The 57,400-nt window shown below is 36.2% G+C and carries 68 protein-coding genes and 1 pseudogene (2 of these 69 only partly in view); 17 read left to right on the top strand and 52 right to left on the bottom strand.

The window, feature by feature from the left end; genetic code table 11:
* On the top strand, positions 1-192 hold the 3' portion of the coding sequence (locus tag WAZ07_RS03410) for a recombinase family protein (protein WP_336471305.1). It extends 384 nt beyond the left edge of the window; only the last 192 of its 576 coding nucleotides appear in the window; the start codon falls outside the window, past its left edge; its stop codon occupies positions 190-192.
* 260 nt (positions 193-452) lie between these two features.
* On the opposite strand, the gene WAZ07_RS03405 is transcribed toward WAZ07_RS03410, so the two are convergent.
* From WAZ07_RS03405 to accB, 20 genes are all read right to left on the bottom strand, one after another.
* Positions 453-698: a hypothetical protein gene (locus tag WAZ07_RS03405; RefSeq protein ID WP_336471304.1), complete on the bottom strand. Its 246-nt coding sequence runs from the start codon at positions 696-698 to the stop codon at positions 453-455.
* A 13-nt stretch (positions 699-711) separates the two neighbouring features.
* On the bottom strand, positions 712-1,338 hold the full coding sequence (locus tag WAZ07_RS03400; protein ID WP_336471303.1) for a hypothetical protein: 627 nt from the start codon (positions 1,336-1,338) through the stop codon (positions 712-714).
* A gap of 26 nt (positions 1,339-1,364) precedes the next feature.
* Positions 1,365-1,763 carry a phBC6A51 family helix-turn-helix protein gene (locus tag WAZ07_RS03395; protein WP_336471302.1) on the bottom strand — a complete coding sequence of 133 codons (399 nt, stop codon included), beginning with the start codon at positions 1,761-1,763 and terminating at the stop codon, positions 1,365-1,367.
* Positions 1,741-2,028 carry a helix-turn-helix transcriptional regulator gene (locus WAZ07_RS03390; RefSeq protein WP_336471301.1) on the bottom strand — a complete coding sequence of 96 codons (288 nt, stop codon included), beginning with the start codon at positions 2,026-2,028 and terminating at the stop codon, positions 1,741-1,743. The genes WAZ07_RS03395 and WAZ07_RS03390 overlap by 23 nt, the downstream gene beginning before the upstream one ends.
* 1,789 nt (positions 2,029-3,817) lie before the next feature.
* Entirely contained in the window at positions 3,818-5,293 is a 1,476-nt protein-coding gene (locus tag WAZ07_RS03385; RefSeq protein WP_336471300.1) for a transposase, read from the bottom strand.
* A 741-nt stretch (positions 5,294-6,034) separates the two neighbouring features.
* Positions 6,035-7,009 carry a tyrosine-type recombinase/integrase gene (locus WAZ07_RS03380; protein ID WP_336471299.1) on the bottom strand — a complete coding sequence of 325 codons (975 nt, stop codon included), beginning with the start codon at positions 7,007-7,009 and terminating at the stop codon, positions 6,035-6,037.
* 155 nt (positions 7,010-7,164) lie between these two features.
* Complete coding sequence (gene spo0A / locus WAZ07_RS03375; RefSeq protein WP_336471298.1) at positions 7,165-7,959, bottom strand: sporulation transcription factor Spo0A; 795 nt, start codon at positions 7,957-7,959, stop codon at positions 7,165-7,167.
* A 342-nt stretch (positions 7,960-8,301) separates the two neighbouring features.
* Positions 8,302-9,603, bottom strand: coding sequence for a SpoIVB peptidase (gene spoIVB / locus WAZ07_RS03370; protein ID WP_336471297.1), 1,302 nt, complete (start codon positions 9,601-9,603; stop codon positions 8,302-8,304).
* Positions 9,604-9,722: 119 nt separating this feature from the next.
* Positions 9,723-11,462, bottom strand: a complete 1,740-nt coding sequence (gene recN, locus WAZ07_RS03365; protein WP_336471296.1) for a DNA repair protein RecN — start codon at positions 11,460-11,462, stop codon at positions 9,723-9,725.
* A 277-nt stretch (positions 11,463-11,739) separates the two neighbouring features.
* Positions 11,740-12,189: an arginine repressor ArgR gene (argR, locus tag WAZ07_RS03360; protein WP_028411221.1), complete on the bottom strand. Its 450-nt coding sequence runs from the start codon at positions 12,187-12,189 to the stop codon at positions 11,740-11,742.
* 155 nt (positions 12,190-12,344) lie between these two features.
* The gene (locus tag WAZ07_RS03355) at positions 12,345-13,184 is read right to left on the bottom strand and encodes a TlyA family RNA methyltransferase (protein ID WP_336471295.1); all 840 of its coding nucleotides are present in this window, start codon (positions 13,182-13,184) and stop codon (positions 12,345-12,347) included.
* Positions 13,185-13,187: 3 nt separating this feature from the next.
* Positions 13,188-15,080, bottom strand: coding sequence for a 1-deoxy-D-xylulose-5-phosphate synthase (gene dxs / locus WAZ07_RS03350; RefSeq protein ID WP_336471294.1), 1,893 nt, complete (start codon positions 15,078-15,080; stop codon positions 13,188-13,190).
* 256 nt (positions 15,081-15,336) lie between these two features.
* Complete coding sequence (locus tag WAZ07_RS03345; RefSeq protein ID WP_336471293.1) at positions 15,337-16,230, bottom strand: polyprenyl synthetase family protein; 894 nt, start codon at positions 16,228-16,230, stop codon at positions 15,337-15,339.
* Positions 16,230-16,460 (bottom strand): exodeoxyribonuclease VII small subunit, encoded by a 231-nt coding sequence (locus WAZ07_RS03340; RefSeq protein WP_090913912.1) that lies wholly within the window; start codon positions 16,458-16,460, stop codon positions 16,230-16,232. The genes WAZ07_RS03345 and WAZ07_RS03340 overlap by 1 nt, the downstream gene beginning before the upstream one ends.
* Complete coding sequence (gene xseA, locus WAZ07_RS03335) at positions 16,450-17,808, bottom strand: exodeoxyribonuclease VII large subunit (RefSeq protein WP_336471292.1); 1,359 nt, start codon at positions 17,806-17,808, stop codon at positions 16,450-16,452. The genes WAZ07_RS03340 and xseA overlap by 11 nt, the downstream gene beginning before the upstream one ends.
* Before the next feature lie 27 nt (positions 17,809-17,835).
* Complete coding sequence (gene folD / locus WAZ07_RS03330; RefSeq protein ID WP_336471291.1) at positions 17,836-18,696, bottom strand: bifunctional methylenetetrahydrofolate dehydrogenase/methenyltetrahydrofolate cyclohydrolase FolD; 861 nt, start codon at positions 18,694-18,696, stop codon at positions 17,836-17,838.
* A 180-nt stretch (positions 18,697-18,876) separates the two neighbouring features.
* Positions 18,877-19,260, bottom strand: coding sequence for a transcription antitermination factor NusB (gene nusB, locus WAZ07_RS03325; RefSeq protein ID WP_090913906.1), 384 nt, complete (start codon positions 19,258-19,260; stop codon positions 18,877-18,879).
* Between the two features lie 344 nt (positions 19,261-19,604).
* Positions 19,605-19,997 (bottom strand): Asp23/Gls24 family envelope stress response protein, encoded by a 393-nt coding sequence (locus WAZ07_RS03320; RefSeq protein ID WP_090913905.1) that lies wholly within the window; start codon positions 19,995-19,997, stop codon positions 19,605-19,607.
* Between the two features lie 23 nt (positions 19,998-20,020).
* Positions 20,021-21,373: an acetyl-CoA carboxylase biotin carboxylase subunit gene (gene accC, locus WAZ07_RS03315; protein WP_336471424.1), complete on the bottom strand. Its 1,353-nt coding sequence runs from the start codon at positions 21,371-21,373 to the stop codon at positions 20,021-20,023.
* A gap of 17 nt (positions 21,374-21,390) precedes the next feature.
* Positions 21,391-21,873, bottom strand: a complete 483-nt coding sequence (gene accB / locus WAZ07_RS03310) for an acetyl-CoA carboxylase biotin carboxyl carrier protein (RefSeq protein WP_090913901.1) — start codon at positions 21,871-21,873, stop codon at positions 21,391-21,393.
* A gap of 1,016 nt (positions 21,874-22,889) precedes the next feature.
* Between accB and WAZ07_RS03305 the strand changes: the two genes are divergently transcribed.
* Positions 22,890-23,102 carry a DNA recombination protein RecO gene (locus WAZ07_RS03305; protein WP_336471290.1) on the top strand — a complete coding sequence of 71 codons (213 nt, stop codon included), beginning with the start codon at positions 22,890-22,892 and terminating at the stop codon, positions 23,100-23,102.
* Positions 23,103-23,106: 4 nt separating this feature from the next.
* Here WAZ07_RS03305 and WAZ07_RS03300 read toward each other — a convergent pair whose 3' ends face one another.
* From WAZ07_RS03300 to WAZ07_RS03260, 9 genes are read right to left on the bottom strand one after another with little or no spacing between them, the layout of a single operon-like run.
* Positions 23,107-23,664 carry a SpoIIIAH-like family protein gene (locus WAZ07_RS03300; protein WP_090913897.1) on the bottom strand — a complete coding sequence of 186 codons (558 nt, stop codon included), beginning with the start codon at positions 23,662-23,664 and terminating at the stop codon, positions 23,107-23,109.
* Between the two features lie 12 nt (positions 23,665-23,676).
* Positions 23,677-24,315 (bottom strand): stage III sporulation protein AG, encoded by a 639-nt coding sequence (gene spoIIIAG / locus WAZ07_RS03295; protein ID WP_336471289.1) that lies wholly within the window; start codon positions 24,313-24,315, stop codon positions 23,677-23,679.
* Complete coding sequence (gene spoIIIAF, locus WAZ07_RS03290; protein WP_336471288.1) at positions 24,308-24,937, bottom strand: stage III sporulation protein AF; 630 nt, start codon at positions 24,935-24,937, stop codon at positions 24,308-24,310. Before spoIIIAF ends, spoIIIAG begins: the two co-directional genes overlap by 8 nt.
* A 12-nt stretch (positions 24,938-24,949) precedes the next feature.
* Positions 24,950-26,122 carry a stage III sporulation protein AE gene (spoIIIAE, locus tag WAZ07_RS03285; RefSeq protein WP_336471423.1) on the bottom strand — a complete coding sequence of 391 codons (1,173 nt, stop codon included), beginning with the start codon at positions 26,120-26,122 and terminating at the stop codon, positions 24,950-24,952.
* Positions 26,123-26,133: 11 nt separating this feature from the next.
* Positions 26,134-26,520, bottom strand: coding sequence for a stage III sporulation protein AD (gene spoIIIAD / locus WAZ07_RS03280; RefSeq protein ID WP_396547485.1), 387 nt, complete (start codon positions 26,518-26,520; stop codon positions 26,134-26,136).
* A 20-nt stretch (positions 26,521-26,540) separates the two neighbouring features.
* Positions 26,541-26,744 carry a stage III sporulation protein AC gene (gene spoIIIAC, locus WAZ07_RS03275; RefSeq protein ID WP_020061584.1) on the bottom strand — a complete coding sequence of 68 codons (204 nt, stop codon included), beginning with the start codon at positions 26,742-26,744 and terminating at the stop codon, positions 26,541-26,543.
* A gap of 12 nt (positions 26,745-26,756) precedes the next feature.
* Entirely contained in the window at positions 26,757-27,272 is a 516-nt protein-coding gene (spoIIIAB, locus tag WAZ07_RS03270) for a stage III sporulation protein SpoIIIAB (RefSeq protein WP_336471287.1), read from the bottom strand.
* Positions 27,269-28,192 (bottom strand): stage III sporulation protein AA, encoded by a 924-nt coding sequence (gene spoIIIAA, locus WAZ07_RS03265; RefSeq protein ID WP_090913888.1) that lies wholly within the window; start codon positions 28,190-28,192, stop codon positions 27,269-27,271. Before spoIIIAA ends, spoIIIAB begins: the two co-directional genes overlap by 4 nt.
* A 21-nt stretch (positions 28,193-28,213) precedes the next feature.
* On the bottom strand, positions 28,214-28,495 hold the full coding sequence (locus WAZ07_RS03260; RefSeq protein WP_035429538.1) for a YqhV family protein: 282 nt from the start codon (positions 28,493-28,495) through the stop codon (positions 28,214-28,216).
* Positions 28,496-28,716: 221 nt separating this feature from the next.
* Here WAZ07_RS03260 and WAZ07_RS03255 point away from each other — a divergent pair, with 221 nt between their 5' ends.
* Positions 28,717-29,019, top strand: a complete 303-nt coding sequence (locus tag WAZ07_RS03255; RefSeq protein WP_336471421.1) for a hypothetical protein — start codon at positions 28,717-28,719, stop codon at positions 29,017-29,019.
* A 43-nt stretch (positions 29,020-29,062) separates the two neighbouring features.
* Here the strand turns inward: WAZ07_RS03255 and efp are convergent, their stop codons facing one another.
* From efp to WAZ07_RS03235, 4 genes and pseudogenes are all read right to left on the bottom strand, one after another.
* Positions 29,063-29,620: an elongation factor P gene (gene efp, locus WAZ07_RS03250; protein WP_336471286.1), complete on the bottom strand. Its 558-nt coding sequence runs from the start codon at positions 29,618-29,620 to the stop codon at positions 29,063-29,065.
* A gap of 20 nt (positions 29,621-29,640) precedes the next feature.
* Positions 29,641-30,702, bottom strand: a complete 1,062-nt coding sequence (pepQ, locus tag WAZ07_RS03245; protein ID WP_336471285.1) for a Xaa-Pro dipeptidase — start codon at positions 30,700-30,702, stop codon at positions 29,641-29,643.
* 3 nt (positions 30,703-30,705) lie between these two features.
* Positions 30,706-31,146 carry a type II 3-dehydroquinate dehydratase gene (gene aroQ, locus WAZ07_RS03240; protein ID WP_336471284.1) on the bottom strand — a complete coding sequence of 147 codons (441 nt, stop codon included), beginning with the start codon at positions 31,144-31,146 and terminating at the stop codon, positions 30,706-30,708.
* 50 nt (positions 31,147-31,196) lie between these two features.
* Positions 31,197-31,683: pseudogene (locus WAZ07_RS03235) on the bottom strand (YqhR family membrane protein).
* A gap of 239 nt (positions 31,684-31,922) precedes the next feature.
* Between WAZ07_RS03235 and WAZ07_RS03230 the strand changes: the two are divergent.
* Positions 31,923-32,846 carry a DUF1385 domain-containing protein gene (locus tag WAZ07_RS03230; protein ID WP_336471283.1) on the top strand — a complete coding sequence of 308 codons (924 nt, stop codon included), beginning with the start codon at positions 31,923-31,925 and terminating at the stop codon, positions 32,844-32,846.
* A gap of 82 nt (positions 32,847-32,928) precedes the next feature.
* On the top strand, positions 32,929-33,333 hold the full coding sequence (locus WAZ07_RS03225) for an SA1362 family protein (RefSeq protein ID WP_336471282.1): 405 nt from the start codon (positions 32,929-32,931) through the stop codon (positions 33,331-33,333).
* A 40-nt stretch (positions 33,334-33,373) separates the two neighbouring features.
* On the opposite strand, the gene mntR is transcribed toward WAZ07_RS03225, so the two are convergent.
* Positions 33,374-33,802: a transcriptional regulator MntR gene (gene mntR / locus WAZ07_RS03220; protein ID WP_336471281.1), complete on the bottom strand. Its 429-nt coding sequence runs from the start codon at positions 33,800-33,802 to the stop codon at positions 33,374-33,376.
* A 424-nt stretch (positions 33,803-34,226) separates the two neighbouring features.
* Positions 34,227-34,382 (bottom strand): hypothetical protein, encoded by a 156-nt coding sequence (locus tag WAZ07_RS03215; RefSeq protein ID WP_336471280.1) that lies wholly within the window; start codon positions 34,380-34,382, stop codon positions 34,227-34,229.
* A gap of 72 nt (positions 34,383-34,454) precedes the next feature.
* On the opposite strand from WAZ07_RS03215, the gene WAZ07_RS03210 reads away from it, so the two are divergent.
* The 3 genes from WAZ07_RS03210 to WAZ07_RS03200 all read left to right on the top strand — a co-directional run bounded on the left by WAZ07_RS03210 (position 34,455) and on the right by WAZ07_RS03200 (position 36,499).
* Positions 34,455-34,772, top strand: coding sequence for a PadR family transcriptional regulator (locus tag WAZ07_RS03210; protein WP_336471279.1), 318 nt, complete (start codon positions 34,455-34,457; stop codon positions 34,770-34,772).
* Between the two features lie 5 nt (positions 34,773-34,777).
* On the top strand, positions 34,778-35,449 hold the full coding sequence (locus tag WAZ07_RS03205) for a DUF1129 family protein (protein ID WP_336471278.1): 672 nt from the start codon (positions 34,778-34,780) through the stop codon (positions 35,447-35,449).
* 198 nt (positions 35,450-35,647) lie between these two features.
* Complete coding sequence (locus tag WAZ07_RS03200; protein WP_336471277.1) at positions 35,648-36,499, top strand: hypothetical protein; 852 nt, start codon at positions 35,648-35,650, stop codon at positions 36,497-36,499.
* A 71-nt stretch (positions 36,500-36,570) separates the two neighbouring features.
* On the opposite strand, the gene WAZ07_RS03195 is transcribed toward WAZ07_RS03200, so the two are convergent.
* Positions 36,571-37,407, bottom strand: a complete 837-nt coding sequence (locus WAZ07_RS03195) for a lipoate--protein ligase family protein (RefSeq protein ID WP_336471276.1) — start codon at positions 37,405-37,407, stop codon at positions 36,571-36,573.
* Positions 37,408-37,574: 167 nt separating this feature from the next.
* Here WAZ07_RS03195 and WAZ07_RS03190 point away from each other — a divergent pair, with 167 nt between their 5' ends.
* Positions 37,575-37,964 (top strand): rhodanese-like domain-containing protein, encoded by a 390-nt coding sequence (locus WAZ07_RS03190; protein ID WP_090913865.1) that lies wholly within the window; start codon positions 37,575-37,577, stop codon positions 37,962-37,964.
* A gap of 31 nt (positions 37,965-37,995) precedes the next feature.
* Here WAZ07_RS03190 and WAZ07_RS03185 read toward each other — a convergent pair whose 3' ends face one another.
* Positions 37,996-38,580, bottom strand: a complete 585-nt coding sequence (locus tag WAZ07_RS03185) for a DNA polymerase III subunit delta (protein ID WP_336471275.1) — start codon at positions 38,578-38,580, stop codon at positions 37,996-37,998.
* A gap of 236 nt (positions 38,581-38,816) precedes the next feature.
* On the opposite strand from WAZ07_RS03185, the gene WAZ07_RS03180 reads away from it, so the two are divergent.
* The 6 genes from WAZ07_RS03180 (at position 38,817) to WAZ07_RS03155 (ending at position 41,868) form a co-directional block, all read left to right on the top strand.
* Positions 38,817-39,794: a LacI family DNA-binding transcriptional regulator gene (locus WAZ07_RS03180; protein WP_336471274.1), complete on the top strand. Its 978-nt coding sequence runs from the start codon at positions 38,817-38,819 to the stop codon at positions 39,792-39,794.
* A gap of 285 nt (positions 39,795-40,079) precedes the next feature.
* Positions 40,080-40,661 (top strand): TetR/AcrR family transcriptional regulator, encoded by a 582-nt coding sequence (locus WAZ07_RS03175; RefSeq protein WP_336471273.1) that lies wholly within the window; start codon positions 40,080-40,082, stop codon positions 40,659-40,661.
* A 69-nt stretch (positions 40,662-40,730) separates the two neighbouring features.
* Positions 40,731-41,063, top strand: coding sequence for a DMT family transporter (locus tag WAZ07_RS03170; protein ID WP_090913857.1), 333 nt, complete (start codon positions 40,731-40,733; stop codon positions 41,061-41,063).
* 1 nt (position 41,064) lies between these two features.
* Positions 41,065-41,379: a DMT family transporter gene (locus WAZ07_RS03165; protein ID WP_090913855.1), complete on the top strand. Its 315-nt coding sequence runs from the start codon at positions 41,065-41,067 to the stop codon at positions 41,377-41,379.
* Positions 41,380-41,392: 13 nt separating this feature from the next.
* Complete coding sequence (locus tag WAZ07_RS03160; RefSeq protein WP_090913853.1) at positions 41,393-41,650, top strand: DUF3975 family protein; 258 nt, start codon at positions 41,393-41,395, stop codon at positions 41,648-41,650.
* A gap of 59 nt (positions 41,651-41,709) precedes the next feature.
* The gene (locus WAZ07_RS03155; protein WP_336471272.1) at positions 41,710-41,868 is read left to right on the top strand and encodes a hypothetical protein; all 159 of its coding nucleotides are present in this window, start codon (positions 41,710-41,712) and stop codon (positions 41,866-41,868) included.
* A 27-nt stretch (positions 41,869-41,895) separates the two neighbouring features.
* Here WAZ07_RS03155 and WAZ07_RS03150 read toward each other — a convergent pair whose 3' ends face one another.
* The 13 genes from WAZ07_RS03150 to gcvT all read right to left on the bottom strand — a co-directional run bounded on the left by WAZ07_RS03150 (position 41,896) and on the right by gcvT (position 54,231).
* Positions 41,896-42,075, bottom strand: a complete 180-nt coding sequence (locus WAZ07_RS03150) for a hypothetical protein (RefSeq protein WP_336471271.1) — start codon at positions 42,073-42,075, stop codon at positions 41,896-41,898.
* Between the two features lie 158 nt (positions 42,076-42,233).
* Complete coding sequence (locus WAZ07_RS03145; RefSeq protein ID WP_336471270.1) at positions 42,234-43,007, bottom strand: ABC transporter permease; 774 nt, start codon at positions 43,005-43,007, stop codon at positions 42,234-42,236.
* Positions 43,007-43,909, bottom strand: coding sequence for an ABC transporter ATP-binding protein (locus WAZ07_RS03140; protein ID WP_336471269.1), 903 nt, complete (start codon positions 43,907-43,909; stop codon positions 43,007-43,009). Before WAZ07_RS03140 ends, WAZ07_RS03145 begins: the two co-directional genes overlap by 1 nt.
* A gap of 278 nt (positions 43,910-44,187) precedes the next feature.
* A complete protein-coding gene (locus WAZ07_RS03135) occupies positions 44,188-44,820 on the bottom strand; it encodes an ABC-2 transporter permease (RefSeq protein WP_336471268.1) in 633 nt (210 codons plus the stop codon).
* Between the two features lie 15 nt (positions 44,821-44,835).
* Entirely contained in the window at positions 44,836-45,507 is a 672-nt protein-coding gene (locus WAZ07_RS03130; RefSeq protein WP_336471267.1) for an ABC-2 transporter permease, read from the bottom strand.
* Positions 45,488-46,360, bottom strand: coding sequence for an ABC transporter ATP-binding protein (locus WAZ07_RS03125; RefSeq protein WP_336471266.1), 873 nt, complete (start codon positions 46,358-46,360; stop codon positions 45,488-45,490). Before WAZ07_RS03125 ends, WAZ07_RS03130 begins: the two co-directional genes overlap by 20 nt.
* Positions 46,361-46,365: 5 nt before the next feature.
* Positions 46,366-46,740, bottom strand: coding sequence for a GntR family transcriptional regulator (locus WAZ07_RS03120; RefSeq protein WP_336471265.1), 375 nt, complete (start codon positions 46,738-46,740; stop codon positions 46,366-46,368).
* A gap of 402 nt (positions 46,741-47,142) precedes the next feature.
* Positions 47,143-48,711 (bottom strand): hypothetical protein, encoded by a 1,569-nt coding sequence (locus WAZ07_RS03115; RefSeq protein ID WP_336471264.1) that lies wholly within the window; start codon positions 48,709-48,711, stop codon positions 47,143-47,145.
* 283 nt (positions 48,712-48,994) lie between these two features.
* Entirely contained in the window at positions 48,995-49,186 is a 192-nt protein-coding gene (locus WAZ07_RS03110; protein ID WP_090913838.1) for a hypothetical protein, read from the bottom strand.
* 162 nt (positions 49,187-49,348) lie between these two features.
* Positions 49,349-49,573, bottom strand: a complete 225-nt coding sequence (locus tag WAZ07_RS03105; protein ID WP_090913836.1) for a DUF3929 family protein — start codon at positions 49,571-49,573, stop codon at positions 49,349-49,351.
* A gap of 721 nt (positions 49,574-50,294) precedes the next feature.
* On the bottom strand, positions 50,295-51,770 hold the full coding sequence (gcvPB, locus tag WAZ07_RS03100) for an aminomethyl-transferring glycine dehydrogenase subunit 2 (protein WP_336471263.1): 1,476 nt from the start codon (positions 51,768-51,770) through the stop codon (positions 50,295-50,297).
* A complete protein-coding gene (gene gcvPA / locus WAZ07_RS03095; RefSeq protein ID WP_090913832.1) occupies positions 51,767-53,110 on the bottom strand; it encodes an aminomethyl-transferring glycine dehydrogenase subunit 1 in 1,344 nt (447 codons plus the stop codon). The genes gcvPB and gcvPA overlap by 4 nt, the downstream gene beginning before the upstream one ends.
* Positions 53,111-53,130: 20 nt before the next feature.
* Entirely contained in the window at positions 53,131-54,231 is a 1,101-nt protein-coding gene (gene gcvT / locus WAZ07_RS03090) for a glycine cleavage system aminomethyltransferase GcvT (protein ID WP_336471262.1), read from the bottom strand.
* 260 nt (positions 54,232-54,491) lie between these two features.
* On the opposite strand from gcvT, the gene WAZ07_RS03085 reads away from it, so the two are divergent.
* Together WAZ07_RS03085 and WAZ07_RS03080 are read left to right on the top strand one after the other, a co-directional pair.
* A complete protein-coding gene (locus tag WAZ07_RS03085; RefSeq protein WP_336471261.1) occupies positions 54,492-56,174 on the top strand; it encodes a DEAD/DEAH box helicase in 1,683 nt (560 codons plus the stop codon).
* Positions 56,161-56,955: a YqhG family protein gene (locus WAZ07_RS03080; protein WP_336471260.1), complete on the top strand. Its 795-nt coding sequence runs from the start codon at positions 56,161-56,163 to the stop codon at positions 56,953-56,955. The genes WAZ07_RS03085 and WAZ07_RS03080 overlap by 14 nt, the downstream gene beginning before the upstream one ends.
* 137 nt (positions 56,956-57,092) lie before the next feature.
* Here WAZ07_RS03080 and WAZ07_RS03075 read toward each other — a convergent pair whose 3' ends face one another.
* Both WAZ07_RS03075 and WAZ07_RS03070 read right to left on the bottom strand, forming a co-directional pair.
* Positions 57,093-57,239: a hypothetical protein gene (locus WAZ07_RS03075; protein WP_090913824.1), complete on the bottom strand. Its 147-nt coding sequence runs from the start codon at positions 57,237-57,239 to the stop codon at positions 57,093-57,095.
* 91 nt (positions 57,240-57,330) lie between these two features.
* Positions 57,331-57,400 carry the 3' end of a hypothetical protein gene (locus tag WAZ07_RS03070; protein WP_170857646.1) on the bottom strand. It continues 161 nt past the right edge of the window, so 70 of the gene's 231 nt are visible here — the last part of the coding sequence; the start codon falls outside the window, past its right edge; the stop codon is at positions 57,331-57,333.

The following is a 57,400-nucleotide window of genomic DNA, read 5'->3' as shown; positions in this document are numbered from 1 at the left end:
ATTGCAAAGGCAAACGGCAAGTACAAGACGAAGCCGAAAAAGTATCATGATAAGAACCCAGGATTAAATGAAGCATTGGAGAAACTAGCAAACCGCAAAACAAATGGAAAGACGGTTAAACAGATATGTGAAGAAAATAATGTAACGCGGTCATCACTATACGCAATCGCAAAAGAAAGAGGGATTCTATAAAAGGATTCCTCTTTTTGTTGTCCTCTTTTATGGCAGTCTATGACACTCTTATTTACTAAGACATATTCCCAAATACCTAGTTTGGTCGAATAACGATACATCGTACAAATACAGTAATGACAAGGTTTTATGAGGATTTCTACTCAATTTGAAAGTTTTTATATGGGGCATAAAAGGGGCATTTCATGGGATTTATGGTACTACCTTATAGACAAAAAAAGGACTTGCAACGTATTAAACGCTACAAGCCCTTTAAATTATTATTTATTTTGTTGTTTTCGTCGGTTGTATCCATCGACCATTTTTAAGTGTGCAATTTGTGATGAAAACGGATTAGATTCTGCAAGTAACTCATAGAAAGTCTTTCCTGTTTGCTTTGCCTGTTCATTCTCAACAACCTTTTGTTGTTCCGCTTCCAGCGTGGCCGCCTTGTCTTCCCCTTTTGTCATTTCACTCTTCAATTCGTCATAACCTTGTATGATTCGTTGTAATGATGTTAGTTCCATGTTGTACGCCCTCCTAGTTACTAGCCTTAACGTATTGTTCAGCTAGATACGTTAATTCGCCATCATAATATGCTTTATCTACTTCGTTATCTTCAATAAGCGGATAAAATCCTTTGTAATAATAATCATTATGTTTACGGGATAACAAACGGTAGTCCCGTAAGTCAATTGGTTTTAAGCCTAAACGCTGTTCAATTTCGCGGAAATCGTAAAGCTTCACCTGACCATCACGCACAACGTCATGATATTTAATCACTAATTGTAAATACACCAGCTTCGCTTGTTTCAGCTGGTCTGCAAGTTCTTCTTCCTGATTACGGATATCATCACGTACCTGCTGTCGTTCTGCTAATACTTCTTCTCTCATGGATTCCAACGCGTTTTGTAACAAATTATCAAAGTTAGCTAACATATTTGTAACTTGTTCCTTTTCGTGGTGTAGGTTGTTTAAATCGGTTTTTAGCCGTTCATTTGGCTTCGTGCCTTCCATAATTGCACGCTGAAAATCGTCCTCGACCTGACTCTGCATGTAACGGATTTCGCCATCTAATGCCGTCAATCTTTCCTGCAATTCTTCGCGTTTTCCTTCGTACTTTGCTATAAGTATTTCTGCCTTGTGATTAACATTTTTAAATTCCATATGTAGTCCTCCTAAGTAAAAACGAACTACCCTTTTAATAGTTCGTCAATTTCTGCGAATATATCATCAGTAATAGCTTCATTTTGTATAAGTACATCTTGCCTTGTGTGAACTTCTGAAACATCTTTTAATTTCCCGGTTGCTTTCAAATAGAGTTCAATATACTTCGGTGACTTGCCCTCTATCGCTTTTGTAACCAGCGTTTGCATAACTTCAACATATGCGTCATCTATCAAACGTTGTTTCAGTTCTCGTTCAATCTGTTGCCCTTGTTCACTGTTGCGGTATCCATATAGCGTCCTGCGGTCGATTCTCAGGCTTTTCGCAATAGATGTTAAGCTTTCGCCATTTCTTTGACGGCTAAACGCTTCTGTAACAATCTCAACTTGTGCTGGTGTTAACTTACGTTTCTTTTGTTGTATCATTCATACCGCCCCCATTCGTCTTTAAATCAATTAACATATTGAAAGCTACAATTTCTTCAATTGAGAACCCGTATGCCATAAAGCCCTTGGTAATACGATAATTAGTTAACTTCGATATGTTACGCTTACCGCGTTCAATGCTTGTGAGAAGTGAATGTGAAACATGACAAGCTTCTGCGAATTCCTTGCCTGTAACGCCCACAATGTAGCGTAAAACTTTGATTGTTGTTCTATTCAATTCAAGTTTGAAATTGTATGTTTCCATATGAACCACCTACATCTTTGAGATAATTTGAACAAAAAAGAGGACGGGCGGCTTCATCCTCATGCCGCACAGTGCCGCCTAACAAATATAGAAGTCCCACACGTAAGAACTTCCTGTACTATAAGCAAGCTGGCTGGCCGTTTTACAAGTAACTTGTATCAAAAGTCGCACAATGTCATATAAAAAAAGAACCCTGTCTTAACTAGACAGGATTCCCACATAAGATATTGCATGAAAAAGGAGAGTTAAAGTGACTTCGTTTTCAATCCTAATACGGATAGAATACAGCCGCAAATCCACATAATTGTGTTTTTTCCTAGATAAAACGTTAAAACCTTCGCCGAGATTCGCATTTCTGACCTAATAACCTTACGTTTATGCACTAATACCCTACTAATTGTCTCCTGCAACAAAACTACATAAAAAAGAGAATACGAATTATCTTCGTATCCCCTTCTCTAATTGCTATATGTTCAAAAATTGTTTAATAGCTTCAAATACTACTGTCAATGTTGCCGACTTCAATAAAACGGAGATTATCCCTTCAAAATTGCCGTGAAAATGTATCTCTGTTTTATTAGAATCTTTCTTATAGGAGATTTTAAACAAATTAAATCACCACCAGTGCAGGGTATTAGATGTAAAACAAAAACCACAATATCCAATCGGCCCTAATGAATTCCTGCAAATGTGATAATCTTCAACCATAAACGAGATAAGCAATTAATTTAGTAATTACTCACCTGTACATTATCCCTCATTTCTTCTAAACAAACAAGTGTTTCTATGAAATTTATTCCAATATTTTTCGACAAACAATAAATTTATTCCTAATCTTTAATACTTTTCTTCGTTACCGTAACTTACTCTATTATCATACTTACTGTACATTATCTATTTCTACTTAAGGGTAGTTCCTTTCCTGTCTTATACATTCTTTAAATACAATATTTTCCGCTATTTTGTCACAAGAAATTTATATTTTTTATCCAAATAAACAAAAAAGCAAGGACACAATTATGCCCCTACTAAATGGTATTCACTATCTATCTGTTCAGTTCTTTTCGTTCCATTTCGTTATTAATACGTATCACTGTTCTCATTGGTATCAGCTGTACGATAAATTTATATTCCATATTGTTGATATCAAAATTTAAACGACTATTACACAATCCTACTAACAGGCGGATTTACATTCTATATAGTTTCAAACGAAAAGCAATTTAGATTTTATGGTCTTTAACTCTTATTTACATTCCACATAGTTAATATCAAACTTCCCTGTCGCTTCCCTCTATGTGTTGGTTCAAACAATATACATTCCATATTGTTGATGTCAAACCAAGTCTATTATGTTCATGAGATAATAGACTTGTAATTTACATTCCATATTGTTGATATCAAACAATAAAATGTTCTAAAACCTTTCGTGTTGCTTCATTATTTACATTCCATATAGTTGATATCAAACCCTATGTAAATTCGTTTCAAAAAGCTTCAATAACAACCTTTTAGCATAACTAAATTTAACTATTCTGCCGTAAACCTACAATACATTTTTCAACTACCTTTTTTAAAATACGCATAAGTCCGTATGTATCAATACTTCTAACAAATTATTCATAAATCAGCTTTGCGGCAATCCTATGGAATGTTCATTCGATATCAATATAGAATGTCTAGTCGGTAACACAACAAGACTAGAGTTAACCCTTAGTGAGTGGCTTACTGTTCTCCACAATAGAACACCCTCACCCTTTAGACGCTAAATCGCCTAAGCTATACTGTCTTATTTATCAAACAATGATAGCTGTTCATTTATTATATTCTTCTCTTTTTCTACATCTTCTAACACCTTTTGTTTTTGCTTATGATATTCACTCTCTGTACTATCTGATATATAGCTTGTGCTTTTAGCAATATTTTGTGAAGCATTATAATCCGCGTTTACTTCAAAATCACAATTTTTACAAACAAACTTTTCTTGTGTATTTCGTTGTCCTTCCTCATAATGCCCACACTTACTACAAGTTTGGCTTGTATGATAAGCATCAACATATCGTACTACTATTCCTTCTCGTTTTGCTTTATATTCAATCATTGTTTGTAATTGATAATAAGACCAATTTCTTAATAAAGATTTATTCTTCATTTTATCAAATTCTAAGAACTCCATATTAATTTGACCAGCCTGATTTTTCATAGCAAATGTTACAATTTGTGTACTCAAGAAATGATTATAAGTTTTAACAAAGTTAGCTTCTTTTTCTTTCAGACGTTCTAAAGCTTTTAATTTCTTCTCTCTTCCTTTTCCACCTTTTACAGCTGCTAAGGATTTTTGTAATCGACGTCTACGTTCTTGCATTTGTGTTCTCACACGTAAAAAGTCATCTATACTTCCTATTCCTTTTCTAACATAGACTTTATCACTTAATGATACATATGCCGGAATCTTTATTCCCAAATCAACTCCTACAATCCTTCCTGGAATGTAATCTTGCGTTTCTTTATCTGGGATATTTAATGATAAATTCAATATCATTTCTTTATTATCAAAACTGATACTACTATCACAAACTTTATACGTATTTAAAAGGACGTTTTCTAGGACGCTTTTTAACTCTGCTATATTCTTTTTTCTAATATGCAATATGCATTTAAAAACAATCCCCTTATTCCATTTAATAAAGTAATCTTCGTTTTCCTTGTAGAATTTTAAACTTCTTCCTCTAACAAGTAACGGATTATCCTTTCTATAATTCCTTAATGAACGTTTCCCATACAATAAACCAGCTTTACAATCATTTTTATAGTCTTGTGTCACCTTGCTAGTAATACCATCTTTCGTATCACTCATTAAATTACATTCACGATTAATTAAATTTCGTATTCTCGTTTGTTGCGTAAATCCAACAACTTGCTGGTAAGCTTTACGTGCTTCCTCATTACGTTCTTTTTCAAACTTGTATAGTTCCTCTTTCTTTTTATTATACGTATCCCTTAGCTTCTCTTTCTTCTGAGTGTCTTTTGCCTTTTGATATTCCTCATATTTCTTATTAACTTGTTCTTGTAGCTTACTACATTTCTTTTTATAGTCCTCATCATTTTGCTTTAACTTTTGAATAGCATTATGTTCAAAATACAAATGATTGTAAGCTAAGTTAAGTGCCTTATGCTGTTCTCTTATTTCATTACGGATTAATTGATATCCTTCATTCTGATTTTCAGATACAATTACAAGTTTGATTTTTCTTGTTAGAATCATCGCCCTCCCTCCATTCACCTAAATTATTCTATTTAAAGTAAATATATCCTGTTCAAAAATAATATTTTCACTAAAATTATATCTTAACCTTGACTTGAAATATCCGTCCTTCATCATGGGATGAGGGTACAGGACAACGGCTAGGGCAGAGAATGACTACCTTATATCACAAAAACAAAAAGTTAATGCGACATAAAGCAGACGTTCTTTGTCACTTCTCATGGTCTATCGAGTTAAGGAATCCGTGTAGTATACACCTTGTTTGAACGCTAGATTTTCACCTACAACGAACTTTTAACATGTTATGCTTGTCCAACATGCTGAAAAATTTAGGAAAAGAATTGTACTACTGACGTATCCTTAATTACTCGTAACCTAATGTTATTTTTCTTATTCGTTGCTACCCGTACCATAAGTACGCCAAGCAACCTTTACCAAACCGTTTACGGACGTTCTCTCCTAGACTCCTAACAACGCAAACAAGGAAACGTTATATGTTAGGACGCTTAATTTTCTGACGTTGGCTTAGCTAACCTGTTCAAGTTTTACGAGTGTTAGGTCATTCCTCGTTCGGAAATTCCTGTACACATACCTAAAAAAGACAATAGGGAACTAGACCTCTTGCATTATATTTTTGAAAAATTTATAATGGAGGTGCTGAGTATATGGAATGTTCCTATATTCAATTGTCCTTTGATTTTTTGGTCACCTATTGCAGTAGGTGGCTTTTTCTTTATATCCTTAAATGTTTAGGCTATTTAATGGCGAATGCTTTTGATATTTCTTCGCAATTTCTGTATCTGTAAAATCTAAATAAGCTTTTTGAGTTACCTCCACGCTTGAATGTCCTAAAATACGTGATAAAGAAACCCAATCTCCACCGTTTAACAAATAATATTTTGCAAAGTTATTACGCAATTGATGTGGATGTATCGACACTCCCACTTTCTTTCCTGCTTCACGTAAAGACTTTTCAAAGTTACGGACTTCTAATTGTGTTCCACGAATGGTAGGGAACATGTAATCACTATTTGAATAACGGTCACGATACAATAACCAACGCTTCAAGTCGTTTGCCATCTTAAACGAGAAATAGACGTATCGTTGCTGTTTGTTTTTGGGATTCTCGATAAGAATTGCTTTGTGTTTAAAATCAAGTTTTTCGGGAAGTAACTCTAAGCATTCCGATACTCTCATTCCTGTATCTAACAACAAGCGGGTAACAATCCAATTTCGATACCCATGAAATGTTGTAACATCAAAAACACGCAAAACCCGTATGATTTCATCTTCTGTTAATAAAGGCTTCTGTTTACGTATCGGTTTAATGTTTTGAATACTTTCAACCGGATTTGTTTTGATTTCTTTTTCCACTTCAAACAAAAAATTAAAAAACACTTTAATGTTGCGTAAATAATTCGCAATTGTCGTATCACTAATTTGTTTTTTATAATCAGTTCGATTGTGAGGATAATTAATTTCATTAGCTAGCATAGAAGAAGCAACCGTATATTTCCCTCGTTCTCGGAGATATTTAATGTACTGTCTTATATGTACGGACTTTACTTTTGTTGCGTCTTCAATTTGATACGTTTCTCTCATATACAAAACAAACAAGCCTAGTGTCTGTTCGTAACTTTTCAACGTTTTAACCGATAAATTTTTACTTGAACAATACAACATAAAGTTATCAAGCTGTAATTCAAATTCAGTCAAAATAAAAACACCGCCTTCCATTGATTTGTATTTTTACAAACCAATAAAAGACGGTGTTTGTTAAACAATATTAACGTTATTTGTTGGTACGAAAAGAAGTTTATTGGTAACTTTACATTACCGCTAAACATTAAAAAGCCTTATATTATCAACGATTAACTCGCCTTATGTTCAAGCCTTAACTTATCCGCAACCATCGCGATGAATTCTGAATTCGTCGGCTTTGCTTTTGACATGGATACCGTGTAGCCAAATAAAGAAGAAATGGATTCAATATTTCCACGGCTCCACGCAACTTCAATCGCATGACGAATTGCACGTTCCACACGACTTGCTGTTGTATTATATTTCTTTGCGATATCTGGATACAGTACTTTTGTAATTGATCCAAGCAATTCAATGTCGTTGTAGACCATAGAAATTGCTTCACGTAAATACATGTATCCTTTAATATGAGCTGGTACACCGATTTCATGAATGATACTCGTAATGCTTGCATCTAAATTTTTCGGTTTTCCATCAGACGTTGTAACAGAACGAAAAGCTGGTAGCGGTCGTTTAATGGTAGTGCTTGATTTTCCACTAACTTGACGAATATGGCTCGTTAAATTTTCCATATCAAATGGTTTTAAGATAAAATATGACGCACCTAAATCAACAGCCTTTTTCGTTACATCCTCTTGTCCAAATGCTGTTAACATAATAACATTCGGCTGTTTGAAACGATCAATATGACGCATTTTTTCTAGTACTGCGAGACCATCTAAATGTGGCATAATAATATCAAGAACAAGTACATCAGGTTGTCTCTCTTTTAATAAATTTAAGCATTCTTGACCATTATACGCTACACCAATCACTTCCATATCATCCTGCGCAGCAACATAACTCTCTAACATAGATACAAGTTCTTTATTATCATCCACGAGACACACTTTAATTTTCTCCACAGCTTTTCCTCCCTACTAATGGTTTCTCCCGGCATAAAGTATTACCTTCTAGACTACATGAATTGTTCGACAATTATGTGAAAATCCCCTTTAAAACTTTCTTAAATTCCGAAAAAATCACAAAAAAACATTTTTATCGTCTATTTCTTAGTGTTCTTTTACATATTCCATCATGTGGTTATAGCTAAATATGTATGCTCTACTTTTATTTTACAACAAAAAACACCTGTTGCGAAACTTTTGTAACATTTCAGCGGCTTTACAAGAAAAATTTTTCATCAATAAGGAGACCTCTTCTTTTCTCCCTTTATTTAAAAGTAACAAAAAACAAGCTGAATACATTCAGCTTGCTTTTTTCTGATCTGTATAAATATTAATCCCCGCTTCATGTAGCATCCATTCAATATGGACACCATATCCAGATGTTGGATCGTTGACAAATACGTGTGTTACAGCCCCTACTAATTTTCCGTCTTGTACAATAGGACTACCACTCATTCCTTGTACAATCCCACCTGTTTTTTCTAATAAGCGTTTATCTGTAATCTTTACAACCATTCCTTTTGTTGCAGGGAATTTTTGCGGAACTGTACTTACAATTTCTATATCGAACGCTTCTACTTTATCTTGATCAATAACTGTCAAAATTTTCGCAGGCCCTTCTTTTACTTGATGGGAAAGAGCAATCGGAAGTGCTTCATCCATAATTCCATTTTTCATTTCTGTATTTAACTTACCAAAAATACCAAATGGACTATTCGTTGTAATATTACCAATAACTTCATGATCTGGTGAGAATCTCGCTAATTTTTCACCAGGATCTCCATTGCTCCCACGTTCAATAGACGTTACTGTCGAACGAACAATTTGTCCATCTTCAACTTGAATTGGTTTTTTCGTATCATTGTCAGAAATCACGTGACCAAGCGCGCCGTATTTCATTGATTCCGGATGAATAAATGTCATCGTTCCAATGCCTGCAGCTGAATCACGAATGTACAATCCAATTCGATATGACTGTTCTCCGCCATCTTTTTGTGGAGTTAATTTTGTTCGAATATATTTCCCATCTCTTAGCAAGACAAGATTAAGCGATTCTCCTGTTTTCCCGCTATCATGAATAAATGGTGCAATATCACTCATTCGTTCAATTGTCTTACCGTTTATTTCAGTAATCATATCCCCTACTTGCACACCTGCAAGTTCACCTGGGGATACCTTTCCTTTTTCCGTTTGAATTAAATGATGCCCTACAACAAGTACCCCTTTTGCATTTAATTTCACTCCAATTGATTGCCCACCTGGAACTATTTTAAAATCTTTTAATACTTTCACATTTACTTTTTTTACGGGTAATCCTGCAAGCTCATAAACCATAGCAGCTTCTCCGCTTTCATGCGCATTTACCGCAATTGTTTTTTCACTAGCATGCCCAGAAGCAATTGTAAAAATAGTTTCATCAGTTGATTTTGTTTGAAATACAGGTAAAGAAGATACTTGTGAATCTTGATCTTGAAATATAACAAGTTGCTTTGGAAGTAAAATAAACGCGCGAAGCGGTTTATAACACCCAATAAAGACAAGCGAAACAAGGAGACAGATCCCTATGATTTTTCGAAATTTCTCTAATTTCAATCTTTTCACTCTCCTCGCTCCTACCCCACATTCAGCCTAGCGGCTTCATTATTTAATGTCTCCTTGCTATCCTTTCTTTATAACCGGAAGAATTAAGAAATCATTATTGTTAACAAAAAAGCTATCCATTATTGGATAGCCTCTGCTGCTTGTTTAAAACGATGCGCCTGCGAAAGTAACTCTCTTGCATGTTCTGTCGTTAAATCAGTAATTTCCACACCAGAAATCATGCGAGCAATTTCCGTTACTTTTTCATCTTGACTAAGTACAGTAACAGATGTAACAGTGCGTTCATTTACAATTTGTTTCCGAATAAATAAGTGAGAATCTGCCATAGACGCAACTTGTGGCAAATGTGTAATACATAGCACTTGTGAATTAACAGAAACACGATAAATCTTTTCAGCAATCGCCTGTGCAACGCGCCCGCTTACTCCAGTGTCTACCTCATCAAAAATAACAGAGGCAACACCTTGATGTTTAGAAAAAATACTCTTTAACGCTAATATAATACGGGATAATTCCCCTCCTGAAGCTACTTTAGAAAGCGGCTTTAACGGTTCTCCTGGATTCGTAGAAATATAAAATTCTACATCGTCATACCCATCTTGTGTCATTTTGACAGGAGCTCCTTCGACAAGAGGATCGTCAATTGTCCCTTCTTTTTTCTTTATCATCACTTCGAATTTTGTTTTTTCCATGTACAGTTCTTTTAATTCTTGATGAATTGCCGTTGTTAATCGATTCGCAAGGTTACGACGCATATCACTTAGTAGTGTCGCTTCTTTCACTATAAGCTGCTCGATGTCTTTTAGTTTCCTTTTCGTCGTTTCAATGTGTACATCTTTATTTTCAATCGTAAATATCTCTTTTTCGATTTCATCCGCATACGCTAAAATCTCTTCTACAGTATTTCCATATTTACGCTTTAACATACGAATTTCATTTAAACGTGTTTCAATTTCATCTAAACGATTTGGATCGTATTCCATCATATCTAACTTTTCGCGGAGTTGATATGCTACTTCTTCTAATAAATAATAACTATTCGCAATCGCATCGTAGTTTTCTTGATATGCAGTATCTAAATCCGTAATGCTCTCCATCTGGTTCATCGCATTCCGAATATGATCTAAACCAGAATGATCTTCCGTTAAAGAACGATACGAATCACCCAGTGCCTTATAAATCTTTTCGAAGTTCGAAATCTTCAATCGTTCTTCTAATAAATTTTGCTCTTCATCTATTTTCAAATCCGCATTTCGAATCTCTTCATGTTGAAATTGAATTAAATCTAAACGATGTGCCATTTGTTGCTCATTTTCTGTTAAAGAGTGCAATTGTTTTTTTAATTGCTCATATTCCCTATACACATTTTGATACTTTTCTAACTGAACTAAAATATGATCTCCCTCAAAATGATCAAGCATAAATAAATGGCGGTCTTCATTCATTAAATCTTGCGTTTCATGTTGTCCATGAATGTCAACAAGCGTTTTTCCAATTTCCTTTAATGTACTTAATGTAACAAGCTTTCCATTGACGCGGCATACGCTTTTCCCATTCACAGAAATATCCCGTTTTAAAATTATCATGCCATCTTCAATTTCAATATCAAGCTCTTCTGCTTTCATGGCACAAGGATGCTGTTCATCTTCAATATAAAATAACCCTTCAATTTCAGCTTTATCTGTCCCATAACGTACAAATTCCGCTGAGCCGCGTCCTCCAACAAGAAGACTAATCGCATCAATAATGATGGATTTTCCTGCGCCCGTTTCACCACTTAAAACAGTGAGCCCTTTTTGAAAAGAGATATTTAATGATTCAATAATAGCAAAGTTTCTAATCGATAATTCCGATAACAATGCCTCATTCACCTCGTTATTTCATTCACACTCCACACGGGAGGCTTAAACTATTCACACATACATTCTTCTGTTACTTTTTTCATGAAGAATATGTTATGTAACCTGCTTCATTGTAACAAACATTTGTTTTTACGGTCAATGTAACAATACTGATATTCCTATATGGAAATATATATTTTCACATGCTATTTTAGGATTTTTATTTCTCCATAACAAAAATATCTTGTCTACTTTTTTACTCTTCTGAGCAATAAAGCAAACAAGATTCTTTTTGTTACAGCATATTTAAAAAGCGATTTGATACAACCCCTGTATCTTCAGGTGTACGGCAAATAATTAAACACGTATCATCACCGCAAATTGTGCCAATAATTTCATCCCACTCTAAATGATCAATCAGCGCACCGAGAGCATGTGCATTACCTGGCAATGTCTTTAACACAAGCATATGACCAGCTGTATCTAATTTAACAAACGAATCAACAAGATTGCGTTTTAATTTTTGAAGTGGATTAAAACGTTGATCCGCTGGTAAGCTATATTTATACCGCCCATCATGAAGTGGTACCTTTACTAAATGTAATTCTTTAATATCTCGCGATACCGTTGCTTGTGTTACATTAAAACCTTCATTACGTAAAATATCCACTAGTTCGTCTTGCGTTTCAATTTCTTTATTCGCAATAATTTCTCGAATTTTAATATGGCGCTGCCCTTTATTCATATTTTTGCACCTCGCACTATCTCTTACCGTAGTTTTACCATTATTATACTTCACTTATTTATGTTAACGTATAATTGGCTACTTGTACATAATTGTTTTTACAATCATTATACAATTCTAACTTTCTATATGAGTAAAAAGAGGAACAACAATTGTTATTCCTCTTTTCCCTTTTTCTTCAAGGCTTCGTGAGCTTCTGTTACAACTTCCTCTACTCGAATAGGAGATTGATTTTCTCCTTGTTCACGCTCACCATACCATTTTAAATGAATTAAAAATTCAATGTTCCCATCTCCACCTGTAATTGGAGAAAACGTTAAGTTTTGAACATCGTAACCTTCTGCCAGTGCAAAATCGACAATCATTTCTATAACTGCTTCATGTACTTTACGGTCCCGAACAATTCCCTTTTTCCCCACTTGCTCTCGCCCGGCTTCAAATTGCGGCTTAATAAGCGCCGCAACCTCACCACCAGGTGTTAACATCGTTTTTAATACAGGTAAAATTAATTTCAAAGATATAAACGATACATCAATGCTTGCAAATTGCGGTAATCCTTGCTGCAAATCAGCAGGTGTTACATAACGAAAATTCGTCCGTTCCATTACGACAACACGCTCGTCTTGTCTTAGTTTCCATGCAAGTTGGTTATATCCTACATCTAAAGCGTATGATAGCTTTGCACCATTTTGCAAAGCACAATCCGTAAATCCACCCGTTGATGAACCAATATCGAGCATAATTTTATCTTGCAAATCTATATGAAACGTCTCTAACGCCTTCTCTAACTTATATCCACCACGACTTACATAGCGCATTACTTGTCCTTTTACTGTAATTTCTGTATCTTGTGGTATTTTTTCACCTGGTTTATCTAGACGCATTTCATTTGCATATACAAGACCTGCCATAACAGCACGCTTCGCTTTTTCTCTTGTTTCAACAAGTCCTCGTTCTACTAATAGTACATCTACTCGTTCTTTTTTTCCGCTCATTTGTTACGCCCTTTTTTGTTTTAATGGAATCATTGTACAAATGCGTTCAACAACTGCATCTGCTGTTAAGTCAATTTCTTCAAGAAGTTTAGAGACACTGCCGTGTTCAATGAAATGATCTGGGATACCCATACACTCAATTAGCGCATTATGATATCCATGCTCACTAGAAAACTCTAACACACCAGAACCAAACCCTCCAATTAAACATGCCTCTTCAATTGTTAAAATCGGCATATTCTTTCCTAATAGCTCATGCAAGTATGCTTCGTCCATCGGCTTAATAAAGCGAGCATTCACAACCTTTACAGAAATCCCTTTCTTCTCAAGTGATTCTGCCGCTTCCATTGCCATCGGAATTGTCGTACCAAATGTTAGAATTGCTGCTTGTGACCCTTCACGAAGCGTTTCCCATGTACCGATTGGAATTTCTTTAAACTCTTTATCCATCAGTACACCAATTCCATTTCCACGCGCATAACGAAGCGCAATCGGTCCATTTTCGTAATTGATTGCTGTATATACCATATGTTGACCTTCATTTTCATCTTTCGGCATCATCAAAACAATATTCGGAAGATGACGTAAAAATGCAATATCAAATATACCTTGATGCGTTTCTCCATCAGCTCCTACTAATCCCGCTCGATCAATCCCGAAAAAGACATTTAAATTTTGGCGACATACATCGTGAACAACTTGATCATAGGCACGTTGTAAAAATGTAGAATAAATCGCTAAAAACGGCTTCATGCCTTGCGTTGCTAAACCAGCTGCCATTGTTACTGCGTGTTGCTCAGCAATCCCTACATCAAACATACGATTAGGAAATTCTTTTGCAAATTTTTCAAGCTTTGATCCAACTGGCATTGCTGGCGTTACAGCAACGATACGTTGATCATTCTTTGCCAATTTGCGAACTGCTTCACTAACAACGGAACTCCATGCCGGTGCAGCTTCTTTTGGCTTCACAAAATCACCAGACTCAATTTTGTACGGTCCTGTACCATGCCAAGTTCCAATTACATCACTTTCAGCTGGCTTATAGCCTTTTCCTTTTTTCGTAATGACATGAACAAGTACAGGCCCTTTCGTTTTCTTTGCATATTGAAGATTTTCAAATAAACTTTCATAATCATGTCCATCAACAGGCCCTAAATATGTGAAGCCTAACTCTTCAAAAAACACACCCGAAACGAGTAAATATTTCAAGCTATCTTTTACTTTTTCAGCCGTTGCAGCTACTTTACCGCCAACAGCTGGAATTTTCTTCAATAAGTATTCTAGTTCATCTTTTACCCATTGATATTTTCCTGCTGTACGTAAACGTCCAAGTACGTTATGCAATGCACCAACGTTTGGTGCAATCGACATTTCATTATCATTTAAAATAACTGTCATATCTGTTTGTTCATGTCCAATATGATTTAGTGCTTCCAGCGCCATACCACCTGTTAATGCACCATCACCAATAATAGGAACAATATACTCTTTCGTTTTCTTTAAATCACGAGCAAGTGCCATTCCCATGGCAGCAGATAAGGAAGTAGAGCTATGTCCCGTTTCCCATACATCATGTTCACTTTCACAACGCTTTGGAAAACCACACAAACCTTTATATTGTCTTAATGTGCCAAATTCCTTTGCACGCCCCGTTAAGATTTTATGTACATAGGATTGATGTCCTACATCCCATAAAAATTTATCCCTTGGACTATTGAATACTTTATGCAAAGCAATTGTGAGTTCTACTACACCTAGATTTGGAGCAATATGTCCACCTGTTTGAGAAAGCTCTTCAATTAAAAACTTTCGAATATCTTCGCTTAACGCTTCTAGTTCGCTTATAGACATATCCTTCAAAAAACTAGGATTTTGAATTTGCGTCAGATCCACAAGGATCACTCACTTTCGTTTCATAATCTGTCGTCATATCAACTATTATACATCCGTAAAACATGGTTGTACTTAATTGAATTACCAAAATCAAGCATATTCTTTATTTTATACGATGAAAAAAGAGCCGCTAACACAAAGTGATAACGGCAATGTAATCTACGTATATTTTTGCCAATAAAAAGAAAAGAAAAACCTTTGTCTACATTTATACCATAAAATCCTGAATGGCTCAACAAATGAAAACATTCTTATACTAGTGGTTGCGTTTTGCAATTAAATCGCAAATTACTAACAAATATTCATCTTGTAATTGTAAAGAAGAAATTGCATCTTTTGCTTTTATAATTGTTTCTTCCAAAATTTTCTTCGCTTCTTCTACTGTAAATAACGTTGTATATGTACTTTTTTCATTTGTCATATCGCTTCCGACTGGTTTCCCAATCTCTTCTTCCGTTCCTTCTACATCTAGAATATCATCACGAATTTGAAAAGCAAGTCCGACATACTTCGCAAAAGCAAGTAATTTTTCTTGTTGCTCAGCCCTAGCCCCTGATAATAACGCACCAGCTAATACGGCAAATTCTAATAAACGTCCAGTTTTATGCTTATGAATATATTCTAGCTCATGAAGAGTTAATTGCTTCCCTTCTGCTTCCATATCCGCAACTTGCCCACCAACCATTCCTTCTGGCCCTGCTGCTTTGGCAAGTTCCAATGCGATGCGCAGTTTTGTTTCAGAAGTAATTTCTTTATGGTCTTGCTCTGTTACAACTTGGAATGCATACGTTAACAACCCATCACCAGCTAATACGGCCATGGCCTCACCAAACACTTTATGATTTGTTGGTTTCCCGCGGCGTAAGTCATCATCATCCATACAAGGTAAATCATCATGAATTAAAGAATACGTATGAATCATTTCTAGTGCACAAGCTGTACCTATCCCTAATTCTCTATCTTTTCCAAACGCTTGTAGTGTTGCAAATAAAAGTAACGGACGGAGGCGCTTCCCACCCGCTTCTAATGAATACATCATCGCCTCGCGAATTACATCCGGACATTGTAAATCATTTGCATAACGCACAAGATTTTCTTCTACTAACGCTTTACTTTCTCTCATAAAAGCATCAAAAGCTACATGCGTCATTATGCTTCCTCTCCTAAAGTAGAAAATGGACGAAGTTCACCATTTTCACCAAGTATGACTGCCATTTGTTCTTGTACGTCTTTTAATTTTTCATCGCAAAGCTTAGAAAGTTCCATACCTTCTTTAAAATACGAAATCGCTTCCTCAAGCGGAACATCACCTTGTTCGAGCTTGGAAACAATTTGTTCAAGCTTTGCAATAGCTTCTTCAAAGCTCACTTTATTTTCCATCGCCTAGTTCACGCTCCTCTATTCCCCATACATTACAGTCTAGCACACCATCTTGAAGCTGCACTGTAACTTCATCTCCAAGCCCAATTCCTTTTACACTTTTTAAGACCTGTTTCTCATTATTATAAACAAGACCGTAGCCTCGCATCATCACCTTAAGAGGACTTAACGTTTCTAACTTCTCTATCGCTCTTGTAAAAGCAAACTCTTTTCCTCGTAGAAGAGTTTGCATTTCACGTTGCAATTGCTTTTGCAATGTGTCTAACGTCTGCCTTGTTTGTTCGATTTTTTGCGCAGGGTGATGCTTTCCTAAATAAAATGACAACTGCTGAAGTTGATTGGTCTTCTTTTCTATGTAACGCTCTTTCGTTTGCATCAACTTATCAATTGTACGATCCAATTGCTCTTCCTTTTGCTCATACAATTGCTTTGGATAGCGAAATGCATATGATTTTTGTAATGCTTGCAAATGTTCCTGCTTATAGTTCAACATCTCACGCATCGCTCGCGTCAAGCGAAGTGTACGCTGCATCACTTTTTCTTCTAATTCAAGAATGTGAGGAACTGCCAGTTCAGCTGCCGCTGTTGGCGTTGGAGCTCTTAAGTCCGCTACAAAATCTGCAATAGTAAAATCTGTTTCATGTCCCACAGCAGAAATGATTGGAATTTGACTCGCAAAGATTGCTCGGGCCACTGTTTCTTCATTAAATGCCCACAGCTCTTCAATCGACCCTCCGCCGCGCCCAACAATTAACACATCTATACCATTCATTTCATTGGCCTTTTCAATAGCTTGTACAATTGAGGGAGCTGCAAACTCCCCTTGCACAAGAACTGGAAATACAATTACCCTTCCAATCGGATAGCGACGTGCAATTGTCGTTATAATATCACGAATTGCTGCACCCGTTGGCGACGTAATCACACCAATTGTTGTTGGATAAGCAGGTATTGGCTGCTTGTATACTTGTGAAAACAGCCCTTCTTCTTCTAAACGAGCCTTTAACTGCTCATATGCTAAATGAAGATTTCCCACTCCATCTGGCTGCATATCATGAATATAAATCTGGTATGAACCACTTGCTTCATAAACAGAAATTTTCCCTTTTACAAGCACTTTCATCCCGTCTTCTGGTCTGAACTTTACATTGCGATTATGACTCGCAAACATAACCGCAGCAATTCTTGCATTTTCATCTTTTAATGTGAAATACATATGACCGCGGCTATGATATTTAAAATTTGAAATTTCTCCTTTTAACCAAACAGACTGTAGATGAGGGTCATACTCTATTTTAGTTTTCATATAACGAGTTAACGCTGTAACGGTTAAATATTGCTTTTCCATTTCTCTCTCCTCATAGCCGCCATGCAATTATTTACAAAAAACACCTGCGCGCTGTGCAGATAATACTGTATTTTCTAATAGCATTGTAATCGTCATTGGGCCTACGCCTTTTGGTACTGGTGTAATGTGACTTGCAACGTTTAATACATCGTCGAAATCAACATCACCGCATAGTTTTCCTGTTTCTAAACGATTTACTCCGACATCAATTACAACTGCGCCTTCTTTTACGTAATCAGCTGTTACCATTTTCGCTCTTCCAACTGCAACAATTAAAATATCAGCTAACTTCGTTAATTCTTTTATATTCGCTGTTTTGGAATGACAATATGTAACTGTTGCATTTTCATTTAAAAACAGTTGTCCTACTGGTTTTCCAACAATATTGCTTCGTCCAATAACAACAACGTGTTTCCCTGTAATATCAAGATTTGTTTCTTTTACTAATTCTAAAATACCATGCGGCGTACATGGAAGGAACGTATCTTGTCCTGTCATCATACGCCCGATACTAATTGGATGGAAACCATCCACATCTTTCTCAGGAGAAATTTTTTCAATGATAGCTTTCTCTTCAATATGATTTGGCAACGGTAACTGCACTAAAATACCATGAATACGATCATCATTATTTAAACGGTCGATTTCCGCTAATAAACGATCTTGTGTAATTGTATCTGGAAATGTAATTAACTCAGAATAAATACCAACTTGTTCGCAGCCTTTTTCTTTCCCCTTTACATACGAATGAGAAGCTGGATCGTCTCCAACTAAAATAACAGCTAGCCCTGGTACAATTCCTTGTTCTTCTAGTTCTGCAACTTTCTCTTTTAACTGCGCTCGCTTTTTCTCTGCAACTTCATTTCCTTTGATGATTACTGCTACCATTTCAAAATTCCCCCTTTAAAAATTACAAAGCTACTTTTTTCTCCCGCTCTAACGGGCAGTATAGCTTCCACATTAACATTCTAAAAAATGAAAGAATAAAGGTGAAAGATAACTGCCCGTAAAAGTCTGATTGGTAAGAGCTTTCTGAAGCGAGGATGAAGTTCCCCGCCCAAGAAAATTTTACTGTATACTAGATAAAACGCCGTTAATAAAACGCCGAGATTCCTCGTCTCCGTATGCTTTTGCAATTTCAATTGCCTCGTTAATTGATACGCTGTGCGGAATATCTTCCATGTATTTCATTTCATATACAGCAAGTCGTAAAATACTGCGATCAACAATGCTAATGCGTTCTAATTTCCACTTTTTTAAATTTTGACGAATAAGCTCATCAATTACTTCTTTATGCTCTACACATCCGAAGACAAGTGCTTCTAAAAATTCATTTGTATTTTCGCCTTCTTCAAGTGTGTTTTCTACTGCTGCTTTCGGATTGTAGTCTCCGGTAATATCCATTTGATAAAGTGCTTGCATCGCTCTTTCTCTAGCCGTCCTACGTTTCATGATAACTCTCCTTTGTACTTCAAGTCTTTCCTTATGTTTTGTTATATTATTATAATTTATAAGCCATTGAATTACTTACCCTTTATAATTTTTTCTGACCCTTCAATCTTATAATACAATGATAATACCATAATTTATCGTTTCATACACGAGTTCCCTCACGGAAAAATAATAAAAAGATTAACTTCAAGTTCCATATCATACCACAATGTACGTTTTTTTCAAAAACTCGCGTTCACCTTTAAATTTTTTCATTTTTTTAAATAATATAATTTTTTAAGTTTGAATAGAAAGAAACAAAACGATAAAAAAGGTGCCTGAGTAACAAGGCACCTTTTACAGTATTATACTGGCTCGATTTCTGTCTTTGGTGCTTCAAATGTTACACCAACGATATGCACGTTTATTTCTTTCGGTTCAAGGCCTGTCATTGTAAACAACGCTTGACGAATATTATCTTGAATGTTTTGTGCAACAACTGGAATTGCTACACCAAAATACATTAATACGTAAACATCAACAATAATATCATCGTTTGCTAATTCTACTTTTACGCCTTTTCCATGATTTTTCTTTCCTAACTTCTCAACAACATCTGTTGCAAAGTTACCACGCATTGCTGCTACGCCTTCTACTTCAGAAGCAGCAATACCTGCAATTACTTCAATTACTTCCGGTGCGATTTCTACTTTACCAAGAGTTGTATCTTGTCCCATGTCTAACATATGTTCAGCCATGAAAAAAACCTCCTTTAAATGTATCACTGCGCCGTTAAATCATGCTGTTCTAAAAACTTCGTATTAAATTCACCTTGTACAAATTCAGGGTGGTCAAGAAGTTGTAAATGGAACGGAATCGTCGTATGTACACCCTCAATGACGAATTCACTTAACGCTCGTTTCATTTTCGCAATTGCTTCTTCACGTGTTTTTCCATAAACGATGAGCTTTGCAACCATCGAATCGTAATAAGGCGGAATCGTATACCCAGGATATACAGCTGAATCGACGCGAATACCAAATCCCCCTGGCGGTAAATACATTTCTACCTTACCTGGAGATGGCATAAAGTTTTTGGCAGGGTTTTCCGCATTAATTCGGCACTCAATTGCCCAACCGTTAAATTGTACTTCTTCTTGCTGCAGCGATAACTGCTCTCCTGATGCAACGCGAATTTGCTCTTTAATAAGGTCTACTCCCGTCACCATTTCAGTTACAGGATGCTCAACTTGAATTCGCGTATTCATTTCCATGAAATAGAAACTTTTCGTTTTATATTCGTAAATAAATTCAACTGTGCCAGCACCCGTATAATCTACTGCTGCCGCCGCTTTTACTGCTGCTTCTCCCATTCGTTGACGGATAGTAGCATCTAATACTGGAGATGGTGACTCTTCTAGCAGTTTTTGCAAACGACGCTGAATTGTACAATCGCGCTCTCCTAAATGAATGACGTTACCATGGCTATCTGCCATCACTTGAATTTCTACATGACGGAAATCTTCAATATACTTTTCTAAGTATACACCAGGGTTTCCAAAAGCGGTACTTGCCTCTTGCTGTGTAATTTGAATTCCTTTTACAAGCTCTTCTTCCGTGCGCGCAACGCGAATTCCCTTACCGCCGCCGCCCGCTGTTGCTTTAATAATAACAGGATATCCAATTCTCTCTGCAAGTGCTACTGCTTCTTCGATATTTTTAATAATTCCTTGTGAACCCGGTACAATCGGAACCCCTGCTTCCTTCATTGTATCACGTGCAACGTCTTTTGTGCCCATTTTTGAAATAGCTTCCGGGCTTGGACCGATAAAAATCAAATTACATTCACGACAAAGCTCTGCAAAATCAGCATTTTCTGCTAAAAAACCATATCCGGGGTGAATTGCATCACAACCCGTTAATTTTGCAACGCTAATAATGTTAGTTAAGTTTAAATAGCTTTCCTTTGATACAGTTGGTCCAACGCAGTATGCTTCATCGGCAATTTGTACATGAAGTGCTTCTTTATCTGCTTCAGAATAAATTGCAACTGTTTCAATATTCATTTCTTTGCAAGCACGAATAATTCGTACCGCAATTTCCCCGCGGTTCGCAATTAATACTTTTTTAATCATCATTCCAGACTCCCTTATTATGCTTTTACAAGAAATAGCGGTTGTCCATATTCAACAAGCTGACCGTTATTCACAAGAATTTCAACGATTTCCCCATTTACTTCTGCTTCAATTTCATTAAAGAGTTTCATCGCTTCTACAATACAAACAATTTTCCCTTCTGTTACGCGATCTCCAACATTTACATATGCTGGTGCATCTGGTGATGGAGAAGCATAGAACGTTCCAACCATCGGAGAAGTAATTTTTAGTAAGTTCTCATCTTGTAATACTTGTTTCGCTTCCTGCTTTGGAGCTTCACTTTGAGCTGGTGCAGCAACTACTTCTGGCACTACAGCTTGTACAGGTTTCTGCACTGCCAGAGCAGGTTGCACAGCAATTACTTCATTGCCACGCTTTTTCATCTTAATTGTAGTACCATCTTTTTTGTATTCGAATTCATCAATATTAGAATCATCAATTAACTTAATCAATTCACGAACTTCTTGAATTTTAAACATGTAAAATCCACTCCTATATACTTGTTTTTCCTGTTGTAACAGCTCAAACTATCAGTAATAAATACCATTTACTGAATCCAGCTAGAACAGTCAATCATAAATTTCTTCTCGTACTATCAATGAAAAACTACTATGAAGTTTCATACTCTATAAATACAAATTAAAAAATCGACATAAAACCCTCTTTCTTTTTATGCAGGCGAGAGCGTCTGGCCATGCATAGAAGCAGTCAGGGCCTTTTCCTACCACATGCCAGGTTTAAAACAAAAGGAGAAAGCAAGTAGCGGTCATGTTGTATGCTGCATAGCAGCGACCTATATGCCGAAAAATTAAAATGGATATATATAAATCCATATTGAAAACCTGCATAAAAATCACTGTTTTTTAGTAAGTAAGAGCATCTGGCTATGCATAGAAGCGGTCAGATCCCTTTCCTGCCAAGTGCAATTTGAAAACAAAGAAAGACAATCACTTTTTGTTCTGCATAGCAGTGACTTATATGTTGGAAAATCAAAATGTATTTATATATATATTCATCTTACGATAAATATTTTCAACATTCCAATTTTATTTCTTCTGTATGATGTATGAAAATTCCTGTAAAAATAACAGTATGCCATTTTACTACCTAGTAATAATACCAAGTTTCACTCAAAATTGGCAAGACCACTTCCTAAAAAACACTCTCATCCACTTCATTTATATAAATCCATATTGTTTTCTCAACATATAGGTCGTGGCTATGCAGAATAAAACATGACCTTCTCTCGCTTACTCCCTTTGTTTTAAATCTAGCGCGTGTCAGGAAAAGGTCCTGACCGCTTCTATGCACGGCCAGGTGCACTCGCCCCTCGAAAAAGAAAAGGGTTTTTATGTTGTTTTTTCAATTTGCGTTTATTTATGTGAGTTTATATATTTTTTACTAAGTAATTGAAGTTTATTTACATCCACTTCATATTTCCTTCATATAAGAGTAGTATCGTAAAGATAGAATCATATACAGTGAGGTGTGGGACGTGAACATTTGGCTTATTCTCTTTCTACCAGCTGTTATTATTTGGGGTGTATCCCTCTTTATTCAAATGAAATGCGGACAAAGTAATCACCTTCATCAAGAACCAATGATTTTTCACTCACAACGAATTTCTCCTATAAAAACGAAAGAAACTGAACTACGATTGTTAGACAAACTTCTATTAGATAAAAAAAGCTATCGAAAAAATCGATAGCTTTTTACTTTGCTATTTCATATCGAACGTCTGCCATTAAGCCCGTCTCACTTTTTACAAGCTGTATAATTTTATTTGCTTCTTTTGCAGAAAGTTTTGCTGCTTTTACTGTCACTTTAACATCATTTCCATCTGCACGTACAAGCGCATCTTTAAAACCGCCTTCTGTTTTAATTAATGTCTCCAATAACGTTTCTTTTGTCGCTAAATCGCTCAATGCATCAAATTCATTCTTTGCTTTATTTCTCTCTTCGGCAGAAGTGGTTGTTGAGTTCATTACATCTTGCAATTTTTCCTTTGCTTCACTACGCTGATCCTCCATTTTTAAACGCAGTGCTGTGAAACTATCATCACTAGCTGAATGACTCGATACATTTCCTTCTTTCTTACCTGTTTCTTTTTTACTAGTTTCCTTTTCAGAGCCTTGCTTCTCTTTCGCTCCTTCTCCTAATGATGTTGTTACAACCTTTGTTTTATTATCTGGAGTCATTACATAGTATACTGAAAGTACAATAACCAAACTTAACATCGTTAATAACCAAACTGTTTGTTTTTTTAACACTTTATTTCCTCCCTAATTCTTTTTTGGTAAAACAGATACACGGTGACTTGGAACCTCTAACATACGTGTAACAGCTTCTATCACCATCTGTTTCACTTGTAAATTATCCACTCCTTTTGCAACAACAAGAACGCCGCGAACTTTCGGCTTATTTTCTCGAAGTATAATAGGAGCTTCTTTATCACCTTGGCGTACAATCACTGTTTTTTCATCTGTCGATTCATCTTCAACTTTCCGCTTTCCGCCTTCTTTATCTGTTTCGTCCGTCGTTTGCGATCGCTTCACCGTATTTTTATCAAGTATTTTTTCTTCTGATGAATCAAGATTAATTTCAATTGTTACATCTTTAACGCCTGTAACACTTTCTAATGCTTCTTTTAATTGTTGTTCATATTCTTTTTCATATTTATCAATGTTAGATTTGTTGTCACTATTCTTTTGTCCAAATGTTGGTACATCTTTTACTTGCTCTGTTTGCGATTTGAGAACAGGTACTTCTGGCTTTTTTGCTTGGAAAAGGTTACCAGAAAACATAAGGATGATCCCAAGTATGAGTAAAATGATCAAAAACTTAGCTGAAATTTTTTTCTCTTTCTCATCTTTTTCATTTCCTTTAAAAAGATTGCGAAAAAATTGAAATTTATTATTCATTTACTTTCCCTATCCCCCCTTCCACCTGAATCTTAATTTTGTTCTCTTCCAATTGCCATTTGTTTGAGAAGAATTGTTTCATTTCAGCTGTATTTTGTTCTGACGTCTTTCGAGGTTCCTTCGAGTTAATGTCTACCTTTTGAATCGTTTCAATAGCTCCTGCTCGGCTTCGTTCATTTGCCTGAAGCGTTACAATAACAGATTGAATATCTTGCTGAGATTTCACTTCTTTTTTGTCTTCTGGTACTTTTATCTGCAAACTCATAACGGCCATACCATATTGCTTTTCTAGTTCTTTTCCAACTTGTTTTTTCATTTGGACAGCCATCTGTTCTAAAATATATGCACGTTGTGAGGCTTGTATTTCTTTTTTCTTTTCATTAATTTTATTTTCTATTGATCCGTTTGCCATATACTTGTCCTGACTAGCATTTGCAATCACATCTTGAATATCTGTTTGAAACAATTTAAATAAAGGGGTTAAGATCAAAACGACTAGAAGCAAACTTACAACAAACTTGACATACTTTTGTAAATTTGAATTAGGAAGTAACATATGAAGCATCGTTGCTAATAGTAGAAACACAATAATATTCCGAATCCACTCCACGACAAATTGCAACCTTCTCACCTCCTAACGCATCATTAACGTAATATTTCCAGCTGCAATAACAATCGTGATACTTAGAAAAAACATGAACGATACAATGGCCAAACAAGCAAACACGTATATAATGCTTCTTCCGATAATGTCCAGACATTGAATAATTGTTCCTCCACCAACAGGTTGCAGCACTGCTGCCGCAAATTTATAAATGAACGCAATGCAGAAAATTTGAATAGCAGGAAAAGCAACGATAAGTAATAAAATAACAACCCCAACAATCCCCACTGTATTTTTTAATAAAGCCGATGCACTAAGTACAGTGTCTGCTGCTTCAGTAAACATCCGGCCGACAACTGGAATAAAGTTTCCCGTTACAAATTTTGCTGTTTTAACAGCAATCCCATCCGCTACCGCTGTTGCCGTTCCTTGTACAGAGAGCACACCCAAAAAGATTGTTAAAAAAATCCCAATGATGCTAACGCTAACATTTTGCAGCAGTTTGGACAATTTTGTAACTTTATATTGATCGCTCATTGTACTGACAATACTTAAAATTGTAGCAAGGAGAAGAAGCGGTAAAACAATATAATTCATAAGCATTCCGCTCGTATTCATAAGAAAAACGATAATTGGATGAAAGAAAGAAACAGATACAACACCGCCTCCTGTCGCTATGAGCGCTAACAAAATAGGGAGGAGCGCTAAAATGAAATCGATCATTGTTTGAATGGTGTCTTTTGTATACGTCATAACAACATAAAAACTGTTTAAAGCAAAAACGATAAGTACCATATATACAACAGCATCCGCTATTTTCCCAACGCTACTTTTTGCAAAAGCAGATTGAAGCGATTGTAAAAGCGCGCTGAAAATAGTAAGCATAATGAGTGTCCCAAGTAACTTTCCGTTCGCTACTAATTCATGAAATAAATATTTTAGTAATCCAATCACCCACTCTTTAATTGAAAATTCTTTTTCCCCTTTGACAAACTCCATAAAATTCCCCTTCTGGCTTTCCGGCAAATACCCTCCATACTTAGCAACAAGGTCATCCCAATATTTCTTTACACCTTCTATCCCAAGCTTTCCTAGCTGTTCATCTACAACGTTTTGTTCTAGAGGGGAAGCTTGTACGATAATTGGCAAAGAAAAAAAGAGGAAAAAAGCAAACGAAAGCTTTATTCCAAACGAGCGCACAATTCACCCCTCCTTTATCCGGTTGGTAAAAAACCGAGAATCGTTTCAATTACAACAGTTAATATCGGAATCGCCATCACTAAAATTAAAATTTTTCCCGCTAATTCAATTTTTGAAGCAATTGCTCCTTGCCCTGCATCTTTCGTAATTTGTGCACCGAATTCTGCAATGTAAGCAATTCCAATAATTTTCAGCAGTGTTTCCACATACACATTACTCACTTTCGCTTCATTTGCAATACGTTCAATCATCGTTAAAATAGAATGAATTTGATCAATTATAAGTAAAAACATAATGCTACTAACAAACACAATAAATAATGAAGTTACACTCGATTTATGCTGATTCAATACTGCCGCCAAAAAAGTTGCCACAAGTCCAAGTCCTACAATTTGTAATATTTCGATTCGAATCGCCCCCTTTACTGAAAAAGAAAGACGCTTTTAATCTTGTCAAATAAATTGTTAATTAAAAATGCAACCTGAAATAAAATAACGACAAAACCAACGAGAATCACCCAGTTGGCAATATCTTCTCGCTTTAGTTCTTTCAGCACAGTATGAATGAAAGCTAAAATAATACCAATGCCTGCAATTTGAAAGATTAACCCAACGTCGATCGACATCACCTTTCCCCCTTACAACAGTAAAATAACGATAAGTAATCCTGCTAATACTCCTAAACTTTTCATCATCTTTTCGTACTGAATTTGCATTTCCTTTGCTTCTCCTTCTTCTCTCTCTAAATGTGTAATACATAAACGAATATGTTTTTGCTGTGATTCACGATCATGTTGTCCAAGCGTTTCTCCAAATTGCTGTAAAATCTCATATTCCGTTTGCTTCAATGCTGTGAGTTTCCAATTTTCTTGTAAACTATCCATCCATGCTTCCCGAACCGTTTGCTCTCCCGTTTCTAATCGTTCGTGAAAACTATGAAAAAACCAGTTCAAAGGCTTAGGCATTTGTTTTACAAGGCGTGCAGCTGCCTTAGACAAAGGAGTATGTCCATACATAATTTCCGCCTCAAGTGATTGCAAAGCCGCCTTTAACAACCGTAGTTGGCGAGGGCGCTCACTATATTTCTTCGCATATGAAAAACCAAAAAATGTTGATACAGCAACAATAAGTGCAGCGCCAAAAAATTTAATCATACGCTCAGCACCTTCTCTCCGCGGTGAATTGGCTTTCCACTGCCATCTTTCATATTCATAATCGTTCCTGGTCCTTTTATTTTAGAAAGCTCAATAAAACGTTCGAACACGCCCAGCTCTATGATTTTCCTTAGTGAAGGTCGTTTCAGTATATCTTCATGCCCTTGTCCATGCACACTAGTAAATAATTGAACACCAGCATGAACAGCTTCCATAATTGCTTCACTATCTTCTGGACGACCGATTTCGTCAACAATTAATATATCGGGACTCATTGAGCGAATCATCATCATCATACCTTCTGCTTTTGGGCATGCATCTAACACATCCACTCTTGTTCCAAACTCATATTGCGGAACACCTTTCACGCACCCCGCAATTTCTGATCTTTCGTCTACGATACCAACTTTACAAGAAGGAATATGTTGCCTTGGAACACCCGCACTCATGAGGCGCGCTACATCACGCAATAATGTTGTTTTCCCTGTTTGGGGTGGACCGATAATCATTGTATTTAGCCAATGCTTCTCATATAAATATGGTATAAGCGGCTCGGCAATCCCCTTTTTTTGCCGAGCAATTCGAATATTAAATGATGCCACATCCCGAATCATTTTCACTGTACTCTTTTCCATAATGACTTTGCCCGCTAATCCAACGCGATGCCCTCCGCGCAGTGTAACATACCCTCGCTTTAATTCTTCTTCCATCGTATAAAGTGAATATTGACTAAGCTTATTCAGTAAATATGCCGCATCTTCTGTCGTCACAGTATAGTTATAAAAATGCGCTTCCCCGCGCGCAATGCATTCAAGCGGTCGACCAACCCGAACCCGTATTTCTTCCAATCCGTCACATTCCTTATAATCTTGTATAAAACGTTCGATTTGCCTTGGCAACATCTCTAATACTTCTTTCATAGCTCTCTCCCCATCACATCGCTATTTCAGTACTGCAATAAAAATACAACCGATTCCAAGCGCCAAAAAAAATAATTTCAAAAAAGAAATTTCATTCGTAACACTCGCAATTCCAATTGACATCGTTACAATCAAAACAGTTGGGCCAACAAATGCAAGCATACCATTTACGAACAATGCTTTTTTGGCATCATTGAAATACAACATAAGCAAAGCGGCGAAAATTTCCATGCTGCCTGAGAAGATCCTAAGAAGCGCCATTACGAGCACGGACGTTTCAAATGCCGCTAGCCACTGTTTCATCCTCTCACCTTCTTTCGTTATCCTTACACCGTCCTAACAGCACACATATATCCCGCTCAAACAAGATGAAAGAGTACATTTGTACAACCATATGCACAGGTTGTCTATTTCAGAAGTGAAAAAGTAATTTTTTTGATTATCAAATAAAATTAAGAGGATTTTTTGTAAAAATATGTTATATTGAAGCAAAAAGGGAAAATATACGAAAATTCTAAAAAAAAATCCTTACAGTCTTTATAGAGGTGGCTACTATTTTCTTATTTTCCAAATTTGGTAATTGGACATTTATAGAAAGTTTCTTTTTAGGAAGTTTAGCCATTTTTGAAATCACATGGCTGGTTCTTTTGAATATGAACCGAAACACGCATATGGATCGTGTCATCACAAAAAGTTTGACGGGGTTTAACACCGGGGAAGTAACACCTTTTCAAATTCGAATGAACCCTTATATAACAGGGACCCTTCTACTACTTACCATTAGCTTTATTATTACTGTCATCTATTATCTACCTTATTTCACATAAAAAAACACTCGTGGATATTTAATACCACGAGTGTCTTGTTTTATTACGCACGAGAAACGTATTTTGATTCTCCTGTGTTAATAATAAGCATTTCACCTTCATTAATGAAGATTGGTACTTGTACAACTAGACCAGTTTCTAATGTAGCTGGTTTTGTTACGTTAGAAGCTGTGTCACCTTTAATACCTGGTTCTGTTTCAACAACTTTTAACTCAACAGTGTTTGGAAGTTCTACACCAAGTACTTCGCCTTGGTATGTCATGATTGCTATTTCCATGTTTTCTTTCAAGAATTTTAATTCATGTTCGATTTGCTTTTCACCAAGTTCGATTTGCTCGTATGTTCCGTTGTCCATGAATACATGAGCTTCACCGCTTGCATATAAATATTGCATACGACGGTTTTCGATATGCGCTTTTTCTACTTTTTCACCAGCACGGAATGTTTTTTCTTGAACAGAACCTGTGCGAAGGTTACGTAATTTAGAACGAACGAATGCTGCACCTTTACCTGGTTTTACGTGTTGGAAATCGATAACCTGCCATAGGCTGTTGTCCACCGCAATTGTTAATCCTGTACGAAAATCGTTTACTGAAATCATGCAAAAAATCCTCCTGTGTATTACAAAATAATAAGTTCTTTTGGAGATTTAGTTAACACTTCATTACCTTCAGCTGTTACTATAATATCATCTTCAATGCGAACTCCGCCTACATTTGGAATATAAATTCCCGGTTCTACAGTGACTGCCATTCCTGGCTCAAGTACCGTTTCAGAGCGGAATGCTAAACTTGGTGCTTCATGAATTTCAAGACCAATTCCATGACCTGTAGAATGCCCGAAATACTCACCGTATCCTTTTTCAGTTATGTAGTCACGTGTTAATGCATCTGCTTCACGACCAGTTAAACCAGCTTTAATACCGTTTACACCGCGCAATTGTGCTTCTAATACGATATTATAAATTTCCTTTAACTTATCAGACGGCTCACCTACTGCAATTGTGCGAGTAATATCGGAACAATATCCTTTATAGTAAGCACCGAAGTCTAATGTAACAAAATCTCCCTTTTCTATCAATTTTTCAGATGCCACGCCGTGCGGCAATGCTGAACGAAGTCCCGAAGCAACGATAATATCAAACGAAGAAGATGTTGCTCCTTGCTTTCTCATGAAAAATTCAAGTTCATTTGACACTTCAATCTCAGATACTCCCGGGCGAATAAATGATAGAATATGTTCAAAGGCAGCATCTGCAATCTGTGCAGCTTCCTTTAATATCTTAATCTCTGAATCAGTCTTAATCAAGCGTAACTTTTCTACAATACCAGATGTTGCAACAAATTCTGCATCAACTTCTTCTTTGTATGCTGTATAAGAGCTGTATGTAAGGGTATCTTGCTCAAAACCAAGCTTTTGAATTCCTAAGTCTTTTACTTGTTTTGCAACTTCTTCAATAATCGTACCTGTATGCTGTACGATTTCATAACCAACCGCTTGTTTTTGCGCTTGTTCAACGTAGCGGAAATCTGTAATAAATAAAGCGCGTTCGTTTGAAATTAATACAACGCCTGCTGTTCCTGTAAAGTTTGTCATATATCTACGACTATGTTGATTCGTTAATAAAATACCATCAATACCCGCTTCCCCAAATGCACTTCTTAATTTTGTAAGTTTCTCCATGAATTACGCCTCCTGAATTTTCTCCACTAATGCAAGTAACGCTAAATGATAACCATACAAACCGAACCCTACAATTTGTCCCACTGTGACCGGCGCCGTAACAGATACATGGCGAAACGATTCGCGCTGGTGAATATTTGAAATATGTACCTCAATAACAGGAATCGAAACACTCGCAATTGCATCACGAATTGCATAGCTATAATGCGTAAATGCTCCTGGATTTAGAATAATCCCTTTATATGTACCCTCAGCCTCATGAATAATATCAATAATGGCACCTTCATGATTAGATTGGAAACACTCTAGCTCCACTCCCAAACTTTCTGCTTGTTGCTTCATATCTGTTTCTAACGACGCTAACGTCCCTGTACCATATACATTAACCTCTCGCACACCAAGACGGTTTAAATTAGGACCGTTAACGAGGAGCAACTTTTCCATATATCTAACTCCTTAATAAAAAATGTCTATATAATATTCTACCATACCTCTCACTTATTTGAATAGTTTGTCTTCTTCTGCATCTCTTGTACTAGTATTGTTATTCACCTCAAATGAAACGGAGTATGCAATAAAAACACCATATAAAATAAAAATACACGCTGTTGTTACAATCGTTTCCTTAGGCATTCCTATCATGCTTTTTATAACTGGTGCAACAGGTGCAATGACAAAGAATAATAATCCCCACCATACAAGACCGTATATTATACCTGGAATTAGACCTTCAAACTTACTAAAAATTACTTTATATACAAAGGCCACAAGAATTGAAAGTATCCCCATACATATAATACCACCTATATTTCCCCATACCCCTTCTTTCCAATCTCCAAGCGCAAATGGGAGTAACAAATAATTAGGTCCCAGGGCAGTAAAAGAAAAAATATGAAGAAAGTACCAAGCAGCTCCCCAAAACAACCCTCCAAACACACCAATTTGGACAATTTTTTTCGTGACAGATTGTTCTTGTTTCACATCCACACCTCCGTCTACTAGTATGTCCGAAACTTATTTAAAGCATGTTTAAATACTGCGAAATTTGTCTATAAAAAGAATAGGAAATGTCCGCCTATCCTGCTGATTTTCCTTGTCAGAAGTGCACCTTTGTCGATAAAATAAAGGAAACTGTAGTGATGTCATACAATATAATGACATCACCTAGAGTCGCTACCTCTTTTCTGATAAGAGAGAAACAAATACAGGTTGGTGTTGACATGGCAGAAGAGACAAAACAAATCTACGGCGGTCAAGCGGTAGTAGAAGGAGTTATGTTTGGCGGTAGAGAATATACTGTTACAGCGATTCGTCGTAAAGATAAATCTATCGAATTTTATCGATTACCTCGCGTTCGTAATAAAGTATCATCTATGTTTAAAAAAATTCCATTTCTACGCGGAATCGCGGCAATTATTGATGCGAGTGCAAACGGAGCAAAACATTTAAATTTTGCCTCAGAACGCTTTGATGTAGATCCTTCAGAGGATGCACAATTCGCACAAAAAAAAGAAGAACAGTCGAAGTTAACGATGATACTTAGCGTTGCAGCAGTCGGTGTTTTATCCTTTATCTTTGGAAAAGTGATTTTCACGGCAGTTCCTGCAATTTTAGCAGAACTAACAAGACCTGTTTTTCCATCTCATACTGGGCAAATTATCATTGAAAGTGTTATTAAACTCATGCTATTGCTTAGTTACATTTACTTTGTTTCACTGACTCCACTTATTAAACGTGTATTTCAATATCACGGAGCAGAACATAAAGTAATTAATGCCTATGAGAGCAATCTTCCATTGACAGTAAAAAACGTACAAAAGCAAACTCGTCTCCATTATCGGTGCGGTAGCAGCTTCATTTTATTTACTGTTATTATAGGGATGTTTGTATATTTTCTCGTTCCAACCGATCCTCTTTGGGTTCGCGTTTTAAATCGTATTTTGCTCATCCCTGTAGTGCTAGGTATTTCATTTGAAGTGTTGCAATTTACAAACAGCTTACGAAGCGTTCCAGTGCTCCGCGCATTAGGATATCCTGGCCTATGGCTTCAGCTGTTAACAACGAAAGAACCAACAGATGATCAAGTTGAAGTAGCAATTGCATCATTTGAAGAATTACTTCGTCTAGAAGGAAAACAACAATAACTTTTTCGTAATGTTATTCAATTCCTTAACCTTTCGTTAATAAACTAATTAAAATATCTTTCTTTTTTAGGAGGTGTTCCTTATGAACGGTCGCTCATTTATGTTCGCTCTATTTGTTGTAATTGTTGGATTAGCAATATTTAACCTTGTATCATTCACAATTGAAGATCCAATGGGAGTTGTAAAAAACATTGCGATAATGCTTATTGTTGTTGGTGTCTTTTATTTACTTTATAAAATGCTTACAAGTTCGAGCAGTTCAGCTACTAACTCACAATCTTCCTACAAACGTGCTGCGAAACAATCAAACCGAAAATATGGAAAACAAAATGTAACACCCCTAAGTAACAATCTGTTAAAGAAAAATGCTTCCGATCCAAAAGGAAAGAAAGGAAATACTTCCTTCCTAAAACGAAAAAGAAAGCAATCCCATTTAACAGTCATTGAAGGTAAAAAAGGCAAAAAGAAAGACCGCGCTTCTTTTTAAGAAGTGTGGTCTTTCTTTTTTATTGTTGTAATATGTCCAATTACTGCGCTTGCTCTTCATTTGCCTTTTGGACACTACGAAGCTTCTCAATGCGAAGCTCATCTTGCTCAAAGTATTGCACCAAATCACCAATGCGATCGATAGCTTCCCAGCTTAAATGATGTTCAATTCCTTCTACATCATTATAAATTTTACTTTCATCTACACCGATAATACGCATAAACTGTTCTAACAACTCATGACGATAAACAAGGCGCTTACCAATCTTTTTCCCTTTTAATGTTAATACAAGCCCTCTATATTTTTCATAAATTAGATATTCATCTTTATCAAGTTTCTGTACCATTTTTGTTACAGAGGATGGATGTACATTAAGCGCTTCAGCAATATCAGATACACGGGCATATCCCTTTTCTTCAATTAACAAATAAATTTGTTCGATATAATCTTCCATACTAGGAGTAGGCATCGTTTTCCTCCATCCAATTTAGTTTATATATTCCGCACTAAGCAATCAATAAAATGATACAACAGAAAGGATATTGTGACAAGGGATAAACAAGCCCATTTTCCGTAACACATAAAAGAACCCACGTTATATATGCGGGTTCTTTCATGTGAAATATTGGTAAATACTCAGTTACTTTATGAAAAATCAACAGAAAAGCATTTTTTTAAATGGGCGAGAAGGACTGGCAATGCATAGGAGCGGTCAGGGCCTTTTCCTGCCACGTGCAAGGTTTGAAAACAAAAGTAGACAATAAGTGCAGGCCCCTGCCCTGTCTGCATGACAACAGTCTATATGCCAAAAAATGAATTTTCAAGTAATAGAGAGACACATCTTCACTAGAATCATACCCTTTTCTAAATTTCTAAAAGGTATAGCTGAGTAGTTACAAATATTGATAAATATCATATCTAGTTGTTTCTTCTAATTTCGTCACCTCATCTTTTGGATAAACATATTTTCCAATTTCATATCGAGCTTTGTATTTGGATAACGCTGCTGGATTACTTTTTTGCTGGTTTCCTGCTTCAGTAACTTGCAAGGCAAGTTACTAAATGCTATACTCCAAATAACAACTACCTTGCAAGGCAAGTTACCCGGAGGTGGTAAAGTAATGCACAGTCAAATGTTAAAAGGTGTGCTGGAAGGGTGTATTTTATATATCATTTCGCAAGAAGAAGTGTATGGATACGAACTCAGTACGAAATTACATCAACATGGTTTTACATTCGTAAGTGAAGGAAGTATCTATCCTCTATTGTTACGTATGCAAAAAGAAAAACTCATTGAAGGCACATTAAAAGCCTCCAGCCTTGGACCGAAGCGCAAATATTATCACGTTACAAAAAAAGGCTTTGAGCAACTGGAGGAATTTAAAAAAAGTTGGGATATGGTATCAACCACGGTAAATAATTTGTTAAAGGGAGAGTGAAACAAATGAAAGCAAAAGACATGGTTGAATTGAATAATAAAAAACGGGAGCTATTAACAGAAGAAAATGAAGCTGCCTATGGGGATATGCTTGTTTACCTTCGATTAGCTGACGTTCCAGAGCAGCAAGTAGAAGAACTATTATTAGAAATTTTAGATCATCTTCTTGAGGCCCAAAAAGAAGGAAAAAATGCTTACGATGTTTTTGGGAATGATCTACAAAATTATTGTGACGAATTAGTTAGCGCATTACCTCGCCAAACAATGTTAGAAAAGTTTTCACTTGCCGGTTTCATGGTTAGTTTACTACTCGCCATCCAGTTTGGCATAGATACTATAGGTGCATTGGGGTTTTCTTTTGCTAAAAAACAAAACCATCTTTCTGGTGTACCGTTTAGTATTCCGGGAACTTTGTTATCAATTATTATGATTACTGGCGGCATTTTTGTTATTTTATATTTGTTAAAACGTGATTCATTTAACCAAACAATGAATTGGAAGCAAAGAATTACATTTGGTTTAGCTTTTTCGATTCCATTTTGTTCATCTGTATTTTTTAATATTTATTTTAAAAAGCAAAGCTATCTGTCCTATAACTTACCGATTTGGCAAGGTGCCCTATTAACCCTTTTCTTTTACGTTTCATATAAATTTCTATATAAAACTTCAAAATTTTAACAGCTCTTTTGGGGCTGTTTTTTCTTCTGTCTAATTTTACAAATTAAAAAATTTCATAAACAAAAAAGAAAAATGCAAAATAATTAAAGTAAATTGTTGACGTGATGCTTTTATTATCGGTATCATATTTCTTCGTGAGCAATTATTTTTCGTTATATGGATTTTTATTGTTACTACATTTTTGAGAGGGGAAATTTGATGTCACTGAAAAAGAAAACGCAAGTACGCACCGGCAAGATGGTACGTGAACTAATGTTAGCCGACGAAGATGTAAATGCTTCGCTAATTATGGTGTATAGTGAAAACGGTGTAAACGCAGAAATTAAAATCGAGGGCTTAACACCAAAATGTAACGAAGAATTATTTTTGAGCGGAAAAGTAGATTGGAACAAAAGCGTTATTTATAAAATTGTCGATTTTACTGGCAATGCTGAAGTTGGAAAAGTGACATTAAGCGCCATGAACAAAAACAATGTTTCACTGCAAATTGAACGCGTTATGTGGAGCAAAGAAACGAAAGAAGAAGTGGCAGAATTAACAGACAACACACTATCCGTTGTCGAAGCACCAACTCCAAAGAAAGAAGCAATAGTTGAAACTTCAAAAGAAGTGACACCTGTCACAAAACCAGTTGTAAATGTTGCACCTACACAGGCATCAATTTCAAAGCCGGTGCATCCAGATCCTGTAGTGAAAACTACACCAAAACCTGTACAAAAAGAAGTAGTTGCACCAACTACAGCACAAAAAGTAGTAACGGTGTCAACTCCAGTAGAGCCAACACCTCCGGTTAAACAACAACCTGCGACAAATCAACCAAATTCTGAATTACAAGAAAAATACGTTCGTCTTGTAAAACAGGCTGTAGATGTATGTCAAGATTACGAACTTGGTATGGATGTAGACGATTCTATTGAGAACTTAAAAAATGAGTTACAAAAACAAGGAATATCGGTAGCATTCGATGCAGAAATTATGGATGTTGTAAACCGTTTACGTTCATTAAAGCAAAAAGGCATTAAAGTGGAAAAAGTATTAAACTTATTATAATAATTTAGCGCAGCTTTCCCTGCTGGAGAGCTCTCATTCATATAAAAATAAGGAGATGGGTATCCATCTCCTTATTTTTTGTAATTCCATTCATCACTTTCATATTTTTCTTTTGCTAACGTTTCCACTTCATGAAGTTGTTCTTCTGTTAACTCGTACGGAACAAGTTCCACATTTAACCCTTTTTCAAATCCAATATGGAATGCATCGATAAGTTGCTGAATTGTAAAAGTACGATCTGTTAATTCATTAATTGCAATTGCTTTTGAAGAGAACATTTTTTTCATGCGTTCTTTCACACGTTCATTTGGAAACAGGAACAAATCATACAGCATATCTAAGTCGATTTCTAACGGAATGGAACCATGCTGTAAAATAACCCCTTTTTGCCTAGTTTGTGCACTTCCAGCAATTTTGCGCCCTTCTACAACAATTTCATACCATGACGGAGCATCAAAACAAACTGCTGAACGCGGATTTTTCAAATTTTCGCGCTCCTCAGCTGTTTTTGGTACTGCGAAATATGCTTCTAAACCTAACTCTTTAAATCCATCTAACAAACCTTGTGAAATTACGCGATATGCTTCTGTCACTGTTTTTGGCATATTTGGATGCTCTTCAGACACAATGACACTATACGTTAATTCATTATGATGAAGAACGCCTCGTCCACCTGTTTGACGACGCACAAAACCAAAACCATTTCTATGTACTGCATCCATATCAATTTCTTTTGAAACACGCTGAAAATAACCGACTGTTAACGTCGGAACTTCCCATTCATAAAAACGAATTGTTGGCGGCAGTTTCTTTTCGCTTTGCCAATTTAATAAACATTCGTCCAACGCCATATTAAACGCCGGAGAACATTTACCGGAATTTATATAACACCATTTTTCCTTTTCCATCCCACACCTCATATAACTAATTTTTCTCACATTCTCTAGTCTATCAAATTCGACAAAATTTGTGAAAGAATACGAAATTTCTTCTAATACAAAATGAACTTGTTGCATAAATACATATGGGCATTATAATATGGAAAGTAGGATAAGAAAAAGGGAGCGATATAATCGTGTCAACAAATGTTATTATTTTACTAGCCATAGCTGCAGGAATCATCGGCTATTCTGTATGGATGTATTTCTATCAGAAAAAATTAATTAAAACACTTTCAGAAGAAGAATTTCGCGCTGGTTACCGTAAAGCACAGCTTATCGATATTCGTGAAGCGGACGAATATAATGCTGGTCACATTTTAGGAGCGCGTAATATTCCAATTTCACAAATACGTCTTCGTTACAAAGAACTACGTACTGATCAACCAATTTATATGTATTGCCAAAACGGTTTCCGAACAGGCCGTGCAGCACAATTCTTAAAAAAACACGGCTATAAAGAATTTTATCAATTACAAGGCGGCTTTAAAACTTGGTCTGGTAAAGTGAAAAAGAAAAACTCATAATAAAATAGCTAGCTTGTCCTACACAAGCTAGCTATTGCATTTTATTAGCAATATATACCAAATTTCGTTTGACATCTTCACTATTTTGATCACGAACATTTCGATAAAGCAACTGATACTCCACACTCTTTTCTTTCCATGTGAGAGTCGCCATATCTTCTCCGTCCATTTTTTCGTCACTATTTTTAAAATAGGCTGTTATACCATTTGCAAGCTTTACTTTCTCCTGAAAACGATTTTGTTCTACGATAAAAGGAAAATTGTACGAAAAGTTTGCAACTGTTAATTCAATATAATCACGCATGCCTTTTTCTTGACGTTCATATTTAATATCAAGAACAATCCGCTTATCTCCCATTTTCCGAACTACTGCTTTTGGATTATCTGTTGATGCATATGGTAAAAATGATGGTGTGTAAAAAGAAAAAGGTAGAACATTTTTTACAGCCTGTACCGGTATTGGATCAGACATCATATCTTCACTTGCCTCTAAATCTGCTGCAAACTTTTTTTCTTCGACCATTGTTTGCTGAAAAGAACATGCACTTAACACCATACTAGAAAATACGAAACATATCATCCGTTTTTTCAACGTGTATCCGCCCTTTCTCAACATTCTCTTTTCAGGCTTTCGTATGTTATGTTCATATTCTCTATTTCTTACTGTTCCACCTTTGAAAACTTTCCTCGTTTATCTCACACAATTTGACAAAAACGCTTTCCCTATTCTCACGCCGAATAAAATCGTTACGCGAATAGCAAAAGCGTCATTAACAAGATAGAATATGAAACGCTTTTCATGTCAAGAGTTTCACAAGATTTTCTTGTATAATAAAAATAGAGGTGAAACATATGGTAAATATAAAACAAATCGCGAAAACGGCTGGGGTCTCTGTTACGACTGTTTCACGCGTCTTAAATGACCATCCATATGTCAGTGAGGAAAAACGAAAACGCGTCCTAGAAACTGTTGAAGAATTGAATTACGCAAAAAATGTAAATGCCGTTCATCTTCTTAAAGGAAAAACACATACAATTGGTGTCATGCTTCCTTTTATTAATCTACCGTACTTTAGTACAATTATTGAAGGTATTGGAACGAAAGCACTTGAAGCCGGATACCGCATTACTCTTTGTCAAACAAACTATGATAGCATGGAAGAAATGCGTGTCCTCGAAATGATGAAAATGAAACAATTTGATGGCATAATTATTTGCTCCCGGGCGAGCTCATGGGAGACCATTGAACATTACGCGAAATTTGCGCCTATCATTTCGTGTGAAAAACTGCTGCATCCTCTTATATCTTCTGTCTATGTGAATCATTATGACGGCTTTCGGATTGGAACAGAATATTTATTACAAAACGGACACGAACACATTGGATTTTGTTTAGCACGTAAAAAAAGCGTGAGTACAAAGCAGCGTGAGCAAGCATTCTTTGATACGCTTCATGCAGCAGATAAACACTCGCAACCAGACTGGCAGTTTTATCAATGCTACAATATTCAAGACGGTGTGAATGTCATTCAAAGCATACTAGCGATGAAAAATCGCCCTACCGCTCTTTTTGCTGCAAGCGATCAAGTTGCTTCTGGATTATTAACCGAAGCAAAAAAACAAGGCTTGCGAGTACCAGAAGATTTGGCGATTTTAGGATTTGATAACCATCCTATTTCTGAAGCATTAGAGATCACAACGATTGAACATCCAGGCTTAGCAATGGGGAATCATGCTTTTTCACTCTTTTATGAACAAATACAACAAGAACAAATTACAGGAACTTCTGAAGAGTTACCGTTTCGTCTCATTGAACGTGGAACAGTATAAAAGCTCCTATTACTGGAGCTTTTTTATATAAATCCAAATTAAAAACCGACATAAAACCATTCTTTTTCAGTGGTCGAGAGCATCTAGCCATGCATAGAAGCGGTCAGGGCCTTTTTCTGCCACTTGCGAAGTTCAAACAAAAGAAGAAAGCAAGTGCAGGCCCCTTTTGTTTCTGCATAGTTGCAATCTATAAATTAAAATGGATTCATATAGTTCATATAACTGCCCTTCTTGACTATATCCTTTTTTTATCCTATATTTTAACTAACGAACGGTAGGTAGGGGATGAGAATGACAGCAAACCGTATTAAATCTGTAGCACTTTCACACTTTGCACGCTATGGCTATGAAGGAACTTCATTAGCCAACATTGCCGGGGAGGTTGGAATTAAAAAACCATCCATATATGCACACTTTAAAGGAAAAGAAGAGCTATATTTTATTTGCTTAGAAGAATCTTTACAAAAGGATCTTGTATTCTTTAAACAGTATGTGAAGAAGTCAGAAGAAACTCCATTTGGAGACTTTTTATTTCATCTTCTTAAAGATTATGGGCATCGCTTTCAAGAAAGTATTGAAACAATGTTTTGGCTGCGCACTTCGTTTTTTCCACCAGATGCCTTTCGTGAGCAAATTGTCGAAAAAGCAAATGCATACATTGAAAGCATCGGACAGCTTTTAGTACCTATATTTGAACAAGCACAAGAAAAGAAAGAACTTTGTAGTATTGAAGTAACAGAAGCTGTTGCAGCTTATTTATGTTTAATGGATGGATTAATGGTTGAATTTTTATTTGCTGGAATACAACCATTTGAAAATCGATTACACGCATCTTGGAAAGTATTTTGGCGCGGATTGTCAAGCTGACGGATTGCAACACGCAATACGTCATTTTCTTGCTCCGTCCCTAACGACTGGTAGGAAGGAGAATGAATGATGGAATGGATTTATGTTATTATTGCAGGACTCATTGAAATTGTTTGGGTAATTGGTTTAAAGCATGCCACAACACCACTAGAATGGCTTGGCGTTGCACTTGCAATCGCTATTAGCTTTTTCCTTTTATTTAAAGCTTATGCGAAGCTCCCTGTCGGAACTGTGTATGCTGTTTTCACAGGAATTGGAGCCGGAGGTATTGTACTAACAGAAATCTTTATTTTCGGCGAACCATTTTCGATTGTAAAAATCTTATTTATCGCTTTAATTTTCATTGGTGTCATTGGTTTAAAACGAGTAACAGGTGAACAAAAAGAGAAGGAGGCTGCATAAAATGGCATGGGTATATTTAATTATTGCTGGTATATGTGAAGTTACCGGTGTTATCTTTATGAAAATAGCAAATGAAAAAAAAGGCTGGACACCAAAACTTATGTTAATTGCAAACTTCGGTGTGAGTTTCTTCTTCTTATCCCTCGCAATGGATACACTGCCAATGGGAACTGCTTACGCAATCTGGACAGGAATCGGAACCGCAGGAAGCGCACTTCTTGGTATTCTCATTTTCCGCGAATCTGCTGATTGGCGCCGCCTTGCTTTCTTAAGCTGCATCTTATGCGGTGCAGTTGGTTTAAAATTAATGAGTTAATGAGGTGAATGCGGTGTGGAAAAAAAGAGTAGCACAAATTATGATGGGAATCCTAATTGCCATTGTATTCTTATTACAAACTATATTCCATATTGCAGAATGGTTATTTTATAAAGTATTTGCAATCCTCACGTTTCTCCCAAACATGGCTCTTGAGGTCACTTCCGTTATTTGGTCCATTATCGCTTCTATTGGGATTATTATCATTTGGAGTATCGCGAAACTCTGGAATAAGCTCGTTTCAAAAGACAGTTCTTCAAACAAGAAGTAACTGTCTTTTTTTCATATCATTTCCTTCTTTGGACATACTACAAAAAAGGAGCTGATCATATGCAAACTTCTGTACATAAGCAGATTTTACTATTATTTTTCCTCTTTATTGTGTTTGCTGTGTTTTTTAGTTTCGTCTTACATACATACAACGTACCTGTTTACTCACCGAGTGTCGTGTCGGTTTATAAAATTGTTATGCATAGTTTGTTGCATTAAGGAAGGTGTCTCGCGATGAGACACCTTCTATAACGTACGGTTTTCTTTTTTCCTAATTATATTTCCTGTCGTCACGAAAACAGTGCCAAATAGAAGACAAGTAGGAACCGATATATGAGTAGGAATGAAATGAAACGTAACTCCAAGCCCTGCACCAATAATTAGCAGAAGTCCAACTATTACGAAGAAGCTCCCCATGGTTTTCATAATTACATCCCCCTATTTATATATCTTTCTGTTCATATAATTTCACACAAACTAAAATTGATAACAAAACGTTTGACTAGAAAAACACAAAGCTATAGTTGGCGCTTTCAGGTGAACTATAGAAAATAATACCAAGTTAGCGAGTAATTTATTTTCTTTTACAAAACATCGCGCCTTTGAAACAATGCACTTGAAATAACGAGTAAAACAACAAAATGAGCTAAAACAAATAACAATGATGTTAAAAATGTAAACTCTGAAAACATCGGTTTTGCTCCTTGATTGAGAAATTCATTACTATCATACACATTTAAATTCAGATGAAACATTACAACATATTTTGCTACCCCTTGAGCAAATTGGGATACTATCATTTCGAACGTTCCTTCTAGAAAAAAGAAGAAGAGTGTAATAACTAGTGGTAAAATTGATTTTCTAAAAATATTAGCTAATACCAATGTAACTGTTGGATAAAATAATATTGGTAACATATTATATCCAAAACTTTTTAATAAAATCACAAAAGTTACCTCTCCAATGCCTCCGCCAAAGGCAATAAAACCAATTAACATTGCTGTAAGTAAAGAAGTAATACATACAAAGAAAATAGCTAAAAGAACTGTAATGTACTTTGAAAATAGTATTGTCATGCGCTTTCTTGGGCGAATTAATAATTGTTTAATTGTACCCTTTTGAAATTCTTCTGTAATTGTGCGAGATGCTAACGTAATTCCAAAAACCGTCGCAAATTTCGCAATCAATCCAATATTTTGCTCTGCAAACATAATAAACCCTTCCATTTTCATTTCAGGCAGAGTCCATTTTATAATAGCTACCCCTGCGATTTCTAATATCGCTAGGACTCCTAACAAAATATACATACTCTTTTTCGCATGTAACTTTAAAAATTCATTTTGGATTAATTTCATCATTATGCTGTCACTCCCCCTGTGATTGCTAAAAATTCATCTTCTAATGATTTATTTTGAACTGTTACACTGTACACGTGAATATCGGCATACACTAATTTTTTCACAAGCTTCGGAATTTCCTCCTTCATGACAGATGCAATAATTTTGTTTTCTTGTATGTTTCCTTTTATCAGTTCATTCGCTCTCTCTACTTGATCTACTTCAAACACTACCATAATCTTGTCGTCACTTTTTGCCTTTTCACGTAAGCCATACTCTTGCATGAATTGTCCATTTTGAATAATGACTACACGATCACACATCAACTCAATCTCACTTAATAAGTGACTGGATACAATGACTGCAATGTTTTCTTCTTTTGCTAAACGTTGTAAGTAATCGCGAATTTGACGAATTCCTGCTGGATCTAAACCATTTGTCGGTTCATCTAAAATTAAAATTTTAGGATTATGTAATAATGCTTGTGCAATCCCTAAACGTTGTTTCATACCAAGAGAATATGTTTTTACCTTTTTATGAATCGCATGTTCTAATTCCACCAGCTTTACAATTTCAGCAATTCGTTCTTTACGAATTGGCGTAACAGCCATATTAGCAAAATGCTTTAAATTTTGCATTCCCGTCATATATTCATATAATTCCGGGTTCTCTACAATCGCTCCAATGTACTCTAGCGCTTTTTCATGCTCAGTACGTATACTGTGACCACAAATTGTAATATCGCCCTCTGTTACTGAAATCAGTCCTGTCATCATCCGGATTGTCGTCGTCTTTCCGCTCCCGTTTGGTCCCAAAAAGCCGTATACTTCTCCTTCCTGTACTTCAAATGAAAGCCCACGAATAATTTCAGCACTACCTATTTTTTTATGAACATTTTCTAATTTCACTACTACATTCCCCAATAATTCTTCCTCCCTTAGACCTCTAATTTTTTATCAACAAAGTCAAATGTTATTAATACTAATAAAAAGATTAGCAATCATTCGTTAAACTAAACACATTCAGTCCGTAATCTGTCAAAAGGTATTTCAAAATAACCTTGTTTATTCATTAACTCTAAATATTTATTAAAGATTATAGAGTTATCCATCTTATCCTATAATTTATATTGAAAAACTATGCATTATACAGAAAGTGAAGAAAACCAATACCTTTCCTTATTCATCTTCAGCTTAGTCTCTTAAAATTCTCTACCTTGAAAAATCGAAATAGAAAAAAACATAGAAACAAAATACGCGATACATACTCCAATACTTAACATACTTACGATAAATACAAGGTTTGAAGAGTGAAAAAACATTAGCATAAGCCTTTCCTCCGCAAGAACATTGCACATTAACCCCAACAAGCCGATTAGCGGGAACATGAAAACTAGGCTAAAAATAGTAATTATTTGTTTACTACCCCCATATTTCAATGGAAGAAGCATAATTCCATAAAGAGCAGAAAGACAAACGGCTATAAAGATGGCATACCACGGAATATTTATAGCTTTACCTAACAAAATTTTAGGTAATATAACAATGATTAATGTAGCAATTAACCCGCATCCAATAAAGAGAATTGTCGATATATATTTCGCAATGACAATATCCTTTCTAACAAATGGAAAACTAATTAATAGTTTATCTGTTTCAGTTTGCTCTTCCATCTGTAATGATGTTACTATCATTAAACTACAAGTACCGAAACAAAAGATTGCGATTTGATACGGTTCAATAAACTGTTTCAAAGCACAATAAATTGGCAATATAAGATAAAGAAAAAAAACTTTTCGTTGTAAGAAAAAATCCTTCCATACTAACTGTTGCATGATCTCTTCTCCCCTTTATATATCTCTTTTTTCATATAATTTAATTGCAATAAACATAGAAACAATATATATAACTGCCAACCCAGCTATCCCTATTATACTTACCCCTACATGAGACAGATTCATGATCCAATCACCGAATGAATCTTCCACACGATTCTCTCCCTCATCTATAACAAATAACGGTATAAGCGTCGTAGGTATAATTAATCCTATTGCAAATAAACCGCGGATAATTTTTGAATCAGTTCCATAATAAACAGGCAAGAATAATGCAATGTATATAAATGAAACGATAATACCTCCTAGCACTGTATACCACTTGAGCTCGATATAAAAATATGGATGATATACACGAATATCCTCAATTAAAGTCATCCCTCTTATTATCCAAGTGGCTGCTGTTGTTAATACAATCGCTATAATTGTCGATATAATAAAAGTCATATATTTCGCTATAATAATTTCCTTCCGTTCTATCGGTAAACTAGCAATGATTTTTTCACTGTCATTCTTTTCATCCGATCCTACAGACAACAGAATAGATACTATTACTGATAGTAAACAGCTCACAGAAAAAATGTGTGAATTAGATGGATTCGTTATAAATAAGAGAGCCGGAAACCCTAAACAAAATATCCATATAGCGCGTAGAAAATACAAGTCTTTAAACACAAGCTGACGCATTTCTCTTTCTCCCCTTCGCCGTATACACGATAATATCATCGATCGTCGGCTTTTCCAGTACAACCTCTTGACCGAACCAATCTACAACTGCCTGTTTATCACGCGCCAATCCTTCAAATCCATATTTATTTTTTCTTAAACCGATAAACAGTTCTTTCCCTTGTTTGTCTAACAAATCGTTGCTTCCTTTTACGATTGTGTAATTCTCTAGCAGCTCGTCTTTCTCTCCAGTAAAGACGATTTCACCTTCATTGATAAATGTAATATAATCAGCAATGCCTTCTAAATCCGTTGTAATGTGTGTAGAAAATAATACGGATATTTCTTCTTCCATCACAATCTCTTGCAATATATCAAGCAGTTCACTTCGGACAACTGGATCTAACCCTGCTGTTGGTTCATCCATAATGATTAGCTCAGCATGATGTGACAGCGCCATAGCGATGGCATATTTCATTTTCATTCCTTTTGATAACTGTTTAATCTTTTTATTTTTCGGAACTTGTAATCGCTCCATGTATGATTGGTATTGTGCTTCGTCCCACTTTTTATAAAAAGGCGCAATAATGCGCTTCATTTGTTCACATGTTAAATCTTCATAGTAATGATTTTCATCATATACAAAACCGATATTTTGTTTTACTTCTTTTTCATGTTTTTGATTGTCTTTACCGAAAATATAAATTTCACCACTATTTCGTTTTACTAAATTCATTATCATTTTGATTGTCGTACTTTTTCCTGATCCGTTTGCTCCAATAAACCCCATAATATATCCGCGTGGCAGTTTAAAATTTACATTTTGGATAGAAAAACCTTGATAGTCTTTGCAAACATTTTTTAATTCTAGCATGTGTCTTATTCCCCCTTATATAGAAAGGCAATGATGTGCTGTAACTCTTCCAGAGACAGTTGTAGTAGTTTACTTTCATTTACCACTTCTTCAGCCTTACTTTCTAACAGTCGCAACCTTTGTTCTCGTATGAGCTCATTATTTTGCACAGAAACATACGTCCCTTTTCCAGCAACTGTTTCTATATACCCTTCTTTTTCAAGCTCTTCATACGCTCGTTTCGTCGTAATTACACTAATTTGTAATTCCTTCGCCAAACTACGGATAGACGGTAATTGCTCTCCACCTTTTAAATCACCATTTAAAATAAGCTGTCGAAGCTGCTTACTAATCTGTTCATAAATCGGATCTGGTGAAGAGTTTGAAATAATAATATTCATATTTCCCTCCAAGGTGTATATACTGTATATATGTTATATATACAGTATATACACACTTCTCCATTTTTGGCAACAAAAAAAGACCAACAATTTCCTGTTGGTCTTTCCAGGCTGTGAAGAAAGCCTGAAGGACAGTTCTTCAGACAAGAAGTAACTGCCTTTTTTATATCATTTTCTCCCATGTATGTATAAAAAACGAGCTAATATTCATTCAGCTCGTTTTTGTTTCTATCATCTATCAATACCTGTATAGAAAAAGACCTTGACCGCTTCTATGCATGGCCAAATACTCTTATCTGCCTAAAAAGGACGCGGGTTTTTATGTCGATTTTTTTAGTTTGTATTTATATAGATTCTTTTATGGAATCATTCACTACATATTCAGCAGTAATAAAATAATAGTTACAGGCAGTCAACAATGTGAGTAGTGACAGTAAGGGATCCCCCTCCCACAGTAGGAAATGTAGCAGTAACATCTACTGTCCCAGGTCCGTCAATGGCTGTAAAAGTAGTGCTAAAGTTACCCAAAGCATCAGTAGTCGTCGTAGCAGGAGATACCGATGCAAGAAGAGGGTTATCAACTGAAAATTCTACAGGAATTCCCGCAACTGCGAAGCCTAAACCTCCACCAACGAACAATTGACCAGAAACAGTTGTCGTATTAGGTCCTGTTCCGGAAGAGCATACATCTTCAGCAATGCTAAGACTAGCGCCACCGAAAATGCTACAGTCGACAATGTTAGGACCGACAGTGAGAGAACTTCCAAAAGTAGGAAACGAAGCGGTAACACCTACTGTTCCAGTTCCATCAATGGCTGTCAAAGTAGTAGTAAAGTTACCCGAAGCATCAGTAGTAGTATTAACAGGAGATACGGAACCACGAAGAGGATCATCAACTGAAAATTCTACAGGAATCCCCGCGACTGCAACGCCTCCATCAACGAACAATTGACCAGAAACAGTTGTCGTATTGGGTCCTGTTCCACTAGAGCATATATTTACTTCATCAACGCCAAGAGTAGCGCCACCGAAAACACTGCAATCAGCAATGGTAGCAGAGAGAGTAATAGAGAATCCTCCTATAGTAGGCAATGTAGTAGTAACACCTACTGTCCCAGGTCCGTCAATGGCTGTAAGAGTAGCGGTAAAGTTACCCGAAGCATCAGTAGTAGTATTAGTAGGAGATATTGAAGCAAGGAGAGGATTATCAACTGAAAATTCTACAGGAATTCCCGCAACTGCGACGCCTCCGTCCACTAACACTTGACCAGAAACAGTTGTCGTATTAGGTCCTGTTCCACTAGAGCATATATTGGAAGCAATGTTAAGGCTAAGTTCAGATAAAACGTTACAGTTATCAATAATAGTAGTAGTGATTGGATCACTATTTCCTCCTAAAGCAGTAGCGGTAATCATTACTGTACCAGGTCCATCGATAGCTGTGAAAGTAGCAGTAAAGTTGCCAAATGCATCCGTAACAGCAGGATTAGGAGCTACAGTACCAAGAGCAGGGTTATCTACTGTAAAGGAAACCGGCGTACCTGCTGGAGGGGGACTTCCCCCCACCAATACTTGACCAGTAAGAGTCGAAGTATTGGGACCTGTTCCAGAAGTACATATCGTGGTTGGATCAGCATTCAGAGTAATTATTGGAGCAGTAGTTGCTAATAGATCAAGAACATTTTCAAATTTAAACTCTAGTAACATCTCCTTTTTAATGACGTCACGAAGGGTTCTTTGTACACTTGAGTCGACAGCAAGAAGATTAGATATCGTAACTACTGGAGGTGAAAGTGTAGTTCTTCCCGGCGGTAATGTTCCTAAAACAAATTGAAGCTTCTCTGCCTCAGCATTGATAATATGAGCCAAAGCTAATTCTTCTAGGGCAATAGAGCTTAAAAGCAATGGGATCGTTTGTGCAGTCGTAACAGAAATGGTAGGGGTAATATTAGGTATGTTTGGAAAAGACAATATATATTCATCCTTTCTAGCTAGGAAACCATCGAATCACTTTATTCTGTGCATAGATAGGTCTCCTACTTTTTGAATTTAAACGTTCATAATTTGAAAAGGAATATTATGAACAATGAGTGTACTAGGTATTCTCTCTATTCTATGTAACAAGCATCTAGATGGCTGAGCATTTGTCTTGCCGCAAAGGTATATTTTTTAGTGAACGAGCCCTTTTTATCCCCTCGCTATTTGGGACAATAAAAAAAGACCAACATTTTTCTGTTGGTCTTTCATATATGTATCACTTCTCAAAGCGATTTAACATCTCATCTCTCATACCAAAGCTCACAACTGCAATTCCGACATACATAAAAATAAGAAATGCTGGATGTACTGTGTTGTACCAATGGCTATCAATAATTAAATATACAGTTAATGCTGTAACAAGTAAAAATGCAACAATAAACATATAGAAATGTCTTTGACTACCCATAACGAACTCCTCTCTAATTACTCATTTATCCCGCTATTCGTGGGAGTATTACTGCCCGTAAAAGCCCGATTGGTTCAACTAATAATCAGTGGGGGATGAAGAAACCCCCCCACTGATTAAAGTTTCACTTTATTGTAACGAATTATCCTTTATGACTCAAGGCTAACTTTCCTGTAAATGATCTAACTCCACTTTCACAATATCATGACAAGCGATTGGAATCAGTGTTCCTTTACTATCAATTGCAGTTACACTCGTGTTATCTAATACGTGATGTTTCACTCTCTCTAACATTTTTTCTGTATCTTGGTAATAAAATTCTTTAATATCCTTAATCATATCACCATTTTCTAAATGATACACCATCCTACAGCGCTTATAGCCCATCTTTTCCATCCCCTTGTTCATTTCTTCACATATGTATGAAAAATTGACTTTTTTGCTTCTCATTCACTTTAATTTTAATAAAATTCTAACAAAAATACACACTTTTATCAAAGAGACTTTTTCAACAAAAATGTTGAGAAAGTCTGATAAATCTCCAATCTTACATAAAACATGCGATTTTATAACATCTTTTTTAAGTAATAACCTTTTTGGTCATAATATATAAATTTATTTTGATTTTTCAACATATAAGTCGCTGCTACGAAGAAAAAAGAAGCATGCCCTTTGCTTTCTCTCTTTGTTTTCACTTCGCATGTGGCAAAAAAGGCCCTGACCGCTTCTATGCATGGCCAGATGCTCTCGTCCACCTAAAAAGAATGGTTTTATTGTTGGTTTTTCAATTTGTATTGTAACTACTCAGCTATACCTTTTAGAAATTTAGAAAAGGGTATGATTCTAGTGAAGATGTGTCTCTCTATTACTTATAAATTCATTTTTGGGCATATAGACTGCTGTAATGCAAACAGGGCAGGGACCTGCACTTATTGTCTACTTTTGTTTTCAAACCTTGCACGTGGCAGGAAAAGGCCCTGACCGCTCCTATGCATCGCTAGTCCCTCTCGCCCATTTAAAAAAATGCTTTTCTGTCGGTTTTTCAATTTGTATTTATATATAAAAAGAACTCGCATATAGCGAGTTCTCTACAAACTATTATTGATTATTAAACTTGTACCATAGATGGTTTTTGATAGCGTAAAATCGGCTTACGTGCTGCCATTGTTTCATCAAGACGCTTAATTACTGTTGTATGCGGCGCTTCTTGAACCACTTCTGGGTTTTCTTCTGCCTCTTTTGCGATTTGAATCATCGTATCGATGAATCCATCTAATGTTTCTTTTGATTCTGTTTCTGTTGGCTCAATCATAATACATTCTTCCACATTTAACGGGAAGTAAATTGTTGGTGGATGGTAGCCAAAGTCAAGCAGACGTTTTGCAATATCAAGCGTACGTACACCAAGTTTCTTTTGACGACGACCTGATAAAACAAATTCATGCTTACAATGTCTATCAAATGGAAGATCGTAAAATGGAGCTAATCTTCTCATCATATAGTTCGCGTTTAATACTGCATATTCTGTTACTGCACGAAGTCCATCTGGACCCATAGAACGAATATACGTATACGCACGAACGTTAATACCAAAGTTACCATAGAATGGTTTCACGCGTCCAATTGCTTGTGGACGATCGTAATTAAAGTGGTAGCCGCTTTCTGTTTTCTCTAAAACTGGCTTTGGTAAAAACGGAACTAAATCTGCTTTTACACCTACTGGACCAGAACCTGGTCCCCCGCCGCCATGCGGACCTGTAAATGTTTTATGAAGATTTAAATGTACAACGTCAAATCCCATATCTCCTGGGCGTGCTTGACTTAATACTGCATTTAAGTTTGCACCGTCATAGTACAATTTACCACCTGCATCATGGACGATTTGTGCCATTTCTAAAATGTTCTCTTCAAATAATCCAAGTGTATTTGGGTTTGTTAACATAAGCGCTGCTGTTTCTTCGTCCACAACACGTTTTAAATCTTCTAAGTCAACAAGACCATTTTCATTTGATTTTACTGTAATCGTCTCAAATCCTGCTACTGTTGCAGAAGCTGGGTTTGTTCCGTGAGCAGAGTCAGGAACAATTACTTTCGTACGTTTATAATCGCCATTCGCTTCGTGATATGCACGAATTAACATTAATCCTGTCCATTCACCGTGTGCTCCAGCTGCTGGTTGAAGTGTAACAGTATCCATACCTGTAATTTCTTTTAAATGTTCTTGTAAGTCATACATTAATTCCATTGCACCTTGCACTGTCTTTTCATCTTGAAGCGGATGAATATGTGCAAAGCCAGGGAAACGCGCTACATTTTCGTTAATTTTCGGATTGTACTTCATCGTACAAGATCCTAATGGATAAAATCCAGAATCAACGCCGTGGTTACGGTTTGAAAGCGCTGTGTAATGGCGCATAATATCAAGTTCTGATACTTCTGGAAGCTCTGCGTCTTCCGTACGAATATACTCGCTCTCAAACACATCTTCTAATTTTACTTCTTCTACATCTAATTGGGGTAAGCTATATCCTACGCGTCCTTCTCTACTCATTTCAAAAATAAGTGCTTGATCTTGCTTCTTCATTGGATAGCCCCCATTTCGTTCACAAGTGTGTCGATTTCTTCTTTTGTACGTAACTCTGTTACAGCTAGAAGCATACGATTTGTAAGTTCTTTATAATCACGGCCAAGATCGTAACCACCGATGATATTTTTTGCTAATAATGCATCGTTTACTTCTTGTACTGGACGTTTGCAATCTACAACAAATTCATTGAAGAACGGTCCAGCAAATGTTACCGTAAAGCCTTTTGCTTCAAGTTGACGTTTTGCATATTGTGCTTTAGAAACGTTTTGACGTGCCATTTCCTTCACACCTTGTTTTCCAAGTGCTGTCATTGCAACAGAAGCTGCTAATGCATTTAATGCTTGGTTTGAACAAATATTAGATGTCGCTTTATCACGACGAATATGTTGCTCACGCGCTTGCAGCGTTAATACGAAACCACGTTGTCCTTCAGAATCCACTGTTTGTCCAACAAGGCGTCCTGGGATTTTACGCATAAATGCTTTTGTTGTAGCAAAATAACCGCAGTGTGGGCCGCCAAACTGTGTTGGAATACCAAATGGTTGTGCATCACCGATTACAATATCAGCACCAAACTTACCAGGTGGTGTTAACGCTCCTAACGCTAATGGATTAGAAGAAACGATGAATAATGATTTTTGCTGATGAACGATTTTCTCAATATCAGCCAGTTTCTCCACTTGTCCAAAGAAGTTTGGATATTGAACGATTACACAAGCTACTGTATCATCTACTTCGCTTTGTAATACGTCTAGATCTGTTACACCATCTTTATAATCAATTTCAACAACCTCAAGGTGTTGACCTTTTGCATACGTTTCAAGAACTGCTCTTGATTCTGGATGAACTGCTTTAGAAACAAGAATTTTCTTTTTACGAGTATGACCTGCAGCTAGCATTGCCGCTTCTGCTAACGCTGTACCTCCGTCATACATAGAAGAGTTCGCAACATCCATACCTGTTAGTTCACAAATCATTGTTTGGAATTCAAAGATTGCTTGTAATTCCCCTTGTGAAATTTCTGGTTGGTACGGTGTATAAGCTGTATAAAATTCTGAACGAGAAAGAACATGATCTACAATTACTGGCGCATAATGATCATATACACCTGCTCCTAGGAAGGAAGCATAGTCTCTTAAGTTTGCATTTTTACGAGCAAGCTCAGACAGCTCTTTTAAAAGTTCTGGTTCTGATTTTGCTTGTTTAATATTTAAATTTCCTTGAAAACGAACGCTTTCTGGAATATCAGAAAATAATTCATCAATTGTTTGAACGCCAATCGTTTGTAACATTTCTTTTTTGTCTTCTTCTGTCATTGGAAGATAACGATGCAACATGAAATCTACCCCTCTCCCCGTTACTTTGAACGTTTGTAAAATGGTGTTGGAACAACAACTGCTTTGACGCGTTTATTACGAATTTCAATTTCCACTTCTGTATCAACTGCTGCATATTTCACATCAATTAACGCTAAACCGATACTTTTCTTTAACGTTGGAGATTGTGTCCCACTTGTAACTTCCCCGATTTTTTCTTCGCCTACATATACTGGATAATGAGTGCGCGGGATACCACGTTCAATTACTTCGATGCCGACTAATTTACGAGGTGCACCGTTTTCTTTTTGTTCCTTTAACGTTTCTTTTCCAAAGAAATCCATTTCTTTATTTGTTTTTACTGCAAAGCCAATGCCAGCTTCAATTGGTGTAATATCTTTTGATAACTCTTGACCATAAAGAGGAAGTGTTGCTTCAAAACGAAGTGTATCACGCGCTCCTAAACCACATGGTTTTAAGCCGTCTTCTTCCCCTACTTCAAGAAGTTTCTCCCAAAGCTTTGCAGCCTCTTCGCTCTTACAGTAAATTTCAAATCCATCTTCACCTGTATAACCAGTACGAGATACAAGCGCTTCTACACCAGCCACAAGAACATGGTCTTTAAATTTAAAAAACTTAATTTCTTTCAAATCTTCTGATACAACTTTTTGTAAAATGCCCTCTGCTTTTGGTCCTTGAATTGCAAGTTGTGCAATTTCACTAGAAACGTTGACTACTTGCACATCACCGCTTACATGAGAAGCTAACCACTGGTAATCTTTCTCAATATTAGATGCATTGATTACTAATAAATAGTCTTCTTCTCCGCGTTTGTAGATTAATAAGTCATCTACCGTACCACCATCTTCGTAACACATTGCCGTATATTGTGCTCCGCCTACTTTTAAGATAGAAACATCGTTTGTAACTACACGTTGTAAAAATGCTAAACTATCTGCACCTTTTACTTCTACTTCTCCCATGTGAGAAACATCAAAAAGACCTGCTGCTGTACGAACAGCTTCATGTTCTTCTTTAATACTTGAAAATTGAACTGGCAATTCCCAACCACCAAAATCAATTGTTTTCCCACCATACTTCGCGTATACATCAAATAGCGGTGTACGTTGTAACGTAATCATGTTCTCTCCCCTTTGCGCTTTCTATGACAAATTAATAAAAGTTGGCTTCCCATTTCTAAACATTTTCAATTCTGAAAAGACGGGATATACGGAATCTCATTCTATTTTTTTATGAAAGCGTAAATAAAAAAGTGCTTTCTTGGATAAAATACGAAAGATTCCACACATTTCACACCATTATCCTAACATTTTTCGAGCCGTTTCATCAATATTCTAGCTAAAAAAATAATTTAGAATTTATAGAAGGTGAGATATTATCCATGAATGTCGAAATTTCAATAGAACGTTCTTGGCAAGAAAACTTCTTAAAACGAATAGAAGAAGATGGCCCGTGGACAAACTGGGAACTATTTCATCTTGCCTATCAAACTGAACAGTCCCTTCTCATCCCAACATTTGACGGGCTACAGGCACCTAAACATTTACCTAATTTCACGCCACTTCCACATCAGTTAGAGGTAGCGCAAACCGTCATTGAACAAATGAATGGAAAAGCAATCTTAGCAGATGAAGTTGGCCTTGGAAAGACAATTGAAGCTGGGCTTATTTTAAAAGAATATATGGTGCGCGGACTTGTGAAAAAAGTGCTCATCCTTGTACCTGCATCTCTTGTTTCACAATGGGCATATGAACTAAACACAAAATTTTTCATTCCAGCCGTTGCCCAGCGAAAAAGTTACTCATGGGAGCAAGCTGACGTTATTGTATCGTCTATCGATACAGCAAAGCGCTCTCCGCACCGTGATATTGTTTTAAATTTAGAATATGATCTCATTATTATCGATGAAGCACATAAACTAAAAAACAACAAAACGAAAAACTATGAATTTGCGCAACTATTAAAGAAAAAGTTTTGCTTATTACTTACCGCAACACCTGTTCAAAATCGCATTGATGAAATCTTTAATCTTGTTTCGTTATTAAAACCTGGACATCTCGGCAACCAATCCAACTTTGAAGAATATTATGCTTCCAAAAATCGCACCGATGAAACAGATGGACATTTAAAAGAACTCATTAATAAAGTAATGGTACGAAATCGCCGGCATGACACCGGCATTGAATGGCCAAAACGGCACGTTCATACGCTCTTTGTCGACTTCAATGAACAAGAGAAAGCTTTATACGATGCGATTGAGGGATGGAAAAGACAAGATGTATTTACTTCTGCATTTTCCGCTTTAACGTTAAAGCGCGAAGCCTGCAGCAGCCGCGAAGCTGTTTATTTCTCACTCAAAAAACATGTAGAAAAACGGCAAAAGGAAAATGCGCAGTACACAGTAGATCCATACATAGATGTGTTAATGGAGAAAATTAATGGTATTTCCTCTAATTCAAAAGCAAATAAAGCATTAGAAATCATTAAAGAAATTAATGATAAAGTTGTAATTTTCACAGAATACCGTGCTTCTCAAATGTATTTACAATGGTTTTTAAAGCAGCACGGCATCTCGTCTGTACCGTTTCGAGGCGGATTTAAACGTGGTAAAAAAGATTGGATGAAAGAATTGTTTCAAAACCATGCCCAAGTATTAATTGCAACAGAAGCAGGCGGTGAAGGAATTAACCTACAATTTTGTAATTACATGATCAACTACGACCTTCCTTGGAATCCGATGCGTCTTGAACAAAGAATTGGACGGATTCATCGCCTTGGACAAAAACATGATGTTCATATTTATAATTTGGCAACGAAACATACAGTAGAAGAACACATTTTAAAACTGCTGTATGAGAAAATTGACCTATTTGAGCGTGTCATTGGTGATTTAGATGAAATTTTAACAAGAATTAATATGAAAAATATCGATGCACACATTCACGATATTTTTACCCATTCCAAAAGTGAAGGGGAAATCCGAATCAAAATGGAAAATTTAACGTCCATTATTGAATTTGCCAAACGAAATGAAGCTGAGGTGCACGGCTATGCAGCAACATGAAATCCATCATTATTTACATTGTTTTTTTGAGGCAAACGGCTGTGAAATTTTGCAGCGTTTTCCTCATTTATTAGACGTTCAATTAACAATTGAAATGGACAAACTACTGATGAACCGTCCATTCTACTGGCATTATCTTGAAAAAACAGGTGGCATACCAAATCCGATGCGTCTTACATTCATTACCGATGCAAAACATGAGGAGCAAACAGGCGAACTCATTCACTACGGTTCTCCGCGCTTACATCAAATTTTTCAAGCAACAAAGGAATTAGGTGCTTACATTCGTTTATTTGAAGATGTATATTCTAATGGACAAACAAGCACTCCGCTTCATCCTTGGCTTGGCGTCAATATAAAAGTCTCCTATCAATGTGATCGAAAAAAAGATATGCTATATTCCATTGGGATTCACCTTATTTCTGGTGCGATGATTACAAATTTTCATGAGGCATTAACAGCGCTTCGTCTTACACCAAAAATTCCTGATTTTTGTTTTACATTAACGCCGATTATTAAACCGCAAAGCGGGCTATCTAGAATTGAAGAGGCAATGAAACGTATCATTGAATCAGATGATCACGCATGGGCTGAAGAAGCAAAAGTTCGTTGGAATCACGATTTACAACTACTAAACCGTTTTTATGAGGAAAGTGATGAATTACCAGAAAGCTATGAAATAGAAAAACGAGCCTTGCAAGAACAATACGAGCCGCGCATTACTATGCAAATTATAAACGGTGGACTCTTTTATGTGACAGCGAATCATTTTCTAACATAAAAAAACTCCTTCTACAAGGAGCTTTTTTTATGTTAGAAAATATGGGGAAGTATTCTCCCGCTATTTTTGAGCAGTAAAAGCCCGATTGAACGGACTTTCCATAAGCGGAGAATGCCCCCACTTATAAAAGTTTCGCTTTATATTTTCCCATTATATTTTCGGCCATCATTATGTTCTTGTTGGTGAATCTTTGTCATTCTCTTTTGATACTCTCTCTGTTTTGCACTTACATGATTTGCATCCGTTTCTCTATTTTTCTTTGAACCGCCTACTCCGTTACTCATTTTGTTCACCCCACTTGTCTATACTTCAACATTAGTTTTCGCAATCAACATTGCACTTATACAAAAAATAAGGAGAGGCATTTGCCTCTCCTTACACATATTTTTGAAACATATCATGCAGCCCTTGATTGACAAGGTAAGAAATCTGCTCATCTGACTTA

Source organism: Bacillus bruguierae, assembly GCF_037104725.1.
Classification (GTDB): Bacteria; Bacillota; Bacilli; order Bacillales; family Bacillaceae_G; genus Bacillus_A; species Bacillus_A bruguierae.
This window is presented reverse-complemented; position numbering and strand designations above follow the sequence as displayed.

Coding starts and splice junctions, on each gene's coding strand:
- WAZ07_RS03405 (WP_336471304.1), bottom strand. CDS start 698: ATGGAACTAACATCATTACAACGAATCATACAAGGTTATGACGAATTG.
- WAZ07_RS03400 (WP_336471303.1), bottom strand. CDS start 1,338: ATGGAATTTAAAAATGTTAATCACAAGGCAGAAATACTTATAGCAAAG.
- WAZ07_RS03395 (WP_336471302.1), bottom strand. CDS start 1,763: ATGATACAACAAAAGAAACGTAAGTTAACACCAGCACAAGTTGAGATT.
- WAZ07_RS03390 (WP_336471301.1), bottom strand. CDS start 2,028: ATGGAAACATACAATTTCAAACTTGAATTGAATAGAACAACAATCAAA.
- WAZ07_RS03385 (WP_336471300.1), bottom strand. CDS start 5,293: ATGATTCTAACAAGAAAAATCAAACTTGTAATTGTATCTGAAAATCAG.
- argR (WP_028411221.1), bottom strand. CDS start 12,189: ATGAATAAAGGGCAGCGCCATATTAAAATTCGAGAAATTATTGCGAAT.
- WAZ07_RS03355 (WP_336471295.1), bottom strand. CDS start 13,184: ATGAGCGGAAAAAAAGAACGAGTAGATGTACTATTAGTAGAACGAGGA.
- WAZ07_RS03345 (WP_336471293.1), bottom strand. CDS start 16,230: ATGACGCATGTAGCTTTTGATGCTTTTATGAGAGAAAGTAAAGCGTTA.
- WAZ07_RS03340 (WP_090913912.1), bottom strand. CDS start 16,460: ATGGAAAATAAAGTGAGCTTTGAAGAAGCTATTGCAAAGCTTGAACAA.
- xseA (WP_336471292.1), bottom strand. CDS start 17,808: ATGGAAAAGCAATATTTAACCGTTACAGCGTTAACTCGTTATATGAAA.
- folD (WP_336471291.1), bottom strand. CDS start 18,696: ATGGTAGCAGTAATCATCAAAGGAAATGAAGTTGCAGAGAAAAAGCGA.
- nusB (WP_090913906.1), bottom strand. CDS start 19,260: ATGAAACGTAGGACGGCTAGAGAAAGAGCGATGCAAGCACTTTATCAA.
- WAZ07_RS03320 (WP_090913905.1), bottom strand. CDS start 19,997: ATGGCTGAACATATGTTAGACATGGGACAAGATACAACTCTTGGTAAA.
- accC (WP_336471424.1), bottom strand. CDS start 21,373: ATGATTAAAAAAGTATTAATTGCGAACCGCGGGGAAATTGCGGTACGA.
- accB (WP_090913901.1), bottom strand. CDS start 21,873: ATGTTTAAAATTCAAGAAGTTCGTGAATTGATTAAGTTAATTGATGAT.
- spoIIIAG (WP_336471289.1), bottom strand. CDS start 24,315: ATGAATAATAAATTTCAATTTTTTCGCAATCTTTTTAAAGGAAATGAA.
- spoIIIAC (WP_020061584.1), bottom strand. CDS start 26,744: ATGTCGATCGACGTTGGGTTAATCTTTCAAATTGCAGGCATTGGTATT.
- spoIIIAB (WP_336471287.1), bottom strand. CDS start 27,272: ATGATTAAATTTTTTGGCGCTGCACTTATTGTTGCTGTATCAACATTT.
- spoIIIAA (WP_090913888.1), bottom strand. CDS start 28,192: ATGAAAGAAGTATTAGAGATGTTGCCAAGGCAAATCGAACGTTTTATA.
- WAZ07_RS03260 (WP_035429538.1), bottom strand. CDS start 28,495: ATGAAACAGTGGCTAGCGGCATTTGAAACGTCCGTGCTCGTAATGGCG.
- efp (WP_336471286.1), bottom strand. CDS start 29,620: ATGATTTCAGTAAACGATTTTCGTACAGGATTAACAATTGCGGTGGAC.
- pepQ (WP_336471285.1), bottom strand. CDS start 30,702: ATGGAGAAACTTACAAAATTAAGAAGTGCATTTGGGGAAGCGGGTATT.
- aroQ (WP_336471284.1), bottom strand. CDS start 31,146: ATGGAAAAGTTGCTCCTCGTTAACGGTCCTAATTTAAACCGTCTTGGT.
- WAZ07_RS03230 (WP_336471283.1), top strand. CDS start 31,923: ATGGCAGAAGAGACAAAACAAATCTACGGCGGTCAAGCGGTAGTAGAA.
- WAZ07_RS03225 (WP_336471282.1), top strand. CDS start 32,929: ATGAACGGTCGCTCATTTATGTTCGCTCTATTTGTTGTAATTGTTGGA.
- mntR (WP_336471281.1), bottom strand. CDS start 33,802: ATGCCTACTCCTAGTATGGAAGATTATATCGAACAAATTTATTTGTTA.
- WAZ07_RS03210 (WP_336471279.1), top strand. CDS start 34,455: ATGCACAGTCAAATGTTAAAAGGTGTGCTGGAAGGGTGTATTTTATAT.
- WAZ07_RS03205 (WP_336471278.1), top strand. CDS start 34,778: ATGAAAGCAAAAGACATGGTTGAATTGAATAATAAAAAACGGGAGCTA.
- WAZ07_RS03200 (WP_336471277.1), top strand. CDS start 35,648: ATGTCACTGAAAAAGAAAACGCAAGTACGCACCGGCAAGATGGTACGT.
- WAZ07_RS03195 (WP_336471276.1), bottom strand. CDS start 37,407: ATGGAAAAGGAAAAATGGTGTTATATAAATTCCGGTAAATGTTCTCCG.
- WAZ07_RS03185 (WP_336471275.1), bottom strand. CDS start 38,580: ATGTTGAGAAAGGGCGGATACACGTTGAAAAAACGGATGATATGTTTC.
- WAZ07_RS03180 (WP_336471274.1), top strand. CDS start 38,817: ATGGTAAATATAAAACAAATCGCGAAAACGGCTGGGGTCTCTGTTACG.
- WAZ07_RS03175 (WP_336471273.1), top strand. CDS start 40,080: ATGAGAATGACAGCAAACCGTATTAAATCTGTAGCACTTTCACACTTT.
- WAZ07_RS03170 (WP_090913857.1), top strand. CDS start 40,731: ATGGAATGGATTTATGTTATTATTGCAGGACTCATTGAAATTGTTTGG.
- WAZ07_RS03165 (WP_090913855.1), top strand. CDS start 41,065: ATGGCATGGGTATATTTAATTATTGCTGGTATATGTGAAGTTACCGGT.
- WAZ07_RS03155 (WP_336471272.1), top strand. CDS start 41,710: ATGCAAACTTCTGTACATAAGCAGATTTTACTATTATTTTTCCTCTTT.
- WAZ07_RS03150 (WP_336471271.1), bottom strand. CDS start 42,075: ATGAAAACCATGGGGAGCTTCTTCGTAATAGTTGGACTTCTGCTAATT.
- WAZ07_RS03145 (WP_336471270.1), bottom strand. CDS start 43,007: ATGATGAAATTAATCCAAAATGAATTTTTAAAGTTACATGCGAAAAAG.
- WAZ07_RS03135 (WP_336471268.1), bottom strand. CDS start 44,820: ATGCAACAGTTAGTATGGAAGGATTTTTTCTTACAACGAAAAGTTTTT.
- WAZ07_RS03130 (WP_336471267.1), bottom strand. CDS start 45,507: ATGCGTCAGCTTGTGTTTAAAGACTTGTATTTTCTACGCGCTATATGG.
- WAZ07_RS03125 (WP_336471266.1), bottom strand. CDS start 46,360: ATGCTAGAATTAAAAAATGTTTGCAAAGACTATCAAGGTTTTTCTATC.
- WAZ07_RS03120 (WP_336471265.1), bottom strand. CDS start 46,740: ATGAATATTATTATTTCAAACTCTTCACCAGATCCGATTTATGAACAG.
- WAZ07_RS03110 (WP_090913838.1), bottom strand. CDS start 49,186: ATGGGTAGTCAAAGACATTTCTATATGTTTATTGTTGCATTTTTACTT.
- WAZ07_RS03105 (WP_090913836.1), bottom strand. CDS start 49,573: ATGGGCTATAAGCGCTGTAGGATGGTGTATCATTTAGAAAATGGTGAT.
- gcvPB (WP_336471263.1), bottom strand. CDS start 51,770: ATGAAGAAGCAAGATCAAGCACTTATTTTTGAAATGAGTAGAGAAGGA.
- gcvPA (WP_090913832.1), bottom strand. CDS start 53,110: ATGTTGCATCGTTATCTTCCAATGACAGAAGAAGACAAAAAAGAAATG.
- gcvT (WP_336471262.1), bottom strand. CDS start 54,231: ATGATTACGTTACAACGTACACCGCTATTTGATGTATACGCGAAGTAT.
- WAZ07_RS03085 (WP_336471261.1), top strand. CDS start 54,492: ATGAATGTCGAAATTTCAATAGAACGTTCTTGGCAAGAAAACTTCTTA.
- WAZ07_RS03080 (WP_336471260.1), top strand. CDS start 56,161: ATGCAGCAACATGAAATCCATCATTATTTACATTGTTTTTTTGAGGCA.
- WAZ07_RS03075 (WP_090913824.1), bottom strand. CDS start 57,239: ATGAGTAACGGAGTAGGCGGTTCAAAGAAAAATAGAGAAACGGATGCA.